This window comes from Streptomyces lancefieldiae (assembly GCF_031845825.1).
Classification (GTDB): Bacteria; Actinomycetota; Actinomycetes; order Streptomycetales; family Streptomycetaceae; genus Streptomyces; species Streptomyces lancefieldiae.
Genome location: NZ_JAVRFH010000029.1, coordinates 1 through 55211 on the forward strand (window position 1 = coordinate 1; position 55211 = coordinate 55211).

Here is a 55211-nt window from a genome sequence, read left to right on the forward strand (position 1 = left end):
TCATGGACCACGCCGGGCTGCCCCTGAAGACCGTGCTGGAGCAGCTCGACCTGCTCGGCGAAGAGGTCGTGCCGGTGCTGCGCGAGGAGTTCGCCAAGAACCGCCCGGCGAACGTGCCGGACGCCCCGACCCACGCGTCGCTGCTGGCCATCCGGAAGGACACGGTCGAGGAAGGAGCCCGTTCATGAAGCTCGTCGTCGTCTCCGCGGGACTGAGCGTCCCGTCCTCCACCCGGCTGCTCGCCGACCGGCTGGCCGCCGCGACCGCCGCGACCGCCGGGCAGAGCTCGGCTCAGGTCCAGGTCGTGGAGCTGCGCGACCTGGCCGTGGAGATCGCCCACACCTTCACCAACGGCTTCCCGGGACGTGCGCTGTCCGCCGCGTTCGACGCGGTGGCGGCGGCCGACGGGCTGATCGCCGTCACGCCGGTGTTCTCGGCGTCGTACAGCGGGCTGTTCAAGTCGTTCTTCGACGCGCTGAGCGTGACGGACGCGGACGCGCTCGCCGGGAAGCCGGTGCTGATCGCCGCGACCGGCGGCACCGCCCGGCACTCGCTCGTCCTGGACCACGCGCTGCGTCCGCTCTTCGCGTACCTCAAGGCCGTCGTCGTCCCCACCGGCGTGTACGCCGCCTCGGAGGACTGGGGCGCCGAGGGCCTGGACGGGCGGATCGAACGGGCGGCCGGAGAGCTGGCCGCGCTGATGAGCGGGCTGTCGGCGGTCGCGAAGCCGGCCGGGGACGCGGACGGGGTGGTGCCGTTCGAGGAGCGGCTCGCCGCGCTGCGGCCCGCCGGGTGAGATCTCGGTAAGAAGCCCGGCCGTCCGGTCGTGGGGCCCCTGGCCTTGGCAGACTGGGCGCGTGCCCCGGACTGTTCTGCTCGCCGAAGACGACCGCGCCATCCGGCACGCCCTGGAGCGCGCCCTCACCCTGGAGGGGTACCAGGTGACCGCGGTCGCGGACGGCGTCGAGGCGCTGGCGCAGGCCCACCGGGGGCGGCCGGACGTCGTCGTGCTGGACGTGATGATGCCGGGCATGGACGGCCTGCAGGTCTGCCGGGCTCTGCGCGCCGAGGGCGACCCCACGCCGATCCTGATGCTGACGGCGCTGGTGGAGACCGCCGACCGCATCGCGGGCCTGGACGCGGGCGCCGACGACTACGTCGTGAAGCCGTTCGACGTCGAGGAGGTCTTCGCCCGGCTGCGCGCCCTGCTGCGTCGCAGGGGCCGCGAGGAGGCCGAGCCGGACACCGCGCCGGTGACGGACGTGGCGCAGCCGGCCCGCGAGGGGGAGGAGCCGGACGGCCGGTTCCTGGAGGCGGCCGGGCTGCGCATGGACCCGCGGGCCCGCCGTGCCTGGCGGGGCGGGCGCGAGCTGGAGCTGACGCGCACCGAGTTCGAGCTGTTGGAGTTGCTGGTCCGCAACGCGGGCATCGTGCTGGACCACTCCACCATCTACGACCGTATCTGGGGCTACGACTTCGGGCCCGGCTCCAAGAACCTCGCCGTCTACGTCGGTTATCTGCGCCGCAAGCTGGACCAGCCGGGCGCACCGCAGTTGATCCAGACCGTGCGCGGGGTGGGTTACGTGCTGCGGGAGGACTGAGTGGGCCACTCCCCGCTCGGGCGCCGGCCCCGGCTGCTGTCACTGCGGACGACGTTCGCGGTGTCGTTCGCGACGCTCACCGCCGTGGTGACGGTTCTCGTCGGGGTGCTGTCGTACAACGCCGCCGCCCGGCTGGTCCGGGTGGACCAGGAGTCCGTCTTCGCGCAGGTCGTACAGGATCTGCGGGCCGAGGTGCGGCAGCGGCGGATGTCGCCCGGTGACTTCTCCTCCTCCGCGCCGGGCCATGACATCGTGCGCCCGGCCCGTACGGACGTGCAGGTGCTCGGGCCGGACGGCGAGGTATCCGACCCCGCCGGGCCGCGGCTGCCGGTCACCGACGCCGACCGGCGGGTCGCGGGTGCCGCCGCTGCCGGGCGGATGGTGCAGCACGAGGACGTCGACGTCGGCCACGACGCCTACCGGGTGGCGACCGTCGCCCTCGGTGGCGGCCGGGGCGCGGTGCAGGTGGCGCAGGAGTTCAGCGACACGGAGGACCTTCTGCGGGCCCTGCAGCAGCGGACCCTGGTCCTGATGGCCGCGGTGGTGACTGCCGCGGGTCTGTTCGGCTGGTGGCTGGCCCGGCACATCACCCGCCGCCTGATCGCCCTGACCTCGGCCGCCGAGGATGTCGCCCGGACCCGTCGGCTCGGCATCCAGGTCCCGGTCACCGGCCCCGACGAGGTGGGCCGTCTCGGCCGCGCCTTCGACCTGATGCTGGGCCGTCTCGCCCAGTCGGAGGAGGACCAGCGGCGCCTGGTCCAGGACGCCGGCCACGAGCTGCGGACGCCGCTCACCTCCCTGCGGACGAACATCTCGCTGCTGCGCCGCATCGACGAGCTCCCGCCCGACGCCCGCGAGGAACTGGTCGCCGACCTGGGGCAGGAGGCCCGCGAACTGACCGACCTGGTCAACGAACTGGTCGAGCTGGCGGCCGGCCAGTCTCCCGGCGAGCCCCCGCAGCGGGTCGACGTGGCGGAGATCGCGCGGGAGGTGGCGATGCTGGCCCGGCGCCGCACCGGGCGGGAGATCGGGGTGCGCGCCTGCGGCGGGACGACGACCGACGGCAGGCCGGCCATGCTGACCCGCGCGATCTCCAACCTGGTCGAGAACGCCGCGAAGTTCGATCCCGGCGGCACCGGCCCCATCGAGGTCGCCGTCGCCGGACCCGCCCCTCCCCACTCCCGGCTGCTGCCCCACGCCCGGCCGCGCCCGGGCGCGGGGACCCCCGTGAGCGGGGAGACCCCCGTCGGCGCGATCCGCGTCGAGGTCCGCGACCGCGGCCCCGGCATCGCCGACGGCGACCTGACCCGCGTCTTCGACCGCTTCTACCGCGCCGCCGACGCCCGCTCCCGGCCCGGCTCGGGCCTCGGCCTGTCCATCGTGCGGGAGGTGGCGCTGGCGCACGGGGGCGCGCCCTTCGCCTTCCGGCGGGAGGGGGGCGGTTCGGTGATCGGCTTCACGGTGGGCGGAGACCCGGCAGGGGGCGAGCCGTCCGCCGGTCGCACGGGCTGAGGACTTCCGGAGGCCGGCAGGTGGGCTTCGCGCAGGGTCTCGGGGTGGCGCTGACGGGGTCACGTGGACGGCGAGGGGTGCGAGGAGCGCGTCAGTGCCGGTGGTTGCCGTCGCTGTGCTCTTCGCCGGTCGTCGGCTCCGGTGTGCTGTCGGGTGCGGTCTTCCCGGGGTTCTCGGCTTTCTCGGCCTCCCCGGTCTTCCCGGTCTTCCCGGCCTCCCCGGTCTTCCCGGCCTCCCCGGATGCCGCGGCCTCCCCGGTCTGGACGGTGAAGGCCGCGGTGCGGACGGTGCCGTTGTGCTTGAAGTCGAGGAAGAGGCGGTACGACCCGGTGCTGGGCGCGGTCGCCGTGAAGGAGATGCCGGGGCCGGGCTCGGTGGAGCCGTCGCCGGGTTCGCCGTTCGGGTGGACGTGGAGGTAGGCGAGGTCGCCGGAGCGCAGGGCGACCAGGTGGCCGTAGGCGCCGAGGTAGGGCTCGAGGTCGGTGACCGGGCGGCCGTCGCGGCTGACGCTGAGGTTCAGCTCGCCCGCCTCGCCGGGGCGCAGGGCACCGTTCAGGGTGACGGTGTAGCCGTCGATCGTGGTGGTGGCCGCGGGTTCCGGCAGGGCCGGCGCCTGGTACGTGCCGGAGGCCGCGAGGTCGGCGCCCAGGGTGAGGTTGGTGGCGTCCTCGGTGTTCGGCGTGAAGTCGGCGAAGACGCGGTAGGTGCCGGCGGCGGGCAGGTCGACGGGGGTGCTCCAGGTGCCGTCGGCTGCCCGCGCGGGGTGCAGGTGCCGGTAGGTGACCAGGTCGCGTGAGGCGAGGATGAGGTGGAGCTCCTTGCCGTGCTCGCGTCGGTAGGAGGTCACCTGCCGTCCGTCGTGGTCGCGGATGGCGAAGCGGAGTTCGCTCTTCTCCCCTGCGGCCACGCGGGGCGTCTCGAGGTCGAGGGTGTATCCCGCCTCGGAGATCTGCAGGCCCGCGGGGGTGGCGTCGGTGTGTCCACCGTGTCCTTCGGTGCCGGAGGGCGCCGGGCGGTCGTGTTCCGCGTGGGCCGCCGGCTCCCGGTCCGAAGTGGTGGGGTCGATCGCCGCGCCGACTCCGTAGGCGGTGCCGAAGGTGGCCGCGAGCGCGGCAGCGAAAACAGTGATCTTTACGCCGGTGTTCATGACGTGCCTTCCCGTTGACGTCGCCGCTTCTGTCGGCCCGACACCGCGACTATATACCCCCCAGGGGTATGAGCAAGCGATCCGCGGATGTTTGCCAAATATACCTCTGGGGGGTATACCTAGTGGCGGAAGCGGTACCCCCCAGGGGTACACGACCGCACGTCTAGGAGGAACCCATGTCCTGCTGCACCCCTGACGGCAGCTGCTCCACCACCGGCACCGCCACGGCCACGGCCGGCGTCACGACCGTCTACAACGTCTCCGGGATGACCTGCGGGCACTGCAAGGCCACGCTCACCAAGGAGATCGGCGCCCTGGAGGGTGTGCTGACGGTCGACGTCGACCTCGAGACCGGCCAGGTCGCCGTCACCACGGCCGACGAGCCGGACGACGCGCTGGTGGCCAAGGTCGTGGACGACGCCGGCTACGAGCTCACCGGCCGCGCGGCCTGAACGGCCCGCACCCCTGCCGGGCCCGCCCCCCCGGGCCCGGCACCCCACTTCGCCTCACCCCCTTGTCCCCCTCTTCCCTCTTCCCCCGCTTCCCCCCTTGTCCCTTCAGCCTGAGGAGCAGTGATGGCCACCACGGTCCCCGACACAGCCGAGGTCGAACTCGCCATTGGCGGCATGACCTGTGCCTCGTGCGCCGCCCGGATCGAGAAGAAGCTCAACCGGATGGACGGGGTCACCGCCACCGTCAACTACGCGACGGAGAAGGCGAAGGTCCACTACAGCGGTGACGTGTCCGTCCCGGAGCTGATCGCCACGGTCGAGGCGACCGGATACACGGCCCGCGAGCCCGAGCCGGTACGGGCCGAGCCCGCGCCCGGCACGGAGAGCACCGGAGGCGCCGGGGCCACCGGGGCCGGCGACGAACTGAGGCCGCTGCGGGAGCGGCTGGTGACGGCGGTGGTGCTCGCCGTGCCGGTGATCGCGATGGCGATGGTGCCGGCGCTGCAGTTCGAGTACTGGCAGTGGCTGTCGCTGACCCTCGCGGCGCCCGTGGTGACGTACGCCGCCTGGCCGTTCCACAAGGCCGCGTTCACCAACGCGCGGCACGGCGCCGCCACCATGGACACGCTGATCTCGGTCGGTACGTCGGCGGCGTTCCTGTGGTCGCTGTGGGCGCTGTTCCTCGGCTCCGCGGGCACGCCGGGCATGACGCACCCCTTCGAGCTGACCATCGCCCGCAGTGACGGTTCCGGGAACATCTACCTGGAGGCCGCCGCCGGCGTGACCGCCTTCATCCTGGCCGGCCGCTACTTCGAGGCCCGTTCCAAGCGCAAGGCCGGCGCCGCGCTGAAGGCCCTGCTGGAACTGGGCGCCAAGGACGTCACCGTGCTGCGCGGCGGCCGTGAGGAGCAGCTCCCGGTCGGTGAACTGAAGGCCGGCGACCGTTTCCTGGTCCGGCCGGGCGAGAAGATCGCCACCGACGGCACGGTCGTCGAGGGCACCTCCGCGGTCGACGCGTCGATGCTCACCGGCGAGTCGGTGCCCGTCGAGGTCGGGGTCGGGGACGCGGTGACCGGGGCGACCGTGAACGCGGGCGGCCGGCTGGTCGTCGAGGCGACCCGGGTCGGCGCCGACACCCAGTTGGCGCGGATGGCGAAGCTGGTCGAGGACGCCCAGAACGGCAAGGCCCAGGCGCAGCGGCTCGCCGACAGGATCTCCGGGGTCTTCGTTCCCGTCGTCATCGCGCTGGCGCTGGCCACGCTCGGCTTCTGGATCGGCAACGGCGCCGGACTGACCGCCGCGTTCACCGCCGCCGTCGCCGTCCTGATCATCGCCTGCCCCTGCGCCCTGGGCCTGGCCACCCCGACCGCGCTGATGGTCGGCACCGGGCGCGGCGCCCAGCTCGGCATCCTGATCAAGGGCCCCGAGGTCCTGGAGTCCACCCGCAAGATCGACACCATCGTCCTCGACAAGACCGGCACCGTCACCACCGGCCGCATGACCCTGCTCGCCGTACACACCGCCGACGACACCGACGAGGCCGAGGCACTGCGGCTGGCGGGCGCCCTGGAACACTCCTCCGAGCACCCGATCGCCCGCGCCGTCGCCGACGGAGCAGTGGCGAAGCTGGGCGCGCTGCCCACGCCCGAGGACTTCGCCAACGTCCCCGGCCTGGGGGTGCAGGGTGTCGTCGAGGGCCACGCCGTCCTGGTCGGCCGCGACAGGCTCCTCGCCGAGTGGGCCATGGACCTGCCCGTCGGACTGGCGCGGGCCAAGGCCGAGGCGGAGGCCGCGGGCCGTACGGCGATCGCCGTCGCCTGGGACGGCGAGGCCAGGGCCGTCCTCGAAGTCGCCGACGCCGTCAAGGACACCAGCGCCGAAGCCATCACCCGGCTGCGCGCCCTGGGCCTGACCCCGATGCTGCTCACCGGGGACAACCGGGCCGTCGCCGAAGCGGTGGCCGCGGAGGTCGGCATCGACGCCGAGCACGTCATCGCCGAGGTCATGCCGCAGGACAAGGTCGACGTCGTCCAGCGCCTCCAGGGCGAGGGCCGGTCGGTGGCCATGGTCGGTGACGGGGTCAACGACGCCGCCGCACTCGCCCAGGCCGACCTGGGGCTGGCCATGGGCACCGGCACCGACGCCGCCATCGAGGCCGGCGACCTCACCCTCGTCCGCGGCGACCTGCGCGCCGCAGCCGACGCCATCCGCCTGGCCCGCAAGACGCTGGGCACCATCAAGTCCAACCTGTTCTGGGCCTTCGCCTACAACATCGCAGCCCTGCCACTCGCCGCCGCCGGACTCCTCAACCCGATGATCGCCGGAGCGGCCATGGCCTTCTCCTCCGTCTTCGTCGTCGGCAACAGCCTGCGACTGCGCGGCTTCAAGACCGCGAGCTGAGACGCCGCCGGAAAGGGTGGGGCGGGCCTGACGGCCCGCCCCACCCTCATGTCATTCCCCGCATTCCCCGCGTCCGACTTCGCGAGGTGCGCGCGCCGTAAGGATCGGGGGCTCGGCCGTTTGCGGCGCGCGGCGCGGTGATACCCGGCAGGCACCGAGGCGACGGGCGCTGTCCGGTGCCCTGCCGACAGCAGAAGAGGAGCGGCACCATGACCACCACCGTCAACGACATGCTCCGTACCTACCCCGCCGACCTGGGCGGAGTGGACCGGGAAGCCATGGTCAGGTGCATCGAGGAGTGCGTCGCCTGCGCGCAGGCGTGTACCGCGTGCGCGGACGCCTGTCTGTCGGAGGGCATGGTCGGCGATCTGACCAAGTGCATCCGCACCGACATGGACTGCGCCGACGTCTGCAACGCCACCGCGTCGGTCCTGTCCCGGCACACCGGCTACGACGCCAACATCACCCGGGCCGTCCTGCAGGCCTGCGCCACCGTGTGCAAGGCGTGCGCCGACGAGTGCGGCAGCCACGCCAACATGCACGAGCACTGCCGGGTCTGCGCCGAGGCGTGCCGGAGCTGCGAGCAGGCGTGCAACGAGCTTCTCGCCGGCCTGGGCTGAGAAGAGGGGAGAGGCGCAACGCCGGCGGGCACGACGCCGGGCGCCGGAGAGCGGCCGCAGATCGGCAGCCGCCCGGCAGCACCGGTCACCACGCCTCCGTTTCCTCCGCCGTACGCGGAGCGGGCCCCGCACGGCCCGCCCCGCCGGCCCCCGACCGCAGCCGCGTCGCGAGCAGCGGCAGGACGAGAACGGAGAGCATCGCGGCGCCGACCAGAGCCGCGGCCCGGTCCCTGCCCAGCAGTTCCTGCTCGACGCCGATGGTCGTGATCGCGACGACGAGCGGCAGGCAGGTGGAGGAGAGGAGAGCCAGCGCCGTCCGGTCGGGGCGGGTGAGGTCGCGGGGAGCGAAGACGTACGCCGGTACGCCGCGCACGAGCAGGAACAGCAGCAGGAAGACCGCGACCAGCAGCAGCGTGCCCGGGTCGTGGACCAGCGCGTCCAGGTCGAACTCGATGCCGGTGACGACGTAGAACAGGGGCACGAGGAAGCCGAAGCCCATGGCCTCCACCCTGCCCATGACCGCCGTACTGCTGCCGGGCGCGGCGCCGTGCAGGACGAGGCGGGTGACGACGCCGGCGGCGAACGCGCCCAGCAGCACGTCGAGGCCGAACGCCTGGGCCAGGCCGAGCATGCAGGCCAGCAGCAGCATGACGAACCGGACCGCGAACTGGCCGCTGCTGTGCAGGGTCCGGCCGGTCAGCCGGGCGAACCACGCGGGCTTCGGGCGCAGCGCCCAGAAGACGACGGCGGCCGTGACCGCCCCGAACGCGGCCAGCAGCACCGCCGACTCGGCGGGCTTGCGCCCGCTCAGCAGCAGGGCCACGGCGACCACCGGGCCGAACTCACCGACGGCGCCGAACGCCGACGTCACGGTGCCGAAGCGCCCGCGCAGGTTTCCCTGGTCGCGCAGGAGCGGCAGTACGGTGCCGAGGGCCGTACTGGTGAGCGCGGTGCCGATGACGAACGCCTCGAACACCTGCCCGCCGCTGATCAGGAAGGCCAGACCGACACCGGCGACGAGCGAGACCAGCCAGGCCCACAGGGAGCGGCGGAGCGTGTCGCCGCGGACGGCGGCGAAGTCGATTTCGTAGCCGGCGAGGAAGATCAGCATGGAGAGACCCAGGTCGGACAGTGTGTCGACGACCTGGTCGGGGTGGGCCCAGCCGAGGAGGTCCGGGCCGATGACGATGCCGAGCGCGATCTCGAAGATGACCAGCGGCACGCGCACCCACCGCCCGGCGCGGTAGGCGAGAAGCGGCGCCAGCACCGCCACGGCCATGATCAGGACCAGGGTCCCCGGGTGAGTCATGAGGTACCGCCGTGCCGCCGGGTCACGGGGTGACGAGGGCGAAGTCGGGGCCCGGGGCGCCGAGGTGGCCGCGGGGTCCGTGCTCCAGGAAGCCGTACGCGTCTGTGCACGTGCGCACGCCGACCACGCGGACCGACCGGTGCGGCCGGACCGCGGGCGGTCAGACCGAGGAGGTTCGGCCGTGGTCGGTGCACAGCGCCCAGATGACGAAGACGGCCACGGCCATGGACACGATCGCCCAGACCGGCTGGTAAGGCAGCCACATGAACTGGGCGATGACGACCAGGGCGGCGAGTGCGACACCGACTCCTCGTGCCCAGTCGGCACCCTTGAGGACGCCCCAGCCGGTGACGGCGATCAGGATGCCGAGAACCAGGTGGATCCAGCCCCAGGTCGTGAGGTTGAACTTGAAGACGTAGTCGCCGACGCGGGCGTAGACGTCGTCCTTGGCGATGGCGGCAATGCCGTTCAGGATGCCGAAGATTCCTTCCACCAGCATCAGCACACCGGCGAACACGGTGCCGCCGGTGGCCCATCCGCTGCTTGCGCTGCCTCGCTGCCGCGTGGGCCGTCCGGTGGTGTGAGCGGCGTCGGCCATGACTGTCTCCATCCCTCGGTACATCCTTCGGGCGGGGGACTTCGAGCATCGACCGGCGACGGGCCGGCGGCGAGTGGGCGTGGGCCGAACGGGTGAGGCTGCCGCGGGCTCCGGCAGCCGGCCCCGGCTCGCGGCGATGCCGGTGGGCGTGTCGGTTCCCGGACAGGTGTGTTCGGACACGACGCCGGGCCGGGTGGCGTCGCCGGAGAGTCGCACGGTGGCGATCTCGGTGGCGATCTCGGTGGCGGTCTCGGTGGCGATCTCGGTGGCGACGCCGTGGTGTCGGGTCCGGGTGGCCGGGCCGGCCCCGCCCGCGTGTCAGGCGAGGAGCGCGGCGTGCTCCCGCGCGGACTCGGCGGCCCGTTCCAGCGACCGCCGCGCCGACTCCTCGGCCAGCGGTACCAGTTCGGCCATGGCGGGGTTGGCGGCGGCCATCGTGAGCTCGCGCGTGATGACCTCGACCTTCAGGCCGAGCCCGTCGCCGAGCACCTTCGACAGGTAGTTGGTGTCGAACTCGAAGCCTGCCCGCGGCGTGCCGGGCTGGTAGGAGCCGCCACGCGAAGCCGCGATCACGGCCCGCTTGCCGGACGGGGCCACGCCTTCGCCGAAGGTCCGCCCCGCCAGGATGACGTGGTCCAGCCATGCCTTGAGGGTGGAGGGGATGGAGAAGTTGTACATGGGTGCGCCGATGAGGACGAGATCGGCCTTCTCGAACTCGGCTATGAGCTCTTCGCGCAGCGGGGGGACGGACTCGGCGGTGACGGTGGCGGCGTCCAGGTGTGGCACGGGAGTGGCGGCCAGGTCGCGGTAGATGACGCTGCCTTGCGGGTGCGCCTCCTCCCAGGTCCTGCGGAAGGCGTCGGTGAGCCGGCGGGAGCCGGAGTTCTCCAGGGGGAACAGGGACGAGTCGATGTGCAGCAGGACGGCCATGGGAGGTGCTCCTCGGGGCGGGCGCGCGTGATGCGCGGATGCAGGTGGACCGGCGCACAGGGGCGCCGCACGGCAACTTCAGAAGCTGCTTATGGAGTAACAGTAGCTTACTTTTCCATAGGGCTTACTTTTTAGCAGCAACTGAGCGGCGGGCGGTACCATGGGTGCATGACGACGGAGCGGCACGACGCGGCGCGGTGCGCGGGAGTGGGCGGCGCGGTCGAACGTGTTTTCGTCCTTCTGGGCAAGCGGTGGAACGGCGTGATCCTCGCCAGCCTGATGAACGGTCCCGGCCGTTTCGCCGAACTGCGCCGCGCCGTCAACGGGATCAGTGAGCGCATGCTCTCCGACCGCCTGGCCGAACTCGGCGAGGCCGGCCTGGTCAGCCGTGAGGTGGACGCCGGTCCGCCCCTGCGCGTCTCCTACCGGCTCACTCCTGCGGGCGAGGCGCTGCGGCCGGCTCTCGCGGAGCTGGGTGACTGGGCCGAGCGGTTCCTCGGAGCATCCGAGGAGGGCGGTTGCCCCACCGTGCGGCAGCCGCAAGCCGCGGACTCCCGTAACGCGTAGGGCCCCGACGAACGGCACCGGATCGGGTCACGCGCAGCGGCCCCCGCTCGGCGGCCGTCGGTCGGGGCGGTCGGCGGCCACGTCCTCGGGGTTGGCCGCCACGGCCGCGGATCCGTACCGGTTTCCACGGCTCCGATGGCGTTCTCGACGGCGCCGACCCGGTTGCGCGCGGGAACTCCCTGTGCGCTCCACGTCTGGGCGGAAGAGATCAACGAACAGTGCGGGCACTGCCGACCGACGAGTCCCGCGCCGCCGGCATCGCGTATCCCGTGGGCGTCACGCCTCCTGCTTCGCGTCGATCTCGGCGATGAGGGCTTCGACGCGCGCCTTGATCTCGTCGCGGATGCGGCGGACGGATGCGACGCCCTGGCCGGCCGGATCGTCCAGCTTCCAGTCGAGGTAGCGCTTGCCCGGGAAGACCGGGCATGTGTCGCCGCAGCCCATCGTGACGCACACGTCCGACTCCTTCACCGCGTCCACGGTGAGGATCTTCGGGGTCTCGGCGGAGATGTCGACGCCGACCTCGGCCATCGCCTCGACGGCGGCCGGATTGACCTCGGAGCCCGGGTCCGAGCCGGCGGAGCGGACCTCGACGCGGTCTCCGGCCAGGTGGACGAGCCAGGCGGCGGCCATCTGGGAGCGGCCGGCGTTGTGGACGCAGACGAACAGGACGGACGGCTTGCTGCCGGGGGTCTCGGGCATCTGGGCACTCTCGTCTCACGGTCATGAGATCAGCGTTCACTGGTATCAGTAAACAATGATGTGAAAGTATCAGTACATGCTGACGTCAGTCGATCCTGATGTGATCCGGGCGCTGGGCGATCCGCTCAGGCTGCGGATCGTGACCTTGCTGGCGCGCGAGACGCTGTGCACCACGCACCTGGTCGAGGAGACCGGAGCCAAGCAGACCAACCTCTCCAACCACATGAAGGTGCTGCGCGAAGCCGGGATCGTGGAGACCGAGCCCTGCGGCCGCTACACCTACTACAAGCTCAAGCCCGAGGTCCTGGCCGGCCTGTCCGAGCAGTTCGCCGAACTCGCCGCCTCCGCCCGCACCGCCGCCGAGAACAAGAGGGCCTGCCCGTGACCTCCACCGAGCCCACCACCTCCGCGCAGACCGGGGGTGGCGACGACTCGGTCGTCAAGAAGCTCTCCACCCTCGACCGCTACCTGGCGGTCTGGATCCTCCTCGCCATGGCTGTCGGCCTCGGGCTCGGACGGGCCATTCCGGGGCTGAACGACGCGCTGGCGAAGGTGGAGGTCGGCGGTATCTCCCTGCCGATCGCGCTCGGCCTGCTGATCATGATGTACCCGGTCCTGGCCAAGGTCCGCTACGACCGGCTGGACGCCGTCACCGGCGACCGGAAGCTGATGATCTCCTCCCTGGTCATCAACTGGATCCTCGGACCCGCGGTGATGTTCGCCCTGGCGTGGATCTTCCTGCCGGACCTGCCCGAATACCGCACCGGCCTGATCATCGTCGGCCTGGCCCGCTGCATCGCCATGGTGATCATCTGGAACGACCTCGCCTGCGGCGACCGCGAGGCCGCGGCCGTGCTCGTCGCGCTGAACTCGGTCTTCCAGGTCCTGGCGTTCGGCCTGCTCGGCTGGTTCTACCTCGACCTGCTGCCCGGCCGGCTCGGCCTGGGCGACGGGGAGCGCCTGGACATCTCGATGTGGGAGATCGCCCTGAACGTGGTCATCTTCCTCGGCGTTCCGCTGGTGGCCGGGTTCCTCACCCGCCGTATCGGCGAGCGGAAGACGGGCCGTGAGAGCTACGAGCGGAAGTTCCTGCCGAGGATCGGCCCCTGGGCGCTGTACGGCCTGCTCTTCACGATCGTCGTCCTCTTCGCCCTCCAGGGAAGGACGATCACCTCGCAGCCGCTCGACGTGGCCCGCATCGCGCTGCCGCTGCTGGTCTACTTCGCGGTGATGTGGTTCGGCACCTTCGCCCTCGGCAAGGCCATCGGCCTCGCCTACGACCGAACCGCCACGCTCGCCTTCACCGCGGCCGGCAACAACTTCGAGCTCGCCATCGCGGTCGCCATCGCCACCTTCGGCGTCACTTCCGGCCAGGCCCTCTCCGGCGTCGTCGGCCCGCTCATCGAGGTTCCCGTCCTCGTGGCACTGGTCTACGTCTCCCTGGCCCGGCGCCGGAAGTTCACGGCCGCCCGACCGGGCTCATGAGACGCGGCAGGTGGATGTGGTGGCGGTCGGCGATCGCGGCCAGGCGGGGCGCGGCGCCGACCACCATCCGCGTCGCGGCGGCGCCGACTCCCCGCCCGGTCGGCTCACGCCCACCCAGCCCGGCCGTGACGACCGTCCGGGCTCGGGCGGAGGTCAGCCGCGCAGGTCGAGCATGGCGGCCATGGCCGCCACCACGGACGGGGCGACCTGGTAGTAGACCCAGGTGCCGCGCCGCTCGGAGGTCAGCAGACCGGCCTCGCGCAGTTTCTTCAGGTGGTGGGAGACGGTCGGCTGGGAGACGCCGACGTCGGCGATGTCGCAGACGCACGCCTCGCCGCCGGGGTGGGAGGCGACCTTGGAGAACAGGCGTAGCCGCACGGGGTCCGAGAGCGCCTTGAACATGACGGCCATCTTCTCCGCGTCCGCCTGGGACAGTTCCCCGGCGGTGATCGGCGGGCAGCACGGCACGACGTCGCCGTCCCGCAGGACGGGCAGCTCTACCGCCTCTGATTTCGACATACGCCTATATTGACACTCGTCGATGCGAGTGCCAAGCTCCGGTGTATCGACAGACGTCGAAGTAAGGGGTGGTCGTGACCACCACCCTCCGCATCGCGTTCACCGTGCCCACCGCGGCACGGGCCGGCCGTGTCGCCCGCCGCCCGGCCGACGTCAGGGTCCGCGACAGCCGCGCCCGGGTCGGCGACAGCGCCGGCCGGGCGGCCGAACGCCGACAGCACACCCGGCTGACCGCCCTCACCCACGCGCGCTGACCCCCCTCGCCCTTCAAGGAGACCGAGCATCATGAGCACCCAGCAGCTCCCTGTCGTCGTCATCGGAGCCGGCCCCGTCGGGCTCGCGGCCGCCACCCACCTCGTCGAGCGCGGCATCGAGTCCCTCGTCCTGGAAGCGGGCGGCAGTGCCGGCGCGGCCGTGCGTGAGTGGAGCCACGTGCGGCTGTTCTCCACGTGGGGCGAGGTCGTCGACCCGGCCGCCGAGAAGCTCCTCGCCCCCACCGGCTGGACCCGCCCCGACCCGGCGACGTACCCGTCCGGCGGGGACTGGGTGAAGCGGTACCTTCAGCCGCTCGCCGATGCCCTCGGCGACCGGGTCCGCACCCGGGCCACCGTCACCGGCGTCTCCAGGGCCGGCCGCGACCGGATCGTCGACGCCGGCCGGGAGCAGCAGCCGTTCGTCGTGCACGTCGAGCATGCCGACGGCCGTGAGGAGCGCATCCTCGCCCGCGCCGTGATCGACGCCTCCGGCACCTGGACCACCCCGTCCCCGGCCGGCGGCAGCGGCCTGCCCGCCCTCGGCGAGAAGGCGGCGGCCGACCGGATCACCCACCGCGTACCGGATCTGAAGGACCCGGCCGTCCGCGCCCGGTACGCGGGTAAGCGCACGGCCGTCATCGGCTCGGGGGCCTCCGCCTTCACCGCGCTCGCGTACCTCGCCGAGCTGGCGGAGTCCGAGGACGGTAGCGGCACGCACGCGGTGTGGCTCCTGCGCCGGGGCATCTCCGGCTCCACCTTCGGCGGCGGCACCGCCGACCAGCTCCCCGCGCGCGGCGCCCTCGGCCTCGCCGCGAAGGCCGCGGTCGACGACGGGCACGCGGACGCGGTGACCGGCTTCCGCACCGACGCCATCGAGCGCGACGGCGACGGGCGCCTGGTCCTGGTGGGCGAGGACGGCCGCCGCCTCGACCCGGTGGACGAGGTGATCGTGCTGACCGGCTTCCGCCCCGACCTGTCCTTCATGGACGAACTGCGCCTGGGCCTGGACGAGCGTCTCCAGGCCCCCGTGGCACTTGCCCCGCTGATCGACCCCAACCAGCACTCCTGCGGCACCGTCCACCCGCACGGCCACCGCGAGCTCTCCCACCCCGAGCAGGGCGTCTACCTGGTCGGCATGAAGTCCTACGGCCGCGCCCCGACGTTCCTCGCCATGACCGGGTACGAGCAGGTCCGCTCCGTCGTCGCCGCGATCGCCGGCGACCTGGACTCCGCCGACCGCGTCGAACTCACCCTCCCCGAGACCGGGGTCTGCGGCGGCGCGGGCCTGTTCGACACCCCCGACACCCAGCAGACCGACGGTGGCGGATGCTGCGCCGCACCGGAACCGCAGCTCGTGGAGCTCGCCGCGCCCGCGGCGGTGGGCACGGCTGCCGAGGAGGCACCGGCGGGCGGCTGCTGCGGCTCGTGACCGGCCTCAACATCCGTGACAGCGGGGCCGCGACCGGAGCAGGAGGCCGGCCACGGCCTCGCGCGGCAACTGGGCGAGCTCGTTCTCCTCTTCGGGGGTGAGCAGCTCGTCCCGCTCGCCGGCGTCGGCCTCGGCCTGCCGGATCCCGTTCCGCAGCGCTTCGTGATGCACGCCGAGATCCTCGGCCATGCGACGGATCACGGGCTTCGGCGCACCCTGCCGGAACTGCGCCGTTCCAGCCGCCAACCGGGAGCCCCCGCGTGACCGGCCCGACCGCCCCGGACAAGAAGCCCTTCCCGTACGTCGTCGTGTGCGCGGCAGGTGTTGCCCGTGACGTCGGCAAGCTCATCACCGCGGCCCAGGAGGCGAACTGGGATGTCGGCGTCATCGCCACACCGCAGGGACGCGGCTTCATCGACGCCGCGGGTACCCGGTCCGGGGCTCGATCGCCTTGGGTGTCGCGCAGCAGCCCTTGCCCTGCCAGGCGTCGCGGCCTTCCTCGACGGCGATGGCGGCGATGACGAGGGCGGCGATGGGGTCGGCCCAGGACCAGCCGAGGGTGGCGTTGAGGACCGGCCGAGCAGGAGCACGGCGGGCAAGTGCGTGCACAGGAGGGTCGGCATGGAGTCCGCGACCGCGGAGGCGGAGCCGAGTGGTCGTGCTGGCGGAGCCGGTGCCGGCGTCTGGCTGCGACGTGGCCTCGCTGGGCATCGCCCAGCGCTCAGCGGAACGTAGGCACATGAGTGTCCCGGGTCCAAGTCCATGTGCCCTGGCCGCCTGACGGCCCCTCCTCGGCACGAAAATGGGCGAGGCCCGAAGACCCCGCCCGACCCTCACGAAACCCCGGCTCAGGGCCACACCAGGCAGTACGGCTGATGCCCCGCCTCGTGCAGCCGATGGCTGAAGTCCTGCCACTCATGCAGCGATTGGTGACGGGAGGGCGCTGACCTGGGGCTTCGCAAGGAAATGCGCGTTGACCTGGGAGAACTCCTCTCGGTAGTTCTCACGGGTCAACGCCGTTTCCCAGGCTCATGTGCCCTGGATGTGCCCTCGCGGCCTCTTACCAGAGAGCGCCTTGCTCGGCAGATGGGCGGGTAGTGCGCGGCGTTGTAGCCAGGCTCACTCGCGTCTTGACGTTGATGGCGCGAGGTTCCGTCGTCACGGCGCCCGCCTCACGCAGCTGCCGGACGGTCTCGATCACTTGGGCTGGCCGGTAGACGGTTTCCAAGAGGGCGTATCGCTTGAGCTCGGGGATGGTTCGCCCGCCGGGCGTTTCGGAGATGAAGTCGTGCAGGATCCGTCGCAGTGGAGCCGTATCCGGTTCGAATACGAGATCAAGCATCTGCTGTTGGGTGTCCCTGGGGTCGCGGTAGCGGACGCCGTAGGAAGGGTCCACCTTCCACATGGCGTCCTTCATCTTCTCCAGCCCCCGTTCGTGCTGGGTGCCGAAGATCAGGTAGAGCATCCTGCCGCCCTCGTCAACCATCTCGAAGTACAGCGTGTGCGTGAAGCCTGCCTGGCGCAGCGTGTTCCGGTACTGCTCGCGCAGGAAGGTGAACTTGCCTGAGGGAGACTGCTGGAAGACGCCTTGCCACTCCTGGCTGCCGAAGGCTTCGTCGCCGAGCTGGCGGTGGCCGTCGTGCTTCTCGGCGAACCGGGTGAGGAAGCTGGGCTCGAAGGTCACCATCACTTCGGTGCTGGGATGGCGCCCCAGCTCCTGGAGGAGCGAGAAGGGGATGTCGGGTCCGCCGAAGCTGTCCAGGAGGACGAAGAGAGGCTTCCCCAATGCGCCGATGCCCCGCAGCTTCTGCAGGAGGGCCGGGTGGAAATCTCCGTGACGTATGTCGACCGCTATTCGATTGGCGATGTCGTCCGTTTGCCTGGAGCGGACGAGCTCCATCTGGCGCTGTAACTCTTTGACGCGACGGGCGTCCTCCTCCATGAGGATCACGCGCATACGTTTCGGGAACCTGTGCAGAGCGTCGGCGAAGACTTCGTAAGCGATGACAGGGGAGCCGGGCTCGCCCTGTTTGTAGACGCCAGCGCCTGCGAAGCCTTCGGCGTAACTGATCACGTCGAGTCGTGACAGCAGAATTGGCGCCCATGCCGCCAAGTACTGCTTCAGTAAGTCATGTTTGGCCGCCGTGTGCGGATCGCGCTCCCACACGGCATCCTTCGGTACGGCCACGATCGGTCCCCCTACTCCCGTCGGCCCCGCTTGGGAGAGGGTCACACACCGTTGCCATATGCCACCAGAGCGCGTACGGCGTCTGCTGGACTTTGGCCGTTAATGGGCTGCGACAGGCAGTCGGGGCGGCATCTCGTCCCAGGTTGCTCCGTCGAGTTCGCGGCCCCCTGACTTCGGGCTGCGGCCACCCCATTGCTTGAAGAAGAAGGGCACTTCGGCATGGTGGCAGGCGTCGCGGATGTCCACCAGCCACTCCTCCTGTACGGGGCGATGCTGAGGCCCGGACTCGCCTCCGGCGATAACCCAACCGATGCCGTCCAGTTGCAGACCGGTAAGCGGACCGAGTAGCGGCTCACAGGACAGGAAGCGCACGGCAGCGGGAACCTGCCGAAGGTCGTCGACACGATCTAGGTGCTCTGCATCTTCGACGGAGACGCCCATCCACAGGTTGGAGGGCCAGTCGAGTTCGCCGGCCACACGTCGCAGCCTGCGGGCTCTCTTGGTCAGTAGCTGATAGGTGTGCTGGGGAGTCTCGGCAATCACCTGGAAGACCTGCCGGACGAAGTCCAGGGGGACCTTGGCGTGGAAGAGGTCGCTCATGGAATTGACGAAGACCATCCGTGGGGCCTTCCACTGACGGGGGATGGCCAGTGCGTCAGGGTGAGGGGCGAGGCCGAAGCCCGGGCCGGATGTCCTGGGATCCCCGTCCGTCTGGTACTTGGCAACACCCATGGCCTTGAGTCGCCTGGATAACGTCAAGGCGTAGCAGTTGTCACACCCGGGGGAGATCCGGTCGCATCCTGTGGTGGGATTCCAGGTCGCCTCGGTCCACTCGATTGTGCTGCGATCGCCCATGGGTCCCCTCCCGTAGCGGGTGGACACTGGTCATCAGCGCTTTCCACCCGGCGCTTCGACTGCGCTGCCTAACGAGCGACGTGCCGAACTGACACGCGATCGCCCCCATCTTTCAGGTCGAACGCATGTTCTGTGAAGAGGGTCCCCGGCGTCATCGTCAACGAGAGTGCAGCTGGGTACTTGGCCAGTTCGACCGAATGCACCCCTCTGCCCTGGATGCGCCCCCGTGGGGCGGCCGGGATCAGAGCCACACGCTCCAGGCAGCGGCGGCAGCAACCGCGAGGAGGGTGATCGAGACTGTCCATGCAACTGCTGCTCGTGGAAAGCTCTGCTGCGGTCCCCCGGCGATCTCGGCTCGGGCTGATCCGCGACGGTGCGCGACGGCGACGGGCGCAGTGACGGTCACGGAGGAGTTGTCACCTGCCACGATGTTGATGTTCTGGAGGGCCTGCGCGACTTGGGCGGGAGTCGGATCGTGCTGGCCGTGAGGCATCGTGGCGCGCAGTTCCCCGACCAACTGAACGAGTCGGGTACGCACCTGGTCGAGAACCCCTTCCAAGGCCGACGGGTGGACGGCCCAGTACAACCGGAGCACCTGACGATGGGAGTTCTGGCTCATGAGCACGGCGAGGTCGGCAGCCATGGCGTCCCCAAGCTGTACGGTCTGGCCAGCGCTTCTGGCGATGAGAGATTCGATCTGGCCGACACCTTTTCCGAGGCGGAGTTCGTTGCCCAGGTCGTCGCGGGCGAAATCCGGGAGGTCGAACATGCTCACCGGTTGCTCCTCGAACCGGTACATCCCGGCAAAGCCGTCCATCACCAGAGGCGCCGATATGCGTCGATAGTCAGGAACTGGTACGTCGATGCCCTCGTAGCCCTGGAGTTCGCGCAGTGCCCAGGCCCTCAACGGTTCGGAGTGAGCGTGTCCACCCAGGGCGATCACCTGGCGCAGGATCGGGGCGAGAGGACGTCTCTCGTGTAGAACATCCGCCTCCAGTCGGTCGAGGCGGCTTCTGCGGAGCCTCATTTCACGACCACGGTGGCAATGACGCCGGCGACGGCCGCGAGCGCTGCGACGGCGCCCCAGATCACCGTGGTGCGGTGCCACCAGGGCTGGGGGGTCGTGGGCGCGGGCTCGTTGACGTTGGCGTTCGCGGTGCTGCCACGATCCGCCTTCGCGTTCGGAGCGACGATGTGGAAGGTGGAGTTGTCGCCTCCCGTGATGTTGAGGGCCTGCTGCGCGGCCGAGTCGATCTGGTTGGGGTCGGGGTTCTGCTGGCCAGGGGGCATGGCTGCTCTCACTTCCGCGACGAACTGGGTCAGACGGGTTCTGATGTGGTCGAGGGCGCCCTCGACGCTGGCCACGGAGACATCCCAATGCAGAGACGTTATGTCGGCGGCCTCGTTGCCGAGACGATGCTGCTCCTGCGTCATCTGCAGGACGTACTCGGCGGAGCCAGGCGGGCTAAGACGTAGCACCCGGTCGCCGTGCGCGACCAAGGCTTCGAGTTCTCGGACGCCTTGCCGGATCGGTGCGCTCTCCCCGATACCGCGATCACAAGCGTGCTGGGGAAGCTGGTGGGGGCTGATTCGCCGAGTGTTGCCCTGAATGATCTGGCCCGGAAGGTTGAGATCCACCGCGACTTCGAGTGCTGCTGGCACCTTGCGGTACGGGGGCAGCTCATCCGTGGTCGTGTACCCCTCCAACTCCTTCAGCGCCCAGGCACGCAGTTCCGCGTGGTGGGCGTAGCCAGCGAGCATGAGGCACTGGCGGAGGGCGGTCGCGAGAGAGGTGGTGTCGTCCAGGACGGCGCGCTCAAGCTGCTCCAGCCCTCGGACGTCGGGTGTCGTCACGGCATCCAGTCTGCACTGCCCCACTGACAACACGGGCCAGCTTCGTTCTCCTTACTATCGACCCTGCTCCGAGCACATCTCAGCCAGGCAGCTGCCGTTCCTGAGCCTGCGGCACCGCAGCCTGCCATCGGCGTCGTGGCCGTCGAGCCGGTTCGGGGCGCCGTACGGCGAGATGGCTTCAGCTTCTATCGCATCGGATGGTTCGAGATGAGCCGCGATCGTGCCACCGGATGAAAGGATGAGCTGCGCTCGGGCGGCAGAGGCCGCTGGGACGGGGAGGGTGAGTGGCCGGGGATGGGAACCGCGCACGGGTGGACTTGATCTGGTCCGTGACCGATCTGCTGCGGGGCGGTTTGAAGGGGAGCCAGTACGGAAGGGTGGTCCTGCCTTTCACCGTGTTGCGACGGATGGACTGCCTGCGTCGGAATGATGCGGACCGGCGGCTGGCTGCGAATGCGGGGGAGGTAACGGGTGACCTGGTGAGCGATGGCGCGAGCACCGTCGCCATCGGCGACTCGCAGGTTCCCGTGGATCAAGGGGAGGGTAACCCTGCGGCTACCGACTCGGGCGGGGCGGCCGGGTCGGGTGAGGGTGCGGGCCTCCCAGATGCCCCTGACGATCTTGCCAGACTTCTGCTGGTTGTCGACGACGAGGCGTCACCCGATGACGAGCTGCTTCTGGCTGAGGCGGTGGATCGGTTCGTAAGGGACTTTCCCGCTGCAATCGTCGATGTGCTCGACTCGTTCGAATTTGCCAGCATTATCCGGCAGTTGGCGGATGCGCGGGTACTGCGGCAAGTGGTGTCACGGTTCGTTGAAATGGATCTGAGCCCCTCAACCGTTTCCAACCAGGAGATGGGGCGGGAGTATGAGGAGCTGGTCCGGCGCTTCACCGAAGCGTCGCCGGAGACCACGGCTGAGCACACGAGCCCGCAGGACGTGAGTGTGTTGACTGCCCGACTGTTGCTCGGCCCGGACGCGGCAGCGCTGACCCCGTCAAGAACCTCGATCACCGTCTACGACCCGTGCTGTGGTACCGGCGGCATGTTGTCTGCCGTCGAAGGCTTTCTAAATGAGCTGGGAGGCTCTTCCAAGATGTCGGTCTCCGGTCAGGAGATCAATCTGGAAACCTACGCAATAGCTCGCTCCCTACGAATGATGAGAGGTGCGGACCCGTCAGGTATTGCGCACGGAAACGTCCTCACAGACGACCGACACCAAGGTGATACGTTCGACTATCTCTTGGCAGCCCCTCCGAATGGCCTTGATTGGAAGCGGCAGCACGATGAAGTGAAACGCGAGGCCACGGAGCTGGGATTCGCCGGACGTTTCGGCGCAGGGCTGCCCCGTGTAAACGACAGCTCCTTGCTCTTCGTGCAACATCTCGTCGCTCATATGCGGCCCGCAGGCCAAGGGGGTGCCCGAGCCGCCATTTTGTTCACTGCGTCGTCCTTGCAGAGCGGAGGCGCAGGTTCTGGTGAGTCGGAGATCCGACGATGGCTACTGGAGAATGACCTGCTGGAGGGTGTGGTCGCTCTCCCTCCACACCTGCTGCCGAACATCGGCGTTCCGATGTATCTATGGCTGCTGTCCAACCGCAAGCCCCTCCAACTGCGAGGCATGGTCATTGCGCTGGACGCGCGCGGGCATACCGCGACACTGCGCAGGCCGCTGGGCGGGAAGCGCCACTACCTGACGGACCAGCACATCGCCCGGATAGCGGAGCGGTACGAGGCGGCCTACGGCGACGTGTCGAAAGGTGGCCAGGAAGTTGGCGGAGAGGACGGGGCATTGCTGCTCGATGCCCAAGACCTCGTCTACCAAGAGGTCACGGTCAACTGGCCGTTGCGACAGTACTTCACCGTGAGCGCCGACATCGCCGCCGACGTTGAGTCGTCCAAAATGCTGGCGCGTTTCGACGAAGCGCCGGCCCTGTTGCGCGCCCTGCGCGCGGTGACCGGACAGACCTGGCCCACCCGGGCCGAATTTGAGAGCGCATTCTCGACGGCGTTGAAGAACGCGGGCTTGTCGACGGAGCTTCCGCGTTCACTGTGGGGCCGCGTACGGAAGGCCGTGGCCGTCTCGGACCCGGGAGGTGAGGTCCAGACCGACGAACGGGGGCTCACACTTCCGGACCCTGACCTGGCCCACAGAGTGCGTGTTCCGCTCGAGCAGGACGTCGCGGATTTCGTGCGGCGCGAGATAGATCCCGAGCATCTGGACGCATGGCCTGACCTGGACAGCGTGAAGATCGGGTGTGTGCTACCGCAAGCTCCTTTCCTGGTAAGCGGGCCTGGCACCGGCTTTGGCCCGCTCTCCACGGTGGCGCGGCGCATAAGCCGCTGGCTCGGCCAGAGGGCGACGGAGGGACTGCCCTTGCTGCGCGGCACCGATCTCCAGACGGCCGTCACCGCAGCAGATCTTCCAGAAGCTTCAGGGACGGGACAGGCTTTGGCCGTCTGCACTGGCGGAGACGTGGTGGGGCAGGCGGGTAACTGGCGCCTATTGCCGCCGGACTTTGGGGACGCGGTGACACAGCTGACGGTACTGCGTCCCCTCGGCAACAGCGGGCGCGCTCTGTGCGAGTGGCTGCGGACCCGCGCAGGCGAGGAGGGTGGCGCGTATCCCCGCATCTCCATGAACTCGCCAGCGCCCGTCGAGCTCATCAGGGACTCCGAGTTCAACTCACTCCTGGACGACCTCGACGGTGGCAAGGAAGCCCTCGCCCGCACCACCTCCAGGATCCTGCCGAACGTGTTCCGCGACCCCCAGGCCGGCCTCGACGAGATGCGCCGCACCGCCAGGGCTTCGGCGTACGAGGCTCGAATCATCGGGGAGCTCGTTCAGCCGCTCGGTGACCCGGTATGGCGAGCCGAGTGGAGCTACCCCTATCACGTGGCGGCGCTGGCTCGGCAGTACCGAATATCTAGGACACTTGCCCAACGCAAGGACGCCCTGCTCAAACTCGCTGAGAGCGTGGCGCGCTGTGTCGGTGTGCTTGCCCTCGCGGTCCGGATCCACCGTCGACAGAGCTTCGACGACACTCTGCGCGGGCCCTTTAAAAAGGGTGGCGGAGCAACCTTCTGGACGTGGCAGAGCCAGATTTCAGATCTGGTCAAGGACGGACTTGTTCCCGAACTTCCGGAGCTGGAAGGGGCGCTTGATTCCGATGGTGTGTTCACCCTGCTGGATCAACTTCGTGGGATGAGAAACGATTCTAGTCACGCGAGCAGGGTGCAGCCGGAGCACGAGCTGGAGCGAGAGGTCAACGTTCTGGAGCCGGTGGTCGTATCGACCCTGGAATCAGTGGGATGGCTATCCGGCCTCCATTGGGACCTCGTTGACACATGCGCGTACACAGGCAATGGCGGGTTCACCCTGATCGGGCGGCGCCTGAGGGGCAGCCACCCTGACTGGGAGCCCTTCGAACGCCCGTTTCCAGGCATCGTCGAGCCGAACCGTATCTATGTGCAGGGCCCCTCATCCGCTCATCCACTGACGTTGTGGCCCATTGCGCGGGCTGAGGTGTGCACGGAATGCGACGCGCGGGAGCTGTTCCTGCTGCACAAGATTGATAGGACCAGTGGGGCAATCACACTGCGCTGTAGCAGGGATCACACGTTCCCGCGGGACAGCGCCTAGAGGAGGGGATGAGCCTGAGCGTCCTGCTACGAGTTGACGAACAACTCAGCTGTTCAAGCCAGCTCTGCGGCCAAGTCGCGCAGGTTTGGTACGAGTTCGGGATGGTCCCCGCGTGATGCCGACTGCAGTAGCTCGGTGATGACGATGATCTGCGCGTCGCGACCGGGCTGCGTCTTGAGTACAGGGAACGTGTCGCGGACGCGGTTGGCGAAGGTGGGCACGAGCAGGGAGTACGCCAGCAGCATGGCGGCGTCGTAACCGACCGGAGCCAGGCCGAAGCCTTCCCAGTCGAGTAGGTAGGGGGTGGTGCTCGTGAGGTTGGCGGTGTGCAGGTCTCCGTGGGCCGTCGTCCAGCCCGTGATCCGAGGGCCGGGCATGTCAAGGAAACGCGGGACGGTGCGGTCCACCCACTCCTGCCGTACGGCCACGCGGTGTGTGGAGACGGTGTTCACGTGCTCCAGGTCGGTGCGTAGGGATTCCCACCACTCGGTCGGAGGATCCAGGTCCGCGCGTAGGACGGGGCTGGAAGAGGCGATGGGGTCGGCGATGTACTGGTGCAACTCGGCGTGGTACGCATAGCCGTCGTCGCCTGACTTCTTGGTGTCGTAGAGCAGGGGCTTGTGGATGTGCCCGTCGAACAGCGCGGCGGCCTGGCGATTGCCCTCCCAGATCTTTCCTGCTGCTTTGTCCTGTGGTGCAGAGAGCAGTCTCAGCCAGCAGGCGCCTCGGTCCGGGTGCTCGACGTGGCTGCTGAGAGTGCGGCCGTGCCAGCCCCAGACCTCGGGGCCGGCGACCGTGGCGCCCAGCGTCGCCGCTGACCGCGTGAAGGCCCGACGCATGCGCTGCTGGTCCGCGAGGTCAGGCGGTGGCGAGTACATCCAGCACCTTTCGCAGCGTGGGGGCCGGGATGGAGGGGCTCCGCAGGGCTTCTTGTGCCTCGGCCCAGTGTGCCTGCGTTGAGGCGGAGAGCAGAATCCGCGTCACCCCGGGGCATGAGGCTGCCGCGAGGAGGCATGCCTGGGCGGTTGTGAGTTCGGGGTGCAGCATTGCCGTGAGTTCGCGCGTAGCCAGGTCGGCCAGTTCGCCGCCGAACAGGGGGGCCGAGGCGTACACCTGCCATCCGAGCTCGGCGGCCTGAGCGATCGGGCCTTCGCCGTCCAAGGCTTGGACGAAAGGGGTGGCCGTAACGAGCGATACGGGCAGTTGGATGGCTCGCAGGTGGTGCTGCTCCGTGCCGGCGGCTTCAACCGCCAGTTGGTGCAAGACGGGGATGCTCAGGACACCGGTGTTGAATCCGTCCCAGGTAGCGACGCCGTACGCGGTCAGTGCGCCGGCTGTCGCCTCTGCTTCGAGGGCGATGAAGGCGTCACGCAGGGCTTCGTGTGGGTCGCCGTCGATGCGTTCGGGGTTGTGCGCGAAGACGAGGTCGAGGTGATCACGGCGGAGTTCGGTTCGGTTGCGGGCGCACTGCCAGTGGACGTACGGGATGCTCAGGCAATGTCCGCGTTCTGCGTCACCGGCCGTGATGGCTCCGGCGTTAACGGCGTCTGCAGCGGTCCGAGCGGTGAGGAATCCGACCTTCGTAGACATCGGAATCGGGTGCCGGGCGAGCGCTGGCGCGAGCAGCGGCTGGGCCTGCCCGTCGAGGTAGTTGGGCGCGGTGTCGATCCATGCTGTCGCTGGATCGCTGGCTGCGCGGGTCACGGCGTCGTGCAGCGCGGAGGGGCGGATGCGGTAGGTGCCCAGGGCCAGGGTGGCCTTCGTCATCGCTCGCTGCCTTCCACCGTGATCGCTTGGCCGACCATGAGCGCGGAGACGACGGCCGCCACATCTACGATCGAGATTGCGGCTGCCTCGGCCAGCTCGCTGAGGGGTACGGCGGTAGGCGCGGCCGACATCAGTCGTTGGAGCAGTGGCATCGCCTCCTTCGCCATCTCCCACTCGTTGTCGCAGGCCCGGAAAACCACCCCTTCCTCGCTGGACTCCAAGAGCGCCCGGGTGGTCGTGAGCCTGACGCGGACGTTCGGGACCGCGGGGACGCTGATGATGTGGGGCAGGCTCGGCCGCAGGCGGGTGAGGTCAGTTACGTCGCGCATCGCCGTATACCGGCCGATGAGGTCTGGGTCTTCCAGGGAGGCGGTGACTTCCTGGCGTAGCCGCTCCAGATAAGTCACTTGCTCTGCGGCGGTCGCGTGCACGGGCAGGTCTTCGCGCAGGACATCGTGGCGGCGCAGGTCGTCCGCGAGCCAGGAAAGGAGCTGGGCGCCGGTGGTGGTCTGCACGCCGAAGGTGATGTGGATGGAGTGTTCACCTTCGGAGGCGGCCACCGAGTGCCACCAGCCGCGCGGTAGATACAGCACGTCTCCGGGCCGAAGCACGAGTTCAGCGACTGGCTCCTTCGGCGGCGGCTCGGGCTCGTCAGTGTCCTTGTACATGGGGGCGGTGCGGGTGGGGCCGTACAGCTTCCAGCGTTTGGCGCCGTCGATCTGGATCACGACGACGTCGTGGTCGTCCCAGTGCACGCCGAAGCCCTCGCGGGCAGTCCACGAGGCATACAGGTTGGCCTGCACTCCCGTGCGGAGCCAGCGCTCCAGCTCCATCGCGGCGCGGCCGACGGGCGGGTGGAGTTCGTCGAGGGCGTCGATCACGAGGGAGGCGCCCTCGGCGAGGCGGGCGTGCAGTTCGGCGGGGTGCAGGCGTTGCCAGACGGTGTGCCGACGGGTGGTGACCGGGGCGGTGTAGCGGTGGGCCGGCAGCATCTCGCCGTCCGCAGACAGGCGGAAGCGGGGTGGTTCCAGGCGGTGGGTTGCCAGGATCGTGTTGAGGTCGTCCCACGTGATCAGCTGCCCCGGATCGGCGAGGGCGTCGGGGATGTGGCGGTATTGGCGGTGGAGCACCTGGGCCAGGAACTCGTCCTGGCCCAGGTGGGCCGCCAGATTCAGCGGCGACAACGCGTCTCCTCCAGGATCAGTCGTTGCCGTCGGTACGGCCGGTGCTGCCGCCGTCGGACGGGGTGATGCCGCGCTCGCGGGCGGCCTGGATCCGGCGGCGTGCCTTGACCAGTCCTGCTTGCACCGGCTCGGTCGTTGGGGTGGTGGCGGTGTTGTTCGGCATTGCTCCTCCTTGGGTCGCGGGTTGATAGGGACTTGCGGACCCGCCCCGGATGCGCTCGACCTGTCCAAGGGCGCGGGCGGTTGTTCTGTCCGGGGCGGGGGCTTGTGGCCCGTCCTTGCCGGGGCTTCTCGGGTGGGGGAACCTCTCGATCGGCTACGTACGGCAGGGACGGGGACTCAGGGGTTGGTCGCGGCGGTGGAGACCGCGACGCCGACTACGAAGCCGCACGAGGCGGAGATCAGCACGATCAGCAGCGGGCCCGTGTACCGCGCCAGCCAGCCCACGGTTCGGCCCATCACGGTTTCCACCAGGCTCGCCACGGGCGGGTGATGATCTGCCTGTAGGTGTGGTGCGACGGGTGCTGCCCGCAGTGCTCCAGCACCCAGTTCTGGGACGCGGTGAAGTCCTCGCTGGGCGGTGACGTCTCGCCGTCGACTGCGCACTGCATCGCGTAGGTGGTGGGCTCTGCGTCCGGTTCGTGGTCGGGCTGGAGGGTCCACTGCTTGTGACAGACGACCGCTCGCGTACTCACTGGCCCACCTCGTTCAGCGAGACGAGGTGGGGCGACACAGCTGTCTCCGTGTGGTTCGGCCGGAGCGAAGTAGATGCCGACATGTGGCGGAACGAGGCTGCGCCTGGGCGAACGGCTGCGGCGGGTGCTTCTGACGCCGTAGCCGTGACGTACGGGTTCGTGAGCGCGGCGTGTAGGACGTCGGCGTCGGTGAGGGTCTCGTCGTCGGGCAGTTCGCACCAGCCGCCGAACCAGTCGTCGATCAACGGCGGGCTGGGCGTGACGAGCCACGAGTTGGTGGTGAGATGCCGGACAGGCAGGTCGCCCCAACTTCCTGCGGTGCCGGTGTCGATGGCGTAGTAGAGGCGTTCGTTGGGCCCGTCGTAGAGCACCGGGCCGATTGCCGTGCTTGTGGCCCGCAGGTGGGCCAAGGCGAGGAAACCGACCGCTGCGGGGGTGCGTACGAGGTCCCAGCCGTCGCCGACTCGGAGCAGGCGGAGTCCGGGCACGTCGTTGACCAAGGGAGCGCTGCGCAGCGCTTCACGGACGGACATCACGTATCTCCTTGGTGCTGGAGGCCGGAGCTCACGCCGAACAGAGGCGCACGTTCCGTCGTCGGCCTGATGGGGCGAACCACGATCAGACGGGTGCCTGTTGCTGCTATCTGCCGCTGCCGCTCGGATACGACGAGCTTTGGGCCGAGGTGGCTGAGGGCAGGGACCACGGCGCCATACGTGTCGGGCAATTCGAGTGCGTCCAGGAGGCCGACGAAGGCGGGAGAGCGGACGGCCACCGTCGCCTCACGGTCGGTGAACACGCCGCACAGAGTCAGCTCGTGTTGTCGGCAGTACTCGGTGAGGCAGCCGACGAGCGCTGAGTGGCGGGCCGGGCCGCCGGTGACATGGCGGAGGTAGCCGAAGACCTGGGGGCAGGCGACGGAGCGGAGTTCGGTGATGAGGTCGTCGTCCATGCCCACAGCGTCGGCCGTCGTGAACGGCCTCGAAATGACCTGCTGTTGTACTTCCGTTGCACTTCCCGCCCCACGTCGTCACCGACAGTGCTTCCATACGTGACGGAGGGAGGTCATCCGTGGTCAGCGTGCAGCAATGGACAGGCCGCGAGGCAAGCGCTCTGCGCGCCGCGCTGCGTATGAGCACGCGCGCTTTCGCCGAGCACCTCGGTGTCGCGCTGCGCACGGTCGCCAAGTGGGAGAGCCTCGGTACAGCAACCCAGCCCCGCCCGGATACCCAGGCCATCCTCGACACGGCACTGGGCCGCGCGGACTCCGCTGCCCAGGCCAGGTTCGAGGCGCTGATGTTCCCCGAGAGGAAGAGCGCGCGGCCGGCGGATTACGAGACCTGGACCGAAGACATCGAGCGTGCTGTGGTCTGCGTAAGCCGTCAGAACTTCCCCTTCGCCACCTCACTGTTGAACCGCTGGCTGACTCGCCACGATCCGCATCACCTGGATGACAAGGGCCTCTACCTCTACGGCCGTTCCCTCGTGCTGCTCGGCGATCTCCAACGTGATCAGGGCGCGATCCTCGGCCCGCTCTCCGCTCGGCACTCCTACATGACCGCCCGCGGCATGTTCACCGAACTCGATATCCCGCGCCGAGTGGCTCAGATCGAGCTCTCCCTCGCCGTCGTTCAGGAAATGTCCGGCCAGCTGGAAGCCTCCGCCCGGCAGTACGAACTCCTCGCAGCGGACGAGCGCTTGAGTCCTCGCGACCGTGCCAGGGCCCGGCTCTGGGTCGGTACGGCACTGAGCAAGGAGGGCAACAACGAGTACGCCACCGACGTCATGGTGGAGGCAACTCGCTCCTTCGAGGACCTGGGCGAGCCGGAGGACTGGTCTGTTGCCCACCAGAAGCTGGCCCTGGCCCACCGAGGCGTCGGCGACCTGAAGCAGGCCCTGCACTACATGGACATCGCGCGCACCACCGGCACGGTCGACTCCCCGATGCAGCGGGTGCGGTTGGACACCGCATACGGGCACATCCTTCTGTCGGATGCGGCGACCCGGAATGATGGGCTGTCCGTCCTCGATCAGGCGGCACAGGTGGCCCGCCAGTACGGGCTGAGCCACCAGCTGCGCAGTATTGAGGGCATCCGAAAGGGCCAGCAGGGATGAGCCAGGGAGTGCCAGTGCCGGAGCACGAGCAGCGCCAGATCACCGACGAGCAGTTCCACGACGCGACGCTGATCTGGAACTACCACCAGATGGGCCACGAGCAGCGGCCCTGCTCGGCGGCGATCGGTCTGGGCAGTCACGACCTCGGGGTGGCCACCACGGCCGCAGACCTCTACCGTGCCGGCCTCTTCCCGGTCGTGGTGTTCAGCGGGGGCAACAGCCCCACGACTCGGGCCCGCTTCCCGCGGGGTGAGGCCGTCCACTACCGCGAGCATGCCCTGAGCCTGGGGGTGCCGGACGAGGCGATCCTGGTCGAGCCGAAGGCGGCCAACACCGGCCAGAACATCACCTTCTCCCGCGAGCTGCTGGCCGAGGCCGGCATCGCGGTCGAGTCGCTGCTGCTCATCTCCAAGCCGTACATGGAACGCCGCTCGTTTGCGACCTGCCGCAAGCTCTGGCCCGAGGCTGAGGTCGTGTGCGCTTCCGAGCCGCTGGAGTTGGACGACTACATCAAGTCCATCGGCGACGAGAAGCTCGTCGTCGACATGCTCGTCGGCGACCTGCAACGGGTGATCGAGTACCCGAAGCTCGGCTTCGCCGTCGAGCAGGACGTACCGGGGGATGTGTATGACGCTTACGAGCGCCTTCTGCGCGACGGATTCGACAGTCGCCTCATCGGCACCTGACCCGTCCCATGCTGGTTCGTCGGGCGGGGTGTGCGCGATCCACCAACCAAACCTGTTCCCGCGGCTGTCCACTCTGGCGAAGCTGTACGCCGCTGGCCAGTGGATCGTCCTCGACGACGTCCAGTTCGCCCGGCGCGACTATCAGCACCGGGCTCGGCTCGCAGCCCTGGACAGCCCCGCCAGGCAGCAGTGGCTCACGCTCCCCACACACCTGCCCGATGGGCGTACGACACTGATCAGCCAGGCGCGGCTCGCCGACCCCAGCCGCTCCCGCCGTACCGTCAGCCTGCTGATTCGCCAGTACTACGGCCGCAGTCGCCACTGGCCAGCGGTGCGTGGGGTCTTGGACGCGGTTCTCGATCGGTTCGAGGCCGCCGACCGTGTCTCCGACATAGCCAGGGCGTCGACGATCGCGCTGCTCACCGCCCTTGGCTGGAGCGGCGATGTACTGGACAGCAGCACGATCCCGACTCGGGAAGGCCGATCAGAACGGCTCGCCGACCTGGCCGTGGCCACGAGCAGTACCCACTATCTCTGCGGCACGGGTGGCTGGCGCTACCTCGACCCGGCTCCGTTCGAGGCCCACGGCATCCCGGTGCTGGCTTTCCACACTCCTGTGGATACGGAAGACCCACTCTGGCGGTGGTCCCGAGGGATCAGCAGTCTCTGGGCGCTGAGCCAGATCGGGCCGGAAGCCCTGGCCGCCATGCTGGCGGCCCAACGAGACCAACTGCTTCTGGAGGGCTTCAAGTGACCGAACCGCAGGCGCCGGGCAACAAGCCGTTCCTGTACGTCGTCGTCTGCGCGGCCGGTGTCGCCGGCGACGTCGGCAAGCTGATCACGGTTGCTCAGGAGGCGAACTTGGACGTGGGCGTTGTGGCCACCCCGCAGGGTCTGGGTTTCATCGACACGGAGGCGGTCGAGGCCCAGACCGGCTACCCGATTCGCTCGGCTTGGCGCTCACCCGGGGATCCTCGCCCGCTGCCGCCCGCCGACGCCATCGCGGTGGCCCCGGCCACGTTCAATACCGTCAATAAATGGGCGGCAGGGATCTCCGACACCCTGGCGCTGGGCATCCTGTGTGAGGCGTACGGCATGGGCATCCCCACTGCCGTCCTGCCGTACGTGAACTCAGCCCAGGCCGCCCATCCCGCGTACTGGCAGAGCCTGGAGCGGTTGCGCGAGATGGGCGTCCTGATCGGTTCGTACGAGCCGCATCGGCCGAAGGCCGGCGGCGGGGCCGACCGCTACCGGTGGGAAGAGGCGCTGGAACTGCTCACTCCCAAGATGTCCGCGCGGCCGTAATCAGCGCCGCCGTGCCGACTGGGGCTGTGAGGGAGGAGCCGCTGCCGCAGGCTGGACGGGAGTAGCCCGGGCTGCCTCGGCCCGTGGACTGGGCGGACGGCGTTCGCCGAGGCGGCGGATGCGCCAGGTCAGTGCGCGGGCGGGGCTGCGGGCGTCGTCCAGGGTGCGCTGTCCGAGCGCCTGGTCGAGGACGGTGGCCACTTTGTGTCCTGCTGATTCGGCCTCGGCGAGCACGGTGGCGAGTGCGTCCCAGGCGGAGTCAGCCAGGATGCGCTCGGCGTGTTCCGGTACCGCCTGCTGGAGGTGGTGGGCGAAGCGGCGTTTGGTCTGCGGGCTGGGTGCCCGGCTGGCGAGGCCGACCAGGACCGGCTCGGCGACCTGCGCGTACGCCACCTGCAAGTGGAGGAGGGCCTGCTCGGCTGCGGCCTCCTGCTGTGCGTGCTGACGGATGCGGTGCCAGTGAATCGCGAACGCCACCGCGGTGAGCGCGGCATCCAGGAGCATCGTGAATCCGGCCCCGTCCCTGTCCTGGGGCCGGTCGCGCCAGATCGCCTGGACGCTGCGGCGCAGGACGCGGGTGCTGTCGAGGTCGGCGGCGATGCGGGAACGGGTGGCGCGCTCGAAGACGGCGGCGGCCTGTTCGAGTTCAGCCTTGAGCCCGGCCGGTGCGGTGACGGGCAGGAGGTCCAGTGCGGCGCCGAGCGCGACCAGCTGTCCTTGGGCGGCGTGGTCGTCGCCGTGGGTGAGGTGGTGGGGGATGCGTTCGGTGGCGGCGGCGGTCTGGTGCCAGGGGTTGCCCGGCCGGACGGTCGCGGGCTCGGGGCTGGTGGTGGCGAGGCGTTGGCGGATCTTGGGCAGGGAGAGATCGCCGGCGAGGGCGGAACCGGCGTAGAACACGGTCTCGCCCTTGTCGTTGATGTCACCGGGCAGGGCGAAGTTGCAGCCGAGCGCGTCGCCGGAAGGGCCGAGCTTCAGCCGAACGGTCACACCCGTCGCCTCCAGCAGGGCGAAGAACTCGGCCTCGTCCGCTGCGGCGGCGACGGTACGGCGGACCCGCAGGCGCAGGATCTCGCGGGACGTGGCGTCCTGGCCCAATCGCTTGGCCTTGAAGTGCTCCTTGCTGGTGGGGCGCTTGGCGGCGGTGCCGTCGCCCGGCTTCAACCGGCGGAGCCCGTAGTCGACTTCGATCTTGCGGGCTTCACGCTGGACGGCGCGCTGGTCGTGATCGCGCTGGGGGCGGCGGCCGTCCTGGCGGACGAGGGTGGCGGCGATGTGGATGTGGTCGTCGGCGTGGCGGACGGCCACCCAGCGGCATGCTTCCTCGTCGCCTACGGGGGCGATGCCGGCTGCGGCCACGATCCGGCGGGCGATGTCCGCCCATTGGGCGTCGGTGAGGATCGGGTCTTCAGGTGCAGCACGGACGGGGCAGTGCCACACGGTGTACTTGGGTGCCTTGTCGCCCAGCATCTTCACGGGCTGGTCGAGCTGTGCGGCGAGCTGGGTCTCCACTTCCTTGGGGTCGCGGTGAGGGCTGCGGCCGGGGTCGGGGGCGAAGTCGTTCCAGGAAGCCACCAGATGCGGGTCGACGTGCTCGTTGGCCCGGCCCTTGCCGAAGAGGTAGCCGATCGTGCGGCGCGTGGCCTGTGGCCCCTTGCCGAGGATGATCTTCGGGATCAATGGCTCACCGCCCCTCTGTGACCTGGGCGACCGCGGTGTCCAGCTCGGCGATGGACGCCTCGACGCGCTCCAGGAGCCGTTGGACGGTGTCGAGGTGGGGCCAGGCGCCGTCCTTGTTGAGGTGCCAGGTGAGCTGGTTGAGGTTGTTGCCGATCTTGCCGAGCTGCCGGTTGGCGGCCATCAGGGTCTTCACCAGGGCGCGGTAGTCGGCGACCGCTGCCGTGGGGTCGTCGGCACGGGCAGCGGCGAGCGCGCACTCGGCGACGTAGCCGCCGGGCTTCATGCGGCTCAGGACTGCGGCCTTCTGCACTAGGGCGATCTCGTCGTCGTTGTAGCGGGGATGGACACGGTGCTCGCGCAGCTGCTTGTCACGCAGACGGCGACGCGGCGCGGGGCGCTGACGCTCGTTCAACGACGGTTCGCCCCCTGTCTCGTTCGGCACCTCCGGGCCGAACGAGCCCGGCGCCCCTGCGCCGGATGCCTCCGCCTCCCCCGGGGCGAGGGCCGGGTAAGGACTCCTTATCCGACAACTTGCTGCGCTGTCTGAGGCTGAGGTGGTGTGCATCTGCTGCTGAGCTGTGGGGAGTTCGTGGTGCTGTTCGTGCATGAGGTGCTCCGGGGATGAGGGGCGGGAGGCGTGTCACGTGCGTCGCATCCGTCCCATACCTGGTCAGGACAGGTACGGACACTCGGGCAGGTACGGAGAAGTCCGTCCCGGCGAGGACATCCGTCCCCGCGCTGACCTGCGCGGGGACGGATGCGACGCAGTGATACGGCCCCAGGGGAGGCGGGTCAGCGGGCGCGTTGGCGGCCGGCGGAGCCGCCGGGCGGGCCGATGGGCAGCTGACCCGCCAGGGCAGCGGGCGGCTTGCCCAGAGCCGGGCGCGCGGGCGTGGCGTCGTGCGCGGGGGCGGGCGCCGTCTCGGTGAGGTCGGGGCAGTGCCGGGCCCAGCTGTCCAGGAACCGGTTACGGGCGTACCCCTTGGCCTGCCTGCCCTTGTCGAACCGGTAGTTGGCCGGACGGATATCGAAGTCCCGCAGCATTCTGCCCAGGTAGTAGGCGTTGAGCCCCTTGGCGCCGTGCTCAGCCCAGGGGGCGTCGGGGTCCTGGAGCAGGGCGGCGACCAGATCCTGGCTGGACAGGGCAGCGGGGTTGCCGTGTGCCTCGAAGACGCGGTGGATGTCGCGCAGCAGCCGCGTCTTCAGGTTGGTCTGCTCGTCCTGGACAGCCTCGAACCGGGTCATCGCCCCACAGGCCGCACGCGCACTGGCGGGCCAGTGGCCGCCGACCAGATCGGCAATGATGACCAGCGGCTCCCAGGTGTCCGCCGCCCGGTCCTCCACCGGCATCGTCGGCGCCATGCGGCCGGCCATGCCGCGCAGCGGTCCCAGCCAGGCGGCCAGCTTGTCCCGCAGCGCGTTCAGCTCCGGTGTGGCGTAGCGCGAGCGGAACGGGGTCACCTTCTCGCCCGGCATGCGCTTTTGCATGCGGAGCACGACCGCCCGGTCCGTGATCGTGTCGGGCAGGTCGCCGATCGAGGCCAGCGCGGCCATGGCGAAGGTCGGATACGGGGTCGGCTTATGCTCCGGACCGGAGATGCGCCAGGCGGGCCGGTTGCGCTGATGTCCGGCATTCAACAGGCCGCGCAGTTCCTCGTTGTCGCCCGCCTTGCTGAAGATGGCATCGGCCTCGTCCACCAGGATCGTGCGCGGATTCTTGCCGATGACGCGGAACAGCACCGCCGTGGACATGTTCACCGTCATGATCGGCTGGTGCACGGTCTCGTGAAGCACGTCCAGCACCCGGGACTTGCCGCAGCCCTTCGTCGGGCCGACGACCGCCAGACGCGGCGCGTGCTGCAGAACGGTCTGGATGTGCGTGGCCGCCACCCACAGAGTGACCGCGGTCAGCGCCTCGTCACTGGGCAGCACGACGTACTTGCCGATCGCCGCCCGCAACTCATCCAGCAGTTCGCCACCCTCACCGGAACCCCGTTCCCCCGGGTCTGCCGGTCCCCGAGGAGTCCGGGAGCCGGTCCCGTGATCCGGTCCCCGTGCGTCGACGGGACCGGTCCCCTCCTGCTGGGCGGTTCCCGCCACGGGGTTGTCGGTCCCCAGCGACTGGCGGGGACCGCGATCACGGTCCCCATTGCGGTCCCCTGGTGCAACTACAGCCTCTTGGGGACCGGTCCCCATTTTGGCGCCGCTGACCTGCGGGTTTGCGTCGGACGTCGATACGGGGACCGGGACGTGCGGGGACCGAGCAGCGGGCACGTTGTGGGGACGGTCCCCAACAGCGGCATCAGCAGATGGCTGGGGACGGTCCCCGTGTGCTTTCACATCCGCCGAGTGCTCGACGGTCCCCGACGCCGGGGATCGTGTGTCCGCCTGATCCCTGCGGCGCCAGGGGACGCCCTCGCCGGGGACCGCGGGAGTGGGCCAGCCGGTCGGGGAGGTGTTCGTGGGGCTCGGGGACGTAGAGTCCTCCATAGGCGTTCCTCTCCGGTGAGAGGCAGGACGGGCAAGGTCCCGCCCCTCACCAGCTCATTCGTTCAGGGATGGGCGATCAGTTGGGAAGTCTTCGGCCTTCGGCGTTGGCGCGCCGGGGGCCGCTTCGTTGTCCGGCCGCGCCAGACGCGGGGTCAGGCCGTGAGGTCGTACGACGTCTGGGCATCCAGCCACGCGTCCACCTCCCGCCAGCGGTAGCGCAGGTGACGGCCAACCTTGTGGACGCTGGGGCCGATGCCCCGGTACTTCCACTGGTAGAGGGTCTTCACCGGTACCCCGAGGTACGCGGCCACGTCGGCGGGAGTGGCGAGCTGGTCACGCTCGGCGCCGGCAAGGCGCGGGGAGTGGTTCGGCAATGAGGTCTCCATATAGGAATCAGGGTTTTGGATGGCAGGCGTGGGCAACACAGCCACACCACCTGGGAAGCGTCCAGAGTGAATTCTGAAACTCCCGGCTAGTTCCCTCGGTGTCGCCGGGGAAGACCAAAACAGTAAGGGCGGATCCCCGGTTGCCGAAATCGCTCCCACGGAAGCCGAAATTTTCTACGGAGAAGCAACCGGCTGAAGTGTCGGAATCCGGTACCTCAGCAGCTCAGAGGTGGCGTCCAGCGCTGAGAAGTGACGTGGCCAGTCCAGCGGACATCGCATCCGATAGCCGCCCAAATCGCCCACTTCTTTGATGCGGAGGGAAGGTAACACAACCTCCCCGCCGAAACGGCTCGTGATGTGCCGGAATTCGACGAGACGAACACCACTTCACCCCCGGGCGACTTTTGGAGAGTTTAAGAACTAACTCTTTCCATGACGGCCGAATGCAAGTTACAGCTATTTGTCATGCCCAACCGACCTGCCGAAATAGGCCCCGCCGGCCTCCACACCGCCCGCGCCATCGAGCACCTACGCCTCGTGCGCAGCCTGCCCCAGCACCAGCTCGCGACCCCTCCCGCAGCCCTGCTGCTCCCGTGGCTGACGCACATCGCCGCGCCCTACGCCACAGCCCAGTCCCCTAACCCCATCCAGGAGGCCCTTCTTGGCTGACGTGTACGACCGCTGGCACAAGTCCCACCCCAAGCCCACCGAGGCCGAGTGCGGCGAACACAAGAGCCGTACGAAGCGGATAGTCCCTACCGCCGATCACGGCATCGGCAAGCGCTGGCAGGTCCGTTACCGCGACCTGGACGGCCGCCAGCGCAAGGAGAACTTCCACACGAAGGCCGAAGCGGACAACCGTGCCGCCGAGGTCGACGTCGAGATCCGACGCGGCTCCTACGTCGTCCCGGCCGAGACGAAGCAGACAATCGGCGCCTACGCGCAGAAGTGGCTCGACGCGAACTCCGTCGGCCCGACGACCGCGCTCCGCTACGAGGCGACGGTCCGCAACCACATCGTCGAGCACCTCGGCCGACGCGAGCTGCGGTCCCTCAACCAGCCCTCGATCATTCAGGGTTGGATTCGCGCGCTCCAGGACGCCGAACTGGAGGTATCGACGATCGAGGGCATCTTCGACATCCTCTCCAGCATCCTCGGTATGGCCGTGGAGGACGGGCTACTGCCGAAGAACCCCTGCAAGGCGAAGTCGGTCAAGCTGCCGACCGCGATCAAGAAGAAAGTCATCCCCTGGCCGCTGGAGCGTGTGCATGCCGTCATCGACGGGCTGCCGAAGCGTTTCCAGGCCGGCGGCAAGCTCGCCTTCGGCTGCGGCCTGCGCCAGGGCGAGGTGTTCGGCTTCGCAGTCGGGGACATCGACTTCAAGGGCGGCTGGATCCACGTCAACCGCCAGGTGCGGCTCGTCGGCACGAAGCCCGTCTTCGCCCTCCCCAAGGGCAACAAGATCCGGTCAGTGCCCCTACCGGCCCAGCTTGCCGTCGCCGTCAAGGCCCACATGAAGGAGTTCCCGCCGGTCGAGGTCACCCTGCCCTGGGCCAAGCCGTACGGTGAGCCGAAGACCTTCCGCCTCCTCTTCGTCGACAAGAAGAATGGGGCGTACAACCGCAGCGTCTTCAATATGGGTGACTGGAAGCGCGCCCTGGCTGCCGCCGGAGTGATCCCACCCCGCGAGCGCGGCGCGCGCTACCTCCAGGCGGCCCCGGAAGACGGCATGCACGCCCTCCGGCACGCCTACGCCTCCGTGCTCCTGGACGCGGGGGAGAGTATCAAGGCGCTCTCGGAGTACCTCGGCCACTCGGACCCCGGCTTCACGCTACGGACGTACACGCACCTGCTGCCGTCCAGCGAGACCCGCACCCGCAAGGCGATCGACGACGCCTTCACGGAAACGGAAACGGAAGCCGAGGCGAAAGACGACGGCGACCCGCCCGCCGCCCAGGGCACATCAGCGCCCCCAGCAAAACCAATGTGCCCTCGATGTGCCCTGGCCGCCTGACGGCCCCTCCCCGGCACCAAAAAGGGCGAGGCCCGAAGACCCCGCCCGATCCGCAAGAAACCCCAGCTCAGGGCCAATCAGGGCCAAACAAGGCAATAAGGCTGATGCCCCGCCTCATGCAACCGATGGCTGAAGTCCTGCCACTCGTGCAGCAACTGGTACACGTTGAACGCGTCCCGCGGTCCACCCCGGTCCGGCACCGTCGACCAGATGAACGCCGCCGCGCCGACCGCCTCCTCGCCGATGCCGCGCAGGGGGTCGACGACGGTCATCGGTAGTTTCACGACCGCGTAGTCGGGGTGCAGGACCACCAGCTCCAGCGGGGGCACCTTGTGCAGGGGGACGCCCTCGATGCCGGTGAGGACCATGGCGGCCATGGTCTCCGGCTTGATCTTGGTGAACATGCCGTTCATCCCGAGCTCGTCGCCGCCCAGCTCCTCGGGGCGCATCGAGATCGGGACGCGGGCCGCGGTCGCGCCGTCGGGCGCGCCGAAGTACTTGTAGGTCACCCCCACCCGACCACCATTCCTGCTCCCCGCCCCCAGCCGGTCGGCCCGCCTCCCGAGCCGGTCGGGCTCGCTCGGTGCGCCGTGTGCCTGACGTGCTTCGGTCGCTTCCTCGGCCTCGCGTCGGTGCCTTCCGCGCCGGGCACGTCGAGGACCCAGGTCGTCGGTCCCCTCGCCCAGTCCGCCACCGCGATGCATATCTCCACCCGACTGCTTTTCTAGGACGCGTGGCCCCCGCCGCGCAACCCGATCATCGTGTCAGTGACCTCCCCCACGGCCGCACGCCGAAACGTGCGGTGAAACATATGTCCGTCGCCTGCCCGTCATATGCCTCAAGGGCGCCGGTAGCCCCTGTCCGCGCCGCCTGCGTGAGCTGCGTGGACGTGCTCCAGTCTGGCAGACGGCACGGCGTGCGGGCGGGTTGTCTACCCTGAATGAGGTCACCCTGGGCAACCAGAGTCCGAGAAGTCGGAGAAGGTCGAGAAGGTCGGAGAAGTCGCAGGTCATGAGCGAACTGGCATATCCATACGAAGCACCGGCCTCGCAGGCTCTGTTCGACCGCGCGGCGGCCGTCACGCCCGGCGGCGTGAACTCCCCGGTGCGCGCCTTCGGCGCCGTCGGCGGCACGCCCCGGTTCATGGTGTCCGGCACCGGGCCGTACCTGACCGACGCCGACGGACGGGAGTACGTCGACCTCGTCTGCTCCTGGGGGCCGATGATCCTCGGGCACGCCCACCCCGAGGTGATCGCCGCCGTGCAGGAGGCGGTCGCCCGCGGGACGTCGTTCGGCACGCCCGCCGAGGGGGAGGTCGCCCTCGCCGAGGCGATGGTCGAGCGGGTCGCCCCGCTGGAGGAGGTGCGGCTCGTGTCCAGTGGGACCGAGGCCACCATGTCGGCCATCCGGCTCGCCCGCGGGTTCACGCGGCGGACCAAGGTGATCAAGTTCGCCGGGTGTTACCACGGTCACGTCGACTCGCTGCTCGCCGCCGCCGGCTCCGGTGTCGCCACCTTCGCGCTGCCCGACACCCCGGGCGTCACCGGTGCCCAGGCGAGCGACACCATCGTGCTGCCGTACAACGACCTCGTGGCCGTGCACGCCGCCTTCGCCGCCCACCCCGGTGAGATCGCCTGCGTGATCACCGAGGCGTCGCCCGGCAACATGGGCGTCGTACCGCCGCTGCCCGGGTTCAACCAGGGGCTGAAGGACGCCTGCGCCGCGAACGGAGCGCTGTTCGTCTCCGACGAGGTCATGACCGGGTTCCGGACCAGCAGGGCCGGCTGGTACGGCGTCGAGGGCGTCGTCCCCGACCTGATGACCTTCGGCAAGGTCATGGGCGGTGGGTTCCCCGCCGCCGCGTTCGGCGGGCGCGCCGACGTCATGGCGCACCTCGCCCCGGCCGGGCCGGTCTACCAGGCCGGCACCCTCTCCGGGAACCCGGTCGCCACCGCCGCCGGGCTCGCCCAGCTGCGACTCCTGGACGACGCCGCGTACGCCAAGGTCAACGCCGTGTCGGAGCAGATCCAGGGGCTGGTCACCGAGGCCCTCGCCAAGGAGGGCGTCGCGCACCGGCTGCAGACCGCCTCCAACATGTTCTCCGTCTTCTTCACGGACCGGCCGGTCAGGAACTACGAGGACGCCAAGGCGCAGGAGTCCTTCCGCTTCACCGCCTTCTTCCACTCGCTGCTCGCGAACGGCGTCTACCTGCCGCCGTCCTCCTTCGAGTCCTGGTTCGTGTCCACCGCCCACGACGAGCGGGCCGTCCAGCGCATCGCCGACGCCCTTCCGGCGGCGGCCCGCGCGGCGGCGGAGGCGACGGCATGAGCGAGAGCCCGGACAAGGACCTCACCGTCGTCCACGTGATGCGGCACGGCGAGGTCGAGAACCCCACCGGCGTCCTCTACGGCCGTCTGCCCGGCTACCACCTCTCCGACCTGGGCCGGCGCATGGCCGACCGGGTCGCCGAGCACCTCGCCCCCCGCGACGTCACCTACGTCGTCGCGTCCCCGCTGGAGCGGGCGCAGGAGACGGCGACGCCGATCGCGAAGGCGCACGGTCTGGACCTCGGCACCGACGAGCGGCTCATCGAGGCCGACAACGTCTTCCAGGGCAAGACCTTCGGCATCGGCGACGGCGCGCTGCGCCGGCCCGCCAACTGGAAGCACGTGGTCAACCCGTTCAAGCCGTCCTGGGGCGAGCCGTACGTCGACCAGGTGGTGCGCATGATGGGCGCGCTGAACGCGGCCAAGGACCGGGCCCGCGGGCACGAGGCCGTGGTCGTCAGCCACCAGCTGCCGATCTGGATACTGCGGTCGTACGTCGAGCGGCGGCGGCTGTGGCACGACCCGCGCAAGCGGCAGTGCACGCTGGCGTCCCTGACGACGTTCACGTTCCAGGGCGACCGGATCGTGTCCGTCGGCTACACCGAGCCCGCCCGCGACCTCGTCCCGGCCCACCTCCTCGCGGGAGCCAAGCCGGTCAAGGGGCAGGGCAAGGCCTTCGGGGCCTGACGGCGACCGGTGGGTCTGACGGCGACCGGTGGGTCTGACGGCGACCGGTGGGCCTGACGGCGACCGGTCGGTCCGACGGCCGCGGGGTCCGGCCGGTCCGCGCCCGCACCGGTTCCGCGGCCCGACGGTCCCGGCCGCGGTGCCTGACGCCCGTTACCGAATCCGCACAAATATCCGGAACCCGCACGTTCGTCGCGTCCTCTGACTCAGTGACCACCAGAGGACGCGACGAACGAGGTTGCGATGCGCACTTCCACCCGCACTCTCACCCGCAGGGGGATGCTCGGACTCGGCGCGGGTGCCGCGGCCGCCGTCGGGCTCGCGGGCTGCGGTACCGGCTCCCACGCCTCGCCGGGCGGCTCGCACCAGGCCGGCGGTTCCGGCGAGCCCTCGCCTTCCGGCAGCAGCAAGGCCCCCGCGAAGCCCATCGGCGACGGCTCCACGGCGTACACCGGCAGGCAGCCGCACCAGCCGGACGCGCCGGTGCCGCTGGAACCCGGCCAGACCCCACCGCAGTTCGTCGTCTTCTCCTGGGACGGCGCGGGCGAGGTCGGCAACGGGCTCTTCCCGCGCTTCCTCGACCTCGCCCAGGAGCACGGCGCGCACATGACCTTCTTCCTCTCGGGCCTGTACCTGCTGCCCGAGTCGAAGAAGCGCCTCTACGACCCGCCGAACAACCCGCGCGGCGCCTCCGACATCGGCTACCTCACCGACGCCCACATCAAGGACACGCTGAAGAACGTCCGGCGGGCCTGGCTGGACGGCCACGAGATCGGCACCCACTTCAACGGCCACTTCTGCGGCGGCAGCGGCACGGTCGGCAACTGGACCCCGGCGCAGTGGCGCAGCGAGATCGACCAGGCGAAGTCCTTCGTGAAGGAGTGGCGGACCAACAGCGGCTGGACCGACCTGCCGTCCCTGCCCTTCGACTACGACAAGGAGCTCGTCGGCGGCCGCACGCCCTGCCTGCTCGGCCAGGACAACCTGCTGCCCACCGCCCGCGAGCTCGGCTGGCGCTACGACGCCTCCTCGCCCGGCGGCCGTCAGGTGTGGCCGGTGAAGAAGGACGGGATCTGGGACCTGCCGTTGCAGCAGATACCTTTCCCCGGGCACTCCTTCGAGGTCCTGTCGATGGACTACAACATCCTCGCCAACCAGTCGGTCAACTCGACCAAGGCGCCCGCCCACAACTACCCGGGCTGGCGCGAACAGGCCACGAAAGCCTACATATCCGGCTTCAAGCGGGCGTACGAGACGAACCGGGCGCCGTTCTTCGTCGGCAACCACTTCGAGGAGTGGAACGGCGGCATCTACATGGACGCCGTCGAGCAGGCCCTCAAGCACATCGCGCGGGAGAAGGAGAAGGGCGGGGACATCCGTCTCGTCTCCTTCCGCCAGTTCACCGACTGGCTGGACGTCCAGAAGCCGGAGGTGCTCGCGGCGCTCCGCACGGTCGAGGTGGGGCAGCGGCCGGCCGGAGGCTGGAACGCCTTCCTCAAGGACGGCACGGGGACGGGCACCGGCCGCGCGACGGGCTCGGCGAACGCCGCCTGAAATGCGGGTTTCCGCCCGTGAGGGGGGTGCGCAAGATCCCCGGAACGGACATGCGAAACTTTTCACATGAGTGCCGCCAGCCGCGCCCCCCTGCGCTCGAACCGCACCGCCGGCCGCGTCCGTCGCCGTGTCGCCCTGACCGCCGGCGTCGCCGCGGTCGCCCTGCTCGGCTCCGCCTGCAGCTCCGGAGGGACGTCCGGCGGAGGCGGCCAGACCGGTTTCATCACCGGCTCCGACGGCATCGCCACCGCCAAGGAGGGTGAGCGGGCCGACGCCCCCGACCTGTCCGGCGAGACCGTCGACGGCGGACAGCTCGACATCGCCGACTACCAGGGCAAGATCATCGTCCTCAACGTGTGGGGCTCCTGGTGCGGGCCCTGCCGCGCCGAGGCCAAGAACCTGGAGAAGGTCTACCGGGACACCAAGGACCAGGGCGTCCAGTTCGTCGGCATCAACACCCGCGACTCCACCACCGGTCCGGCCCGGGCCTTCGAGAAGGACTACGGCGTCACCTACCCGAGCCTGTACGACCCGGCCGGCCGGCTGATGCTCCGCTTCGAGAAGGGCACGCTCAACCCGCAGGCCATCCCCTCCACGCTCGTCGTCGACCGGGAGGGGAAGGTCGCCGCGCGCGCCCTCCAGGCGCTCAGCGAGGAGAAGCTGCGCAAGATGCTCGACCCGTACCTCGCGGACGAGTCGGGGAAGTGACGTGACCGCGCTGACCACGCTCGCGGAGGCGGGCAGCAACGCCACGGTGCTCAACGGCGCCCTGCTGGTGGCCCTGCCCATCGCCCTGCTCGGCGGCCTCGTCTCCTTCTTCTCGCCCTGCGTCCTGCCGCTCGTCCCCGGCTACCTCTCCTACGTGACCGGGGTCACCGGCACCGACCTCGGTGACGCCCGGCGCGGACGGATGGTCGCCGGCGCCTCGCTCTTCGTCCTCGGCTTCACCGTCGTGTTCGTCTCCAGCGGCGCGCTGTTCGGCTACTTCGGCCAGACGCTCCAGGAGAACCAGGGCGTCCTGACCAACGTGCTGGGCGTGCTCATGATCCTCATGGGCGTCTTCTTCATGGGCCTGATGCCCTGGCTCACCCAGCGCGAGTTCCGCTTCCACAAGAAGCCCGTGAGCGGCCTGATCGGCGCCCCCGTACTGGGCGCGCTGTTCGGCATCGGCTGGACGCCCTGCATCGGCCCGACCCTCGCCTCCGTCCTGGCGCTCTCCGCCGACCAGGGCACCGCGGGCCGCGGCGCCATACTGACCGTCGCGTACTGCGTCGGCCTCGGCGTGCCCTTCGTGCTCGCCGCGGTCGCCTTCCGCAAGGCGCTCGGCGCCTTCGGCTGGGTCAAGCGCCACTATGTGTGGGTGATGCGCATCGGCGGCATCATGATGATCGCGACCGGCCTGCTGCTGCTGACCGGCGCGTGGGACAGCATCGTCCAGGACATGCAGACCTGGTCCAACGGCTTCACTGTGGGGATCTGATCCGATGAGCACCACTTCGAAAACGGCGTCGGACAAGACCCCGAAGACCGCCGCGGACGACCAGGACCTCGGCGCCGCCGGCTCCCAGCTGTCCACCGCCCCCGTGGAGGAGGCACCGAACCTCCCCTCCCTCGGCGTGACCGGCTGGGCCCGCTGGTTCTGGCGCCAGCTCACCTCGATGCGGGTCGCGCTGCTGCTGCTCCTGCTGCTGTCGCTGGGCGCGATCCCCGGCTCGCTGATCCCGCAGAGCGGCGTCGACGCCCTGCAGGTCGAGGAGTTCCGCAAGAACCACGACATCCTCGCGCCGATCTACGACAAGCTCGGCCTCTTCCACGTCTACAGCTCGGTGTGGTTCTCCGCGATCTACATCCTGCTGTTCGTCTCCCTCATCGGCTGCATCGTCCCGCGCACCTGGCAGTTCGTCGGACAGCTGCGCGGCCGTCCGCCCGGCGCGCCCCGGCGCCTGACCCGGCTGCCCGCCTACACCACCTGGCGCACCGGGGCCGAGCCGGAGCAGGTCCGCGAGGCCGCCCTGACGCTGCTGAAGAAGCGCCGCTTCCGCGCCCACGCCGTCGGGGACGCCGTCGCCGCCGAGAAGGGCTACCTGCGGGAGGTCGGCAACCTCGCCTTCCACATCGCGCTGATCGTGATGCTGATCGCGTTCGGCTGGGGCCAGCTCTTCAAGTACGAGGGCAACAAGCTGATCCTGGAGGGCGACGGCTTCGCCAACACGCTCACCCAGTACGACGACTTCAAGTCCGGGAACCTGTTCGGCCAGGACGACCTCGACCCGTTCAGCTTCACCCTGAAGGACTTCCGCGGCACCTACGAGCCGTCCGGCCCCAACCGCGGCACCCCGCGCGTCTACGAGGCCCACATCAGCTACAGCGAGGGCGCCGACGGCGAGGAGAAGGCCACCACCATCAAGGTGAACGAGCCGCTGGAGGTCGACGGCTCGAAGGTCTACCTCGTCAGCCACGGCTACGCGCCCATCGTCACCGTCAAGGACGCCAAGGGCGACGTCGTCATGGACAAGCAGGCCGTGGCCCTGCTGCCGCTGGACTCCAACGTCACCTCCTCCGGCGCCATCAAGGTCATGGACGGCTACCGCAACGCCAAGGGCGAGAAGGAGCAGCTCGGCTTCAACGCGTTCTTCCTGCCGACCTACGGCGGCAAGGGCAGCGCGATGTACTCCACCTTCCCGGCGCTGATCAACCCGATGCTGGCGCTCTCCGCCTACCACGGCGACCTCGGTGTCGACGCGGGCTTCCCGCAGAGCATCTACCAGCTCGACAAGAGCAACCTGAAGGAGTTCAAGGACTCCGACGGCAAGCTGTTCAAGAAGCAGCTGAAGGTCGGCGAGACCATGACGCTGCCGAACGGCGCCGGCTCGGTCACCTTCGACGGCATCCAGGAGTGGGCCGGCTTCCAGGTCACCCAGCAGCCCGGCAGCGGCTGGGCGCTCGCCGGCGCCACCGCCGCGATCCTCGGACTCGCCGGCTCCCTGTTCATCCAGCGCCGCCGGGTCTGGGTGCGGGCCGTCAAGGGCGACGACGGCGTCACGGTCGTCGAGATGGCCGGCCTCGGCCGCAGCGAGTCCGCGAAGGTGCCCCAGGAGCTCGGTGACCTCGCGGGGACCCTGTACGAGCAGGCGCCCGACGCACCGAAGAACGACGACACCCCCGACACCTCCGACACCCACGTCGTACCTGCCGAAAGGCCTGGGAAATGAGTCTCGCCGCAGCAACCGAGCTGGCCGCCGCGACCAACGAGAACCTCGCGAACGTCAGCAACACGCTCATCTACTCCGCGATGGCCGTGTACACCCTGGCCTTCTTCGCGTACATCGCCGAGTGGCTCTTCGGCAGCCGGAGCAAGGTGGGCCGTACGGCCGCCGCCCTGACCGCCGACGCCGACGCGAAGGCCAAGGCGAAGGCCGCTCCGGCCGTCACCGTGAACAAGGCCGGCGGCACCGCCGTCCTGGAGCGACCCAAGGTCGTGGTGCGAGCCGCGACCGGCTCCCGCGACGTGCCCGACGGGCCGGGCGCGCACGGCGGCACCGAGAAGGGCGACCTCTACGGGCGGATCGCCATCTCGCTCACCGCGCTGGCCTTCGCCGTCGAGGCGGGCGGCGTGCTCACCCGCGCCCTGTCGGTGGAGCGGGCGCCGTGGGGCAACATGTACGAGTTCAACATCACGTTCACGACGGTCGCCGTCGGCGTGTACCTCGTACTGCTCGCCCTGAAGAAGAACGTCCGCTGGCTCGGCCTCCCGCTGACCACCACGGTCCTGCTCGACCTCGGTCTCGCCGTCACGGTCCTGTACACCGCCAGCGACCAGCTCGTCCCGGCGCTGCACTCCTACTGGCTGTACATCCACGTCTCCACGGCGATCTTCTGCGGCGCCGTCTTCTACGTCGGCGCGGTGGCCGCGGTCCTGTACCTCTTCAAGGACAGCTTCGAGAACAAGCTCGCCACCGGCGGCGTCCCCGGCCGCTTCGCCGACTCGGTCCTGGACCGGCTGCCCGCCGCCGCCACCCTCGACAAGTTCGCCTACCGCGTCAACGCCGCCGTCTTCCCGCTGTGGACGTTCACGATCATCGCGGGCGCGATCTGGGCGGGCGACGCGTGGGGCCGCTACTGGGGCTGGGACCCGAAGGAGGTCTGGTCCTTCATCACCTGGGTCGCCTACGCCGGCTACCTGCACGCCCGCGCCACCGCCGGCTGGAAGGGCCGCAAGGCCGCCTACCTGGCGCTCATCGCCTTCGGCTGCTGGCTGTTCAACTACTACGGCGTCAACATCTTCGTCGGCGGCAAGCACTCCTACGCGGACGTGGGCCTGGGCGCCCTCCAGTCCGTCGGTTTCTGACGCGCCCGGACCGGAGGGCCGACAAGCGTCCTCAGGGCCGGGAGCGGCCGACGCTCGTGACGATGTCCCGCAGCCGCTCCACGTACAGCCGCAGGTTCTTGTGCGCGACGTCGGTGTCCGGGTACCGGCTGGCGAACCACAGGCCCTCCGGGAGCCGGGTGACCCACGCGCACACCTGGTCGCCGTACGACACCCTGAGCAGCGCGTAGGCCGACTGGTCCTGCCAGCGGACGGAGCCGGGGACGTCGCGGGCGTCGACGAAGGACACGATCGAGTACAGGTCCGGTGACGTGGGGTGGAAGTCCTGGCCGAGCAGGCGCAGCACCCGGTCGATCGGCATGCGGGACAGCCGCCGGTTGGCCTGGAGTTCGGCGCGGACGGTGCGCAGGGCGCTGGGGAAGTCGTGGGTCCGCGCCACGGGGATCTCGATCGGCGCGCCGCCGACGTACCAGCCCACGGACTGGGACCACTGGGACCGGGACCTGGTGTGGAACGGCACGACCGTGCGGTAGACGGGCTCCCCGCCGATCTCGTGGACGACGAGCGCGGTCGCGGCCAGCACGCCGACCAGGCTGCCGCCGTAGGGGCGGCAGTACGCCTCGAAGGCCGCCGCGTCGGCCGCGTCCACCAGGGGCTCGCGCAGCAGCTTCTGGACGGGCAGCGCGCCGCCGGGCTCCAGCCCGAGGTCGACGGGGAAGGAGGGCAGCCGTCCGTCGCACCGCCGGATGAACTCCCGCCAGCGGGCGACGATGTCGTGGCCGCCGTCGATCCGGTCCGCTTCCGCCCGCTCGGCCTCGCAGAAGTCGACGTAGCTGCCGACCTGCGGATGCTCCACCGCCCGGCCCTCGACGCCGGCCGTGTACAGCTCGTGGATCTCGGCGGGGATGCGGTAGATGGAGTAGGCGTCGACGTTGCTGTGGTCGAAGCCCATGTAGACGCTGACGCCGTCGTCGCGGACGACCGCCGTGTAGATGAGGTTGGGCCAGCGCAGCGCGTCCGCCACGCTGTCGAAGCGGTCCTGGAGGTGACGGGCCAGGTCCGTCGCGTCCGGGAAGTCGCCGATCTCCTCCCGGTGCAGGGACACCGCCTGCGCGTCGAGCGTGAACCGGCGCAACTCGTCACCGGCCGCGCCGGCCCAGCGGAAACCGCTGCGCAGCGTCTCGTGCCGCAGGGTCCAGGCGCGCAGCGCCTCCTGGAGCACGTCGAGGTCGACCGGGCCCGGGATGTCGAAGGCCGCGCCGAGCCAGGTCGGCACGAACAGCCCGTCCTCGCGGACCGACCGGGCCGTCCGGATGTGCGACTCCTGGATGTACGCCGGTGGCCGGGCGTCCTCGGGCAGCCCTGCCGCGATGTCGAGGGTCCGTGGACTGAGCGTCCACTCGACGAGGCGCCCGGGCCGGATCTCGCAGCGCTGGATGTCGGTCATTCGCACGAGGGGGGTCTCCGTTCGCAGATGTAACAGACCCGACCAAGAGAATGCCGTGCGCGCGACCGCGCACCGGGTGTGTCGGCACTGTTCAACGGAACGGGTGGCTCCTCGAACGGCGGTACGTGGGATCGCCGTTCACTCCGGACGGGCACGCTCCGGGCCGGCGGGCTTCGGACAGGCGTACTCCAGATAGGCGTGCAGGGCGCCCGCTCCCGCCAGCGTCGCCCGCGTCCGCGCGGCGAGGGCCCGCCCGCGCGCCTCGACCGCCGCCCGCAGTGCCTCGCTGCTCCCCTCGCGCCGCAGGCCGTCCAGGACGGGCCGGATCTGGTCGAACAGGTAGTGGCTGCGGCGCAGCGTGCGCACGAGCCGGGCGTCGCGGACGTCGGCGGGCCCGTAGACGCGGTACCGGGTGCCGGATTCCCGCCGGGGCGCGAGCAGCCCCGCGGTCTCCCACACCCGCAGCGCGGACGTCCGTACGCCGATCAGCGCGGCCACCTCGCCGATGCGCAGACCGCCCGGGCTCGGCAGTGGCCCGGGCTCCTGACGGGCGAGCGTCTCCAGCGCATCGCTCGCGGCCCGCAGCGCGACCCGCTCCTCGTGCAGGGCGGCGTGCGCTGCGTCGACGAGCGCGAGCGCGCCGGGTACGTCCCCCTCGTGCACGGTCCGCATGACCCGCGTCCCCGTCACCGGGCCGTACCCCCTGTGCAGCGCCCGGTACGTCAGCAGCGCGCGCCGGTGCACCTCGTCGAAGACGCGGTAGCCGGACTCGGTCCGCCCGGCCGGGGGAAGGACACCGGCGTCCTCGTAGTTGCGGATCTGCTGCGTGGAGAGACCGGCCGTGCGGGCCAGGTCGACGGTCCGCAGACGACGGCCGTCGGTCTTCATCGGCCAACACCCCCTCGGGAGAGGAGCTCCGCCTCCGTTACCGCGCACCCAGCAGCTGGAGGATCCCGTTCACCGCTTCCACGACGGGTGCGCCCAGCGCCCCGGCGGTCGCGGCGACGCCGGCGACGGCCATCAGGGCGCGGGTGCGGGCCTGCGGCTGGACCACGGCGTCGGGGGCGAGGACGGGCAGGGACTCGTCGATCGTCTGCGCGGCCGGGGGCGGCACCTGCGTGCGCAGGTCGCGCAGCTGTGCCGTCAGCGCCTCGACGGCGGCGCGCAGTTGGGGGTCCATGGCGGTCGGTGCCGCGTTCTTCACCATGCCGGTGTTGCCCGTTCCGCCGTGCATGGTGACGTTGTCCCCGAAGTAGTAGCTGTCGCCGCTCATGCCGCCGTCCTCATCCCCACGTTGCCCGTTCCGCCGTACATGTTGACGTTGTCCCCGAAGTAGTAGTTCCTGGGATTGATCGTGAGTCTGTCGACCCTCACCTGGAACTCGGCCTCGGGGTTCTCGATCGCGTGCACGACGTGGCCGACGAGCTGGTTGAGATGCTGGGTGTCCTTGCTGGTCACCAGGGCCGTCGACGCACCGGACGTCTCGACGGCCAGCACCCAGTGCGAGGACGCGGTCAGCACCGCCCCCAGATCGCCGGCGCAGTAGATCAGGGCCACGACGGCGCCGAACCAGACGAACTTGGTGATCGTCTCCGCGGTCTCGGCGTCGCTGCCCAGACGGGTGAGGTTGCCGAGGATCGTCATGGCGAAGGCCACCGGCAGGATGATCCCGACGCGCTTGAAGAAGAGCACGGTCGCCTCACCGCGTCGCGGGGAGAGCAGGAACGTGTACACCCGTGTGATGTTCCGCAGTGGGTAGGCCGCGCCGCCGACCCACAGCAGCCGCTTGCTGATCCGCATCTCGACGCCGCCCCCCAGGTGCGGCGGTAGCGGCGGCGGGGGCGGGGGAGCGACCCGGTTGTGCCAGGGCCGGTCGCCGCCGGACGCCTGCGCCGGGAACGCCGGCGGAGGCTGCGGAGGCTGCTGCGGGGGCGTCTCCGGGTTCTCGGGTCTCTCCATGACCTGTCCGCACCGCCTGATGTATGTGATGCCCGTCACTGGAGGACGAACATTAGCGGGGCCGAAGTGAACACCGCCGCTCCTTTCCGGGCAAGAGTGGCGCGACTCGGCCGGGCTCGGGAGCGGACAGGTGCTTCCGTCCGGGCAGCAGCAGCGGGGTGGCGAGCAGGAGGACGCCGGAGACGGTGATCGCGGCGAGGGGACCGGTGAGTGTGGCGAGAACGCCCCAGACCACCATCAGGGCGGCCTGGAGGAGTTTGCCGAGCGCACTCCACGTACTGAGGACCTGGGCGGTGTGGTCCGCGGGGGTCCGTCGCAGGCGTTCCGTCGCGTGGATCGGGTTGAAGACGCCCATGCAGGTGATCAGCAGGCCCTCGACGACGATCACGGTGAGGAGTCCGGGGACGCCGGGCCGGACGAACGCGAGACCGAGGGGGAAGAGCGAGCGCAGCCGGCCGGAGACGACCAGGACGCGGTGCCGGCCGTAGCGGGTCACCAGGCGCGCGGAGAGGCGGGCGCCCACGAAGCCGCCGAGCGCCGGGACGCCGAAGGCGAGGCCGTACTGCCAGGCCGGGAAGTGGTACTGGCCCAGCAGGAGGACGGACAGGAGCGGCACGGTGGCCATGATGAGGCCGCCGACCAGGGCCGAGTTGAGGAACAGGCGGATCAGCGCGCGGTCGCGGCGGATGAACCGCCAGCCGCGCAGGAGGTCGGCCCCGCGCGGCCCGGTGCCCGCCCGGTCGCGCGGTGTCGCGACGTCGGTTCCGCGGACGCGCAGGATCCCGAGCGCGGACAGCAGGTAGCTGAGGGCGTCGGCCGTGACCGTGACGACCGGGCCGAGCAGCCCCGTGAGCGCACCGCCGAGGGGCGGGCCCGCCGCGGTCGCCACCCAGTTCGTGCCCTCGAACCTCCCGTTCGCCACCAGCAGGTGGTCGCCACGGACGAGATGCTTCAGGTAGGCGCCGGACGCGGCGGAGAAGGCGATGCCCGCGGTCCCGGAGACGACCGAGACGACCAGCAGGTGGCCGTAGGTGAGCAGACCGAGGACGTGGGCGATCGGGACGCTCGCCGTCGCGGCGAACCGGACCAGGTCCGTCGCGATCATCACCGGACGCTTGGCCCGGTGCTCGACCCACGGTCCGAGCGGGAACGCGACCGTCGCCGCGACGGCGAGCCCGGCCGCCTCCAGGAGCGACACGGCGAACGCCGACGCGTGCAGCTCCCGGACCGCGATCAGCGGGAACGCGCCGAAGGCGATCCACGTGCCGTACGTACTGACGGCGTAGGACGACCACAGCCAACCGAAACCGCGCTCCAAACGCACGCGCATGCGACCCCCTCGTGACAACCGATGCTCGGGTCGGTCATCACACCGGCCGCACCGCCGAGGGATCAAACAACCGGCTGCCGGGCGAGCCACAACCACCGGTTGGGCGGGCTTATGGTGGATCGATGGATACCGAGGCGGTGCGGTCGTTCGTCCGCGCGGCCGAGCTCGGACAGTTGCGGCACGCGGCCGACGAGCTCGGCGTGACGCAACAGGCCGTGTCGAAGCGGATCGCGGCCCTGGAGCGCGAACTCGACGTCCGGCTGTTCACCCGCACCCCGCGAGGGGTCGAGCTGACACTCGACGGCCAGGCCTTCCTCCCGCACGCCCGGACCATCGTCACGGGGGTCGACCGCGCCGTCACCGCGATCGGGCCGGGCTCGCGGGCCCTTCGGATCGACGTTCTCGGCCTGCGGTCCGCGCAGGCCGTCGTCCTGCACGACTACTGGCGGTCGCATCCCGGGACCGACCTCGACGTGGTGACCCTCAGGGTCGACGACCCGCGCGTGGCGGTCGCCGCCGTCCAGGCCGGCGACGTCGACGCCTCGTTCCGCTCGGTCACCGACCCGGCCGCACTGCCGAGCGACGTACGGATGATCCACGCGTTCGACTCCCCGCTGGAACTCCTCGTCGGCCCGAGGCACCCGCTCGCCCGCGCACGCACGCTGACGCCGTCCCGGCTGCGCCGGCACCGGATCTGGGTGCCGGGGATCGCGCCGCGCAGCGAATGGGCGGAGTTCTACGACCAGCTCGCCACCGACTTCGACCTCCGCGTCGACGCCGCGGGCCCGAACTTCGGCAACGAGGTACTCCTCGACATCCTCGCGGACTCCGCGGACGTGGCGACCCTCGTGGGTTCGCGCGACCGGTACGTCTGGCCGGCCAACCACGACCTGCGCCGCATCCCGATCGCGGGTCCCACGCTCGCGTACCCGCTCTCGCTCCTCCTCCCCCGAGCCGACCCGCACCCGGGACTCCGGGCGGTCATCGACCACTTCTCGAACCTGGCACCGCTCCCCGAACCGGTCTGGCGCCCGTCCTGGGCGACGACACCAGGCGGCGGTCAGCAGGAGCCGTAGGCGGCGATCGCGGTTCGGACGAACGAGCGGATCAACGGGTTCGGGTCCCCCTCGTGCCACGCCACCAGCACACGGCTCGGTGGCATGCCGGTCAGCGGCACCACGGTGAGCCCTTCCCCGGGCTCGTGGTCCAGGAGGGTCATGCCGACCGTGCCGTTCCAGAGCACGGCCTGCCGGCACTCCCGCACGGTGCGCACCACCGGCCCCGGGCGCGGCTGCCCGCCGTGCCAGTACGTCTGCCAGAGCGGGTCGGTGCCCTCCGGGAACCGGAACCAGCGGCGGTCGGCCAGGTCGGCCGCCGTCAGGCTGTCGCGGCGGGCCAGCGGATCGTCGGCGCGCAACTGCGCCCCCACCGGGTCGGCGCGCAGCTCGCGCACGGTCAGGCCCCGCTCGTCGAACGGCCCGCGGGTCAGGGCCACGTCGACCAGTCCGGCGTGCAGCCCGCAGGTGGGGTCGGTCAGGTCGGTCTCGCGGATGGTGACCTCGACGTGCGGGTGCCGTCGGCGGTAGGCGTCGGCCAGCCGGGTCACGCCCGGGTCGGTGCTGTCACCGAGGATGCCGACGGTGAGGGTCGCGGCGCCGGCCGCGGCGGCCACGCGTTCGCGGACCCGGTCGGCCCGGTCGAGCAGGCCGCGCGCCTCGTCGAGCAGGACCGTCCCCACCTCGGTGAGCGTGACGCCGGCGGAGGTCCGGTGGAAGAGCGCGGCGCCGACCTCCGTCTCCAGCTGCCTGATCGCCCGGCTCAGCGGCGGCTGGCTCATGTGCAGGCGGGCGGCTGCCCGGCCGAAGTGGAGTTCCTCGGCGACCGCCACGAAGTAGCGCAGCGTGCGTAGCTCCATGCCGGGACGATACCCGTACGGTATCGAGGCCGCGGAACGGGTCTTGGACGGTCCCGGTGCCCCGGCGGTGGAATCGGGGCATGACCGATGAACCACAGGCCAGTGAGCCGGCCGCGGAACCCGCCGTGTCGGTGGTCGGCCCGGGCGACGGTGAGACGATCGTCCTGGGCACCACGCGCATGCGCGTCCTCGAGGACGGCAGCACCACCGGGCACCGCCTCGGGATCGCCGAGTCCGTCCTCGCCCCGCACACCCCCGGTCCGCCGCAGCACCGCCACGCCCGGCACGACGAGGGCTTCTACGTCATCTCCGGGACGGTGCGGTTCACCGTCGGGGACAAGGAGTACGACGCGACGGCGGGCACGCTCGTGATGGTCCCGCCCGGCGCCCCGCACACCTTCGCCAACACCACCGACCGGCCGGCCGTCATGCTCAGCACGTTCACACCGGACCTGTACGTGCAGTACTTCCGGGACCTGCGGGACATGTTCGCCGACGGCCGGGCACCGACGCCCCGGGACAGCATCCGGACGATGAGTCGTTACGCGACCGAGCCCGCCACCGACGTCACCCAGGGATCCGCCCGGGGATCCGCCCGGGGATCTGCCCGGGGATCCGCCCGGAGGACGGAGTCGTGAACGTGGCCTACTGGATCGTCGCCGGACTCCTCGCCGCCTTCTACCTCTACGGGGGCGGGCTGAAGGTGGTCCGCAGCCGTGAGCGGCTGCGGCCGATGATGGCCTGGGTGGACAGCGTGCCCGTACCGGCCGTCCGGGCCCTCGGGGTGGTCGAGGTGCTGGGCGCGACCGGGCTCCTCCTCCCGCCGCTCACCGGCGTCGCGCCCTGGCTGGCCCCGGCCGCGGCCACCGGGTTCGTGATCCTGCAGATCGGCGCGACCGGCGTGCACCTGCGCCTCGGAGACCGCCAGGTGGCCATGAACATCGCACTCGTTCTCGCCGCGGCCGTGACCGTCCCGCTCGCCACGCTGCGGCTGTGACCCGGCGGGCCGCCGGGTGGCCCGTGGGGCGGGGTCCGTGACCGTCACGCCTGCGGCGGAGTCCGCCCGGCCGCGTCCAGGAGACGGCCGGCGAGGGCGGCGACCAGATCGCGGAGCTCGTCCGGTCGCTCGACGACGAACGGGCGGTCCAGCGACGCGAGTACGCCGGGCAGCCAGTCGAGGCGTTCGGCGCGGATCTCCACCCGCGTCCAGGGCCCGGCCTCCGCCTCCGGACCGGCACCGCCCGCGGCCGGCTCCTCCGCCACGACCGCGACGCCGCCCGGCAGCC

General features: G+C 70.1%; 58 protein-coding genes and 3 pseudogenes (1 of these 61 running past the window's edge). 30 read left to right on the top strand and 31 right to left on the bottom strand.

Annotated elements, in window-relative coordinates:
• From RM812_RS25140 to RM812_RS25155, 4 genes and pseudogenes are all read left to right on the top strand, one after another.
• A pseudogene (locus RM812_RS25140) lies at positions 1–188 on the top strand (5,10-methylene tetrahydromethanopterin reductase); the annotation flags it as partial.
• Positions 185–796 carry a CE1759 family FMN reductase gene (locus tag RM812_RS25145; RefSeq protein ID WP_311576094.1) on the top strand — a complete coding sequence of 204 codons (612 nt, stop codon included), beginning with the start codon at positions 185–187 and terminating at the stop codon, positions 794–796. The pseudogene RM812_RS25140 and the gene RM812_RS25145, both read left to right, overlap by 4 nt.
• Positions 797–857: 61 nt before the next feature.
• Entirely contained in the window at positions 858–1601 is a 744-nt protein-coding gene (locus RM812_RS25150) for a response regulator transcription factor (RefSeq protein WP_311576098.1), read from the top strand.
• Positions 1602–3113 carry a HAMP domain-containing sensor histidine kinase gene (locus RM812_RS25155; RefSeq protein WP_311576101.1) on the top strand — a complete coding sequence of 504 codons (1512 nt, stop codon included), beginning with the start codon at positions 1602–1604 and terminating at the stop codon, positions 3111–3113.
• A gap of 91 nt (positions 3114–3204) precedes the next feature.
• Here the strand turns inward: RM812_RS25155 and RM812_RS25160 are convergent, their stop codons facing one another.
• Positions 3205–4260 (bottom strand): hypothetical protein, encoded by a 1056-nt coding sequence (locus tag RM812_RS25160; protein WP_311576104.1) that lies wholly within the window; start codon positions 4258–4260, stop codon positions 3205–3207.
• Positions 4261–4436: 176 nt separating this feature from the next.
• Between RM812_RS25160 and RM812_RS25165 the strand changes: the two genes are divergently transcribed.
• The 3 genes from RM812_RS25165 to RM812_RS25175 all read left to right on the top strand — a co-directional run bounded on the left by RM812_RS25165 (position 4437) and on the right by RM812_RS25175 (position 7732).
• Complete coding sequence (locus RM812_RS25165) at positions 4437–4712, top strand: heavy-metal-associated domain-containing protein (RefSeq protein ID WP_311576107.1); 276 nt, start codon at positions 4437–4439, stop codon at positions 4710–4712.
• A gap of 123 nt (positions 4713–4835) precedes the next feature.
• Complete coding sequence (locus RM812_RS25170) at positions 4836–7112, top strand: heavy metal translocating P-type ATPase (protein ID WP_311576110.1); 2277 nt, start codon at positions 4836–4838, stop codon at positions 7110–7112.
• 209 nt (positions 7113–7321) lie between these two features.
• Complete coding sequence (locus RM812_RS25175) at positions 7322–7732, top strand: four-helix bundle copper-binding protein (protein WP_311576113.1); 411 nt, start codon at positions 7322–7324, stop codon at positions 7730–7732.
• An 85-nt stretch (positions 7733–7817) separates the two neighbouring features.
• Here the strand turns inward: RM812_RS25175 and RM812_RS25180 are convergent, their stop codons facing one another.
• The 3 genes from RM812_RS25180 to RM812_RS25190 form a co-directional block, all read right to left on the bottom strand.
• On the bottom strand, positions 7818–9041 hold the full coding sequence (locus RM812_RS25180) for a cation:proton antiporter (RefSeq protein WP_311576116.1): 1224 nt from the start codon (positions 9039–9041) through the stop codon (positions 7818–7820).
• A 160-nt stretch (positions 9042–9201) separates the two neighbouring features.
• Positions 9202–9639, bottom strand: coding sequence for a DUF7144 family membrane protein (locus RM812_RS25185; RefSeq protein ID WP_311576119.1), 438 nt, complete (start codon positions 9637–9639; stop codon positions 9202–9204).
• Between the two features lie 318 nt (positions 9640–9957).
• Positions 9958–10569 carry an FMN-dependent NADH-azoreductase gene (locus RM812_RS25190; protein ID WP_311576122.1) on the bottom strand — a complete coding sequence of 204 codons (612 nt, stop codon included), beginning with the start codon at positions 10567–10569 and terminating at the stop codon, positions 9958–9960.
• Positions 10570–10737: 168 nt separating this feature from the next.
• On the opposite strand from RM812_RS25190, the gene RM812_RS25195 reads away from it, so the two are divergent.
• Positions 10738–11136, top strand: coding sequence for a winged helix-turn-helix transcriptional regulator (locus RM812_RS25195; RefSeq protein ID WP_311576125.1), 399 nt, complete (start codon positions 10738–10740; stop codon positions 11134–11136).
• A gap of 276 nt (positions 11137–11412) precedes the next feature.
• Here RM812_RS25195 and RM812_RS25200 read toward each other — a convergent pair whose 3' ends face one another.
• Positions 11413–11838 (bottom strand): arsenate reductase ArsC, encoded by a 426-nt coding sequence (locus RM812_RS25200; protein WP_311576128.1) that lies wholly within the window; start codon positions 11836–11838, stop codon positions 11413–11415.
• 76 nt (positions 11839–11914) lie between these two features.
• Between RM812_RS25200 and RM812_RS25205 the strand changes: the two genes are divergently transcribed.
• Both RM812_RS25205 and arsB read left to right on the top strand, forming a co-directional pair.
• The gene (locus RM812_RS25205; RefSeq protein WP_311576131.1) at positions 11915–12223 is read left to right on the top strand and encodes an ArsR/SmtB family transcription factor; all 309 of its coding nucleotides are present in this window, start codon (positions 11915–11917) and stop codon (positions 12221–12223) included.
• The gene (gene arsB / locus RM812_RS25210) at positions 12220–13323 is read left to right on the top strand and encodes an ACR3 family arsenite efflux transporter (RefSeq protein ID WP_311576134.1); all 1104 of its coding nucleotides are present in this window, start codon (positions 12220–12222) and stop codon (positions 13321–13323) included. The genes RM812_RS25205 and arsB overlap by 4 nt, the downstream gene beginning before the upstream one ends.
• Positions 13324–13476: 153 nt before the next feature.
• Here arsB and RM812_RS25215 read toward each other — a convergent pair whose 3' ends face one another.
• Entirely contained in the window at positions 13477–13842 is a 366-nt protein-coding gene (locus RM812_RS25215; RefSeq protein ID WP_311576137.1) for an ArsR/SmtB family transcription factor, read from the bottom strand.
• Positions 13843–13916: 74 nt separating this feature from the next.
• Between RM812_RS25215 and RM812_RS25220 the strand changes: the two genes are divergently transcribed.
• Together RM812_RS25220 and RM812_RS25225 are read left to right on the top strand one after the other, a co-directional pair.
• On the top strand, positions 13917–14096 hold the full coding sequence (locus RM812_RS25220) for a hypothetical protein (protein ID WP_311576140.1): 180 nt from the start codon (positions 13917–13919) through the stop codon (positions 14094–14096).
• Positions 14097–14127: 31 nt separating this feature from the next.
• Positions 14128–15525 (top strand): NAD(P)-binding domain-containing protein, encoded by a 1398-nt coding sequence (locus RM812_RS25225; protein WP_311576143.1) that lies wholly within the window; start codon positions 14128–14130, stop codon positions 15523–15525.
• A gap of 6 nt (positions 15526–15531) precedes the next feature.
• Here RM812_RS25225 and RM812_RS25230 read toward each other — a convergent pair whose 3' ends face one another.
• On the bottom strand, positions 15532–15696 hold the full coding sequence (locus tag RM812_RS25230; RefSeq protein WP_311576146.1) for a hypothetical protein: 165 nt from the start codon (positions 15694–15696) through the stop codon (positions 15532–15534).
• Between the two features lie 89 nt (positions 15697–15785).
• Here RM812_RS25230 and RM812_RS25235 point away from each other — a divergent pair.
• A pseudogene (locus tag RM812_RS25235) lies at positions 15786–16004 on the top strand (flavoprotein); the annotation flags it as partial.
• On the opposite strand, the pseudogene RM812_RS25240 reads toward RM812_RS25235, so the two are convergent.
• From RM812_RS25240 to RM812_RS25260, 5 genes and pseudogenes are all read right to left on the bottom strand, one after another.
• Positions 15937–16184, bottom strand: a pseudogene (locus RM812_RS25240) (cation transporter); the annotation flags it as partial. The pseudogenes RM812_RS25235 and RM812_RS25240 overlap by 68 nt on opposite strands.
• A gap of 401 nt (positions 16185–16585) precedes the next feature.
• Positions 16586–17713, bottom strand: coding sequence for a three-Cys-motif partner protein TcmP (locus RM812_RS25245; RefSeq protein WP_311576150.1), 1128 nt, complete (start codon positions 17711–17713; stop codon positions 16586–16588).
• Between the two features lie 99 nt (positions 17714–17812).
• Positions 17813–18568 (bottom strand): DUF5131 family protein, encoded by a 756-nt coding sequence (locus tag RM812_RS25250; protein ID WP_311576153.1) that lies wholly within the window; start codon positions 18566–18568, stop codon positions 17813–17815.
• A 241-nt stretch (positions 18569–18809) separates the two neighbouring features.
• Positions 18810–19595: an AbiTii domain-containing protein gene (locus RM812_RS25255; RefSeq protein WP_311576156.1), complete on the bottom strand. Its 786-nt coding sequence runs from the start codon at positions 19593–19595 to the stop codon at positions 18810–18812.
• On the bottom strand, positions 19592–20422 hold the full coding sequence (locus tag RM812_RS25260; protein WP_311576160.1) for an AbiTii domain-containing protein: 831 nt from the start codon (positions 20420–20422) through the stop codon (positions 19592–19594). The genes RM812_RS25255 and RM812_RS25260 overlap by 4 nt, the downstream gene beginning before the upstream one ends.
• A gap of 329 nt (positions 20423–20751) precedes the next feature.
• On the opposite strand from RM812_RS25260, the gene RM812_RS25265 reads away from it, so the two are divergent.
• Positions 20752–24063: an N-6 DNA methylase gene (locus RM812_RS25265; RefSeq protein ID WP_311576163.1), complete on the top strand. Its 3312-nt coding sequence runs from the start codon at positions 20752–20754 to the stop codon at positions 24061–24063.
• Positions 24064–24116: 53 nt separating this feature from the next.
• Here the strand turns inward: RM812_RS25265 and RM812_RS25270 are convergent, their stop codons facing one another.
• The 7 genes from RM812_RS25270 to RM812_RS25300 all read right to left on the bottom strand — a co-directional run bounded on the left by RM812_RS25270 (position 24117) and on the right by RM812_RS25300 (position 28658).
• Entirely contained in the window at positions 24117–24941 is an 825-nt protein-coding gene (locus RM812_RS25270; protein WP_311576167.1) for a phosphotransferase, read from the bottom strand.
• Positions 24922–25830: an aldo/keto reductase gene (locus RM812_RS25275; protein ID WP_311576170.1), complete on the bottom strand. Its 909-nt coding sequence runs from the start codon at positions 25828–25830 to the stop codon at positions 24922–24924. The genes RM812_RS25270 and RM812_RS25275 overlap by 20 nt, the downstream gene beginning before the upstream one ends.
• Positions 25827–27014 carry a cupin domain-containing protein gene (locus tag RM812_RS25280; RefSeq protein ID WP_311576174.1) on the bottom strand — a complete coding sequence of 396 codons (1188 nt, stop codon included), beginning with the start codon at positions 27012–27014 and terminating at the stop codon, positions 25827–25829. The genes RM812_RS25275 and RM812_RS25280 overlap by 4 nt, the downstream gene beginning before the upstream one ends.
• Positions 27015–27030: 16 nt before the next feature.
• Entirely contained in the window at positions 27031–27177 is a 147-nt protein-coding gene (locus RM812_RS25285; protein WP_311576177.1) for a hypothetical protein, read from the bottom strand.
• Positions 27178–27472: 295 nt separating this feature from the next.
• Positions 27473–27709, bottom strand: a complete 237-nt coding sequence (locus RM812_RS25290) for a DUF7848 domain-containing protein (protein ID WP_311576180.1) — start codon at positions 27707–27709, stop codon at positions 27473–27475.
• Positions 27706–28242, bottom strand: a complete 537-nt coding sequence (locus RM812_RS25295) for a hypothetical protein (RefSeq protein WP_311576183.1) — start codon at positions 28240–28242, stop codon at positions 27706–27708. Before RM812_RS25295 ends, RM812_RS25290 begins: the two co-directional genes overlap by 4 nt.
• Positions 28242–28658: a hypothetical protein gene (locus RM812_RS25300; protein WP_311576186.1), complete on the bottom strand. Its 417-nt coding sequence runs from the start codon at positions 28656–28658 to the stop codon at positions 28242–28244. The genes RM812_RS25295 and RM812_RS25300 overlap by 1 nt, the downstream gene beginning before the upstream one ends.
• A gap of 119 nt (positions 28659–28777) precedes the next feature.
• On the opposite strand from RM812_RS25300, the gene RM812_RS25305 reads away from it, so the two are divergent.
• The 4 genes from RM812_RS25305 to RM812_RS25320 are packed head-to-tail and all read left to right on the top strand — an operon-like array spanning position 28778 to position 31812.
• A complete protein-coding gene (locus RM812_RS25305; protein ID WP_311576189.1) occupies positions 28778–29821 on the top strand; it encodes a helix-turn-helix domain-containing protein in 1044 nt (347 codons plus the stop codon).
• The gene (locus tag RM812_RS25310; RefSeq protein WP_311576192.1) at positions 29818–30507 is read left to right on the top strand and encodes a YdcF family protein; all 690 of its coding nucleotides are present in this window, start codon (positions 29818–29820) and stop codon (positions 30505–30507) included. Before RM812_RS25305 ends, RM812_RS25310 begins: the two co-directional genes overlap by 4 nt.
• Before the next feature lie 28 nt (positions 30508–30535).
• Positions 30536–31261, top strand: a complete 726-nt coding sequence (locus RM812_RS25315; protein ID WP_311576195.1) for a WbqC family protein — start codon at positions 30536–30538, stop codon at positions 31259–31261.
• Complete coding sequence (locus RM812_RS25320) at positions 31258–31812, top strand: flavoprotein (RefSeq protein WP_311576198.1); 555 nt, start codon at positions 31258–31260, stop codon at positions 31810–31812. The genes RM812_RS25315 and RM812_RS25320 overlap by 4 nt, the downstream gene beginning before the upstream one ends.
• On the opposite strand, the gene RM812_RS25325 is transcribed toward RM812_RS25320, so the two are convergent.
• From RM812_RS25325 to RM812_RS25340, 4 genes are all read right to left on the bottom strand, one after another.
• Positions 31813–33489, bottom strand: a complete 1677-nt coding sequence (locus RM812_RS25325) for a relaxase/mobilization nuclease domain-containing protein (protein WP_311576201.1) — start codon at positions 33487–33489, stop codon at positions 31813–31815.
• 4 nt (positions 33490–33493) lie between these two features.
• Positions 33494–33901: a plasmid mobilization protein gene (locus RM812_RS25330; protein WP_311576204.1), complete on the bottom strand. Its 408-nt coding sequence runs from the start codon at positions 33899–33901 to the stop codon at positions 33494–33496.
• Positions 33902–34281: 380 nt separating this feature from the next.
• The gene (locus RM812_RS25335) at positions 34282–35589 is read right to left on the bottom strand and encodes a DUF3631 domain-containing protein (RefSeq protein ID WP_311576207.1); all 1308 of its coding nucleotides are present in this window, start codon (positions 35587–35589) and stop codon (positions 34282–34284) included.
• Positions 35590–36131: 542 nt separating this feature from the next.
• Positions 36132–36353 carry a helix-turn-helix transcriptional regulator gene (locus tag RM812_RS25340; protein WP_240103720.1) on the bottom strand — a complete coding sequence of 74 codons (222 nt, stop codon included), beginning with the start codon at positions 36351–36353 and terminating at the stop codon, positions 36132–36134.
• Positions 36354–36830: 477 nt separating this feature from the next.
• On the opposite strand from RM812_RS25340, the gene RM812_RS25345 reads away from it, so the two are divergent.
• Entirely contained in the window at positions 36831–37034 is a 204-nt protein-coding gene (locus RM812_RS25345; protein WP_311576215.1) for a hypothetical protein, read from the top strand.
• A gap of 1 nt (position 37035) precedes the next feature.
• Positions 37036–38379, top strand: a complete 1344-nt coding sequence (locus RM812_RS25350; protein ID WP_311576422.1) for a tyrosine-type recombinase/integrase — start codon at positions 37036–37038, stop codon at positions 38377–38379.
• A gap of 77 nt (positions 38380–38456) precedes the next feature.
• Here RM812_RS25350 and RM812_RS25355 read toward each other — a convergent pair whose 3' ends face one another.
• The gene (locus tag RM812_RS25355) at positions 38457–39083 is read right to left on the bottom strand and encodes a hypothetical protein (RefSeq protein WP_311576218.1); all 627 of its coding nucleotides are present in this window, start codon (positions 39081–39083) and stop codon (positions 38457–38459) included.
• Between the two features lie 307 nt (positions 39084–39390).
• Between RM812_RS25355 and hemL the strand changes: the two genes are divergently transcribed.
• The 7 genes from hemL (at position 39391) to ccsB (ending at position 47295) form a co-directional block, all read left to right on the top strand.
• A complete protein-coding gene (gene hemL, locus RM812_RS25360; protein ID WP_311576222.1) occupies positions 39391–40707 on the top strand; it encodes a glutamate-1-semialdehyde 2,1-aminomutase in 1317 nt (438 codons plus the stop codon).
• On the top strand, positions 40704–41393 hold the full coding sequence (locus tag RM812_RS25365) for a histidine phosphatase family protein (protein ID WP_311576225.1): 690 nt from the start codon (positions 40704–40706) through the stop codon (positions 41391–41393). Before hemL ends, RM812_RS25365 begins: the two co-directional genes overlap by 4 nt.
• Before the next feature lie 243 nt (positions 41394–41636).
• Positions 41637–42947, top strand: a complete 1311-nt coding sequence (locus RM812_RS25370) for a polysaccharide deacetylase family protein (protein ID WP_394816514.1) — start codon at positions 41637–41639, stop codon at positions 42945–42947.
• A 66-nt stretch (positions 42948–43013) separates the two neighbouring features.
• Positions 43014–43655 (top strand): TlpA family protein disulfide reductase, encoded by a 642-nt coding sequence (locus RM812_RS25375; RefSeq protein ID WP_311576229.1) that lies wholly within the window; start codon positions 43014–43016, stop codon positions 43653–43655.
• Position 43656: 1 nt separating this feature from the next.
• Positions 43657–44427 (top strand): cytochrome c biogenesis CcdA family protein, encoded by a 771-nt coding sequence (locus tag RM812_RS25380; protein ID WP_311576232.1) that lies wholly within the window; start codon positions 43657–43659, stop codon positions 44425–44427.
• 4 nt (positions 44428–44431) lie between these two features.
• On the top strand, positions 44432–46159 hold the full coding sequence (gene resB, locus RM812_RS25385; RefSeq protein ID WP_311576235.1) for a cytochrome c biogenesis protein ResB: 1728 nt from the start codon (positions 44432–44434) through the stop codon (positions 46157–46159).
• A complete protein-coding gene (gene ccsB, locus RM812_RS25390; protein WP_311576238.1) occupies positions 46156–47295 on the top strand; it encodes a c-type cytochrome biogenesis protein CcsB in 1140 nt (379 codons plus the stop codon). Before resB ends, ccsB begins: the two co-directional genes overlap by 4 nt.
• 31 nt (positions 47296–47326) lie before the next feature.
• Here the strand turns inward: ccsB and RM812_RS25395 are convergent, their stop codons facing one another.
• From RM812_RS25395 to RM812_RS25415, 5 genes are all read right to left on the bottom strand, one after another.
• Positions 47327–48727 (bottom strand): condensation domain-containing protein, encoded by a 1401-nt coding sequence (locus tag RM812_RS25395; RefSeq protein WP_311576241.1) that lies wholly within the window; start codon positions 48725–48727, stop codon positions 47327–47329.
• A gap of 132 nt (positions 48728–48859) precedes the next feature.
• Positions 48860–49609: a MerR family transcriptional regulator gene (locus tag RM812_RS25400; RefSeq protein WP_311576244.1), complete on the bottom strand. Its 750-nt coding sequence runs from the start codon at positions 49607–49609 to the stop codon at positions 48860–48862.
• Between the two features lie 37 nt (positions 49610–49646).
• A complete protein-coding gene (locus RM812_RS25405) occupies positions 49647–49994 on the bottom strand; it encodes a hypothetical protein (protein ID WP_311576246.1) in 348 nt (115 codons plus the stop codon).
• Complete coding sequence (locus RM812_RS25410) at positions 49991–50680, bottom strand: DUF6232 family protein (RefSeq protein WP_311576249.1); 690 nt, start codon at positions 50678–50680, stop codon at positions 49991–49993. Before RM812_RS25410 ends, RM812_RS25405 begins: the two co-directional genes overlap by 4 nt.
• 52 nt (positions 50681–50732) lie before the next feature.
• The gene (locus RM812_RS25415; RefSeq protein WP_311576252.1) at positions 50733–52010 is read right to left on the bottom strand and encodes an MFS transporter; all 1278 of its coding nucleotides are present in this window, start codon (positions 52008–52010) and stop codon (positions 50733–50735) included.
• A 122-nt stretch (positions 52011–52132) separates the two neighbouring features.
• On the opposite strand from RM812_RS25415, the gene RM812_RS25420 reads away from it, so the two are divergent.
• Entirely contained in the window at positions 52133–53086 is a 954-nt protein-coding gene (locus RM812_RS25420) for a LysR family transcriptional regulator (protein ID WP_311576255.1), read from the top strand.
• Here the strand turns inward: RM812_RS25420 and RM812_RS25425 are convergent.
• Positions 53071–53925, bottom strand: coding sequence for a LysR family transcriptional regulator (locus tag RM812_RS25425; RefSeq protein WP_311576258.1), 855 nt, complete (start codon positions 53923–53925; stop codon positions 53071–53073). The genes RM812_RS25420 and RM812_RS25425 overlap by 16 nt on opposite strands.
• Positions 53926–54005: 80 nt before the next feature.
• Between RM812_RS25425 and RM812_RS25430 the strand changes: the two genes are divergently transcribed.
• Positions 54006–54563: a cupin domain-containing protein gene (locus RM812_RS25430; RefSeq protein WP_311576261.1), complete on the top strand. Its 558-nt coding sequence runs from the start codon at positions 54006–54008 to the stop codon at positions 54561–54563.
• Positions 54560–54922 carry a DoxX family protein gene (locus RM812_RS25435; RefSeq protein ID WP_311576264.1) on the top strand — a complete coding sequence of 121 codons (363 nt, stop codon included), beginning with the start codon at positions 54560–54562 and terminating at the stop codon, positions 54920–54922. Before RM812_RS25430 ends, RM812_RS25435 begins: the two co-directional genes overlap by 4 nt.
• Before the next feature lie 44 nt (positions 54923–54966).
• Here the strand turns inward: RM812_RS25435 and RM812_RS25440 are convergent, their stop codons facing one another.
• Positions 54967–55211, bottom strand: the 3' portion of a protein-coding gene (locus tag RM812_RS25440; protein WP_311576268.1) for a helix-turn-helix transcriptional regulator. It continues 763 nt past the right edge of the window; 245 of the gene's 1008 nt are visible here — the last part of the coding sequence; the start codon falls outside the window, past its right edge; the stop codon is at positions 54967–54969.

Excerpts from the sequence above, each read along its gene's own strand:
- RM812_RS25160 (WP_311576104.1), bottom strand. The coding sequence starts at position 4,260 with ATGAACACCGGCGTAAAGATCACTGTTTTCGCTGCCGCGCTCGCGGCC.
- RM812_RS25310 (WP_311576192.1), top strand. The coding sequence starts at position 29,818 with ATGAGCCAGGGAGTGCCAGTGCCGGAGCACGAGCAGCGCCAGATCACC.
- RM812_RS25355 (WP_311576218.1), bottom strand. The coding sequence starts at position 39,083 with ATGCATCGCGGTGGCGGACTGGGCGAGGGGACCGACGACCTGGGTCCT.
- RM812_RS25145 (WP_311576094.1), top strand. The coding sequence starts at position 185 with ATGAAGCTCGTCGTCGTCTCCGCGGGACTGAGCGTCCCGTCCTCCACC.
- RM812_RS25410 (WP_311576249.1), bottom strand. The coding sequence starts at position 50,680 with ATGGAGAGACCCGAGAACCCGGAGACGCCCCCGCAGCAGCCTCCGCAG.
- RM812_RS25370 (WP_394816514.1), top strand. The coding sequence starts at position 41,637 with ATGCGCACTTCCACCCGCACTCTCACCCGCAGGGGGATGCTCGGACTC.
- RM812_RS25345 (WP_311576215.1), top strand. The coding sequence starts at position 36,831 with ATGCCCAACCGACCTGCCGAAATAGGCCCCGCCGGCCTCCACACCGCC.
- RM812_RS25165 (WP_311576107.1), top strand. The coding sequence starts at position 4,437 with ATGTCCTGCTGCACCCCTGACGGCAGCTGCTCCACCACCGGCACCGCC.
- hemL (WP_311576222.1), top strand. The coding sequence starts at position 39,391 with ATGAGCGAACTGGCATATCCATACGAAGCACCGGCCTCGCAGGCTCTG.
- RM812_RS25405 (WP_311576246.1), bottom strand. The coding sequence starts at position 49,994 with ATGAGCGGCGACAGCTACTACTTCGGGGACAACGTCACCATGCACGGC.
- RM812_RS25185 (WP_311576119.1), bottom strand. The coding sequence starts at position 9,639 with ATGGCCGACGCCGCTCACACCACCGGACGGCCCACGCGGCAGCGAGGC.
- RM812_RS25195 (WP_311576125.1), top strand. The coding sequence starts at position 10,738 with ATGACGACGGAGCGGCACGACGCGGCGCGGTGCGCGGGAGTGGGCGGC.
- RM812_RS25175 (WP_311576113.1), top strand. The coding sequence starts at position 7,322 with ATGACCACCACCGTCAACGACATGCTCCGTACCTACCCCGCCGACCTG.
- RM812_RS25270 (WP_311576167.1), bottom strand. The coding sequence starts at position 24,941 with ATGTACTCGCCACCGCCTGACCTCGCGGACCAGCAGCGCATGCGTCGG.
- RM812_RS25225 (WP_311576143.1), top strand. The coding sequence starts at position 14,128 with ATGAGCACCCAGCAGCTCCCTGTCGTCGTCATCGGAGCCGGCCCCGTC.
- RM812_RS25420 (WP_311576255.1), top strand. The coding sequence starts at position 52,133 with ATGGATACCGAGGCGGTGCGGTCGTTCGTCCGCGCGGCCGAGCTCGGA.
- RM812_RS25285 (WP_311576177.1), bottom strand. The coding sequence starts at position 27,177 with ATGCCGAACAACACCGCCACCACCCCAACGACCGAGCCGGTGCAAGCA.
- RM812_RS25250 (WP_311576153.1), bottom strand. The coding sequence starts at position 18,568 with ATGGGCGATCGCAGCACAATCGAGTGGACCGAGGCGACCTGGAATCCC.
- RM812_RS25415 (WP_311576252.1), bottom strand. The coding sequence starts at position 52,010 with ATGCGCGTGCGTTTGGAGCGCGGTTTCGGTTGGCTGTGGTCGTCCTAC.
- RM812_RS25215 (WP_311576137.1), bottom strand. The coding sequence starts at position 13,842 with ATGTCGAAATCAGAGGCGGTAGAGCTGCCCGTCCTGCGGGACGGCGAC.
- RM812_RS25375 (WP_311576229.1), top strand. The coding sequence starts at position 43,014 with ATGAGTGCCGCCAGCCGCGCCCCCCTGCGCTCGAACCGCACCGCCGGC.
- RM812_RS25200 (WP_311576128.1), bottom strand. The coding sequence starts at position 11,838 with ATGCCCGAGACCCCCGGCAGCAAGCCGTCCGTCCTGTTCGTCTGCGTC.
- RM812_RS25295 (WP_311576183.1), bottom strand. The coding sequence starts at position 28,242 with ATGTCCGTCCGTGAAGCGCTGCGCAGCGCTCCCTTGGTCAACGACGTG.
- RM812_RS25275 (WP_311576170.1), bottom strand. The coding sequence starts at position 25,830 with ATGACGAAGGCCACCCTGGCCCTGGGCACCTACCGCATCCGCCCCTCC.
- RM812_RS25425 (WP_311576258.1), bottom strand. The coding sequence starts at position 53,925 with ATGGAGCTACGCACGCTGCGCTACTTCGTGGCGGTCGCCGAGGAACTC.
- RM812_RS25170 (WP_311576110.1), top strand. The coding sequence starts at position 4,836 with ATGGCCACCACGGTCCCCGACACAGCCGAGGTCGAACTCGCCATTGGC.
- resB (WP_311576235.1), top strand. The coding sequence starts at position 44,432 with ATGAGCACCACTTCGAAAACGGCGTCGGACAAGACCCCGAAGACCGCC.
- RM812_RS25430 (WP_311576261.1), top strand. The coding sequence starts at position 54,006 with ATGACCGATGAACCACAGGCCAGTGAGCCGGCCGCGGAACCCGCCGTG.
- RM812_RS25190 (WP_311576122.1), bottom strand. The coding sequence starts at position 10,569 with ATGGCCGTCCTGCTGCACATCGACTCGTCCCTGTTCCCCCTGGAGAAC.
- RM812_RS25400 (WP_311576244.1), bottom strand. The coding sequence starts at position 49,609 with ATGAAGACCGACGGCCGTCGTCTGCGGACCGTCGACCTGGCCCGCACG.
- RM812_RS25180 (WP_311576116.1), bottom strand. The coding sequence starts at position 9,041 with ATGACTCACCCGGGGACCCTGGTCCTGATCATGGCCGTGGCGGTGCTG.
- RM812_RS25255 (WP_311576156.1), bottom strand. The coding sequence starts at position 19,595 with ATGAGGCTCCGCAGAAGCCGCCTCGACCGACTGGAGGCGGATGTTCTA.
- RM812_RS25205 (WP_311576131.1), top strand. The coding sequence starts at position 11,915 with ATGCTGACGTCAGTCGATCCTGATGTGATCCGGGCGCTGGGCGATCCG.
- RM812_RS25300 (WP_311576186.1), bottom strand. The coding sequence starts at position 28,658 with ATGGACGACGACCTCATCACCGAACTCCGCTCCGTCGCCTGCCCCCAG.
- ccsB (WP_311576238.1), top strand. The coding sequence starts at position 46,156 with ATGAGTCTCGCCGCAGCAACCGAGCTGGCCGCCGCGACCAACGAGAAC.
- RM812_RS25365 (WP_311576225.1), top strand. The coding sequence starts at position 40,704 with ATGAGCGAGAGCCCGGACAAGGACCTCACCGTCGTCCACGTGATGCGG.